Origin of the sequence: Aeromonas oralensis, from assembly GCF_049665575.1 — a bacterium.
Classification (GTDB): Bacteria; Pseudomonadota; Gammaproteobacteria; order Enterobacterales; family Aeromonadaceae; genus Aeromonas; species Aeromonas hydrophila.
In genome coordinates, this window is record NZ_CP187186.1 from 2,349,859 (window position 1) to 2,405,981 (window position 56,123).

Sequence of the window (56,123 nt, forward strand, 5' to 3'; positions counted from 1 at the left end):
GAGCATGCCGTGGGACGGCTGGCCGCGCAGCTTGGCCTTCTTGATGGTGAAATCACCCGGCAGGGTCGCCCCGACCTTGGCCACGCACACTTTGAGGCCCTGACGGCAGTTCGGCGCACCGCAGACGATGTCCAGCAGCTCGGCCTCGCCCACGTTGACCTTGGTCACCCGCAGCTTGTCGGCGTCCGGGTGCTGGGCGCACTCGACCACTTCACCCACCACCACATTGTTGAACTGGCCGGCCACCGCTTCCACGGCGTCCACTTCCAGACCGGCCATAGTGATCTGCTCGGCCAGTGCATTGTCACTCAACTCGGTGCGGACCCACTCCATCACCCAGGATTTACTGAATTTCATGTTCTCTCGCCCTTACTTGAACTGCTTGAGGAAGCGCAGGTCGTTTTCGAAGAAGGCACGCAGGTCGTTGACCCCGTAACGCAGCATGGTCAGGCGCTCAACGCCCATGCCGAAGGCAAAGCCGGAGTATTTTTCCGGATCGATGCCGACCGAACGCAGCACGTTCGGGTGCACCATGCCGCAGCCCAGCACTTCCAGCCACTTGCCGTTCTTGCCCATCACGTCCACTTCGGCGCTGGGTTCGGTGAACGGGAAGTAGGAAGGACGGAAGCGAATGGTCAGATCTTCCTCGAAGTAGTTGCGCAGGAAATCGTGCAGAATCCCTTTCAGCTCGGTGAAGCTGGCATGCTCGTCGACCAGCAGGCCTTCGACCTGGTGGAACATCGGGGTGTGGGTCATGTCGTAGTCGTTACGATAGACGCGGCCCGGCGCGATGATGCGGATCGGTGGCTGCTGGTGTTCCATGGTGCGGATCTGCACACCGGAGGTGTGGGTACGCAGCATCAAATCAGGATTGAAGTAGAAGGTATCGTGATCGGTACGCGCCGGGTGGTGAGCCGGGATGTTCAGCGCATCGAAGTTGTGGAAGCCATCTTCAATCTCGGGGCCACGGGCAACCTTGAAGCCCATCTCGCCAAACAGGCGCTCGATGCGCTCGATGGTGCGGGTCACCGGGTGCAGACCGCCATTCTCGATGCGGCGGCCCGGCAGGCTGACGTCGATGGTCTCCGCGGCCAGCTTCTGGTTGAGCACGGCGATTTCAAGGGCTTCACGACGCTCGTTCAGGGCATCCTGAACCTGCTGTTTGGCCTGGTTGATCACGGCGCCCGCGGCGGGACGCTCTTCAGCGGACAGGGCGCCCAGGCCCTTCATCTGCTCGGTAAAAAAGCCCTTTTTACCCAGATATTTGACCCGGATTTCGTCAAGGGCGGCGATGTCGCTTACGCCCTCAATTTCGGCCCTGGCTTGGCCGACTACTTCTTCAAGCTGTTGCATGTCTTCCTCGTCACCACTCCCGGTACAGGAGCCTTTAGGCTAAATAAGGTCAAGAGGGGAATAATACAAAAAAAGCCCCTTCACTGACCATAGTTAAGGTGCCCTTTTCTCCCTAGAAATCATTTTGTTATCAAGTAGGGCTTAGAGCCGGACCGGCTTCTTCTTCGTGATTGGCTACACAATTTGTGTTTGATGGCATATGGAGCCATATGTATGGCAATCATGATGGTCGAGTCATCACCGTCTGCAGACGGTAAATGACAGACAACAAAAAAGGAGGCCTAGGCCTCCTTTTAGCATTTATAACAGAACCGGATTAGACCAGAGCTGCTTTGGCCTTTTCAACCAGGGCGGTGAAAGCCAGCTTGTCGTGAACGGCGATATCGGACAGGATCTTGCGATCGATCTCGATGGAAGCCTTCTTCAGACCGTTGATCAGACGGCTGTAGGACAGACCGTTCTGACGGGCTGCTGCGTTGATACGCGCAATCCACAGTTGACGGAACTGACGCTTTTTCTGGCGACGGTCACGGTAGGCATACTGACCAGCTTTGGTTACCGCTTGTACCGCTACGCGGTAGACGCGGGAACGGGCGCCGTAGTAACCCTTGGCGGCTTTCATTACTTTCTTGTGACGAGCGCGAGCGGTCACACCACGTTTAACTCTTGGCATTTTTCACATCCCCCCTTATGCGTACGGCAGACAAGCGACAACACGTTTGTGGTCGGCAGCGGAAACAAAGAACTTCGGTCCCAGCTGACGCTTACGCTTACTGCTCTTCTTGGTCAGGATGTGACGCAGGTGGTTGTGCTTGCACTTGAAGCGACCTGAGCCAGTCTTCTTGAAGCGCTTTGCGGCGCCCCGGTTGGTTTTCATCTTCGGCATTTCATACTCCGCATTGTGAGTGACAACAAAATCGCAAGGCGAACCGACTCATGGGGCTGGCCCCATGAGTCAATTTCTTGTGGGCCTTAAGATTTCTTCTTAGGTGCGAGGACCATCACAGCTTGACGGCCTTCGACTTTCGGGAACGATTCGACTACGGCCAGCTCTTCCAGATCGTTCTTGACGCGCTCCAGAACCTTGATACCAAGTTCCTGGTGGGCCATTTCACGACCACGGAAGCGCAGGGTGACCTTTGCCTTGTCCCCGTCTTCCAGAAAGCGAACCAGGTTGCGTAGTTTTACCTGATAGTCGCCTTCGTCGGTGCCAGGACGGAATTTGATTTCCTTGACCTGGACGACTTTCTGCTTCTTCTTCTGTTCTTTGGTGGTCTTGCTCTTTTCGTAGAGGAATTTGCCGTAATCCATGATCCGGCAAACGGGCGGCTCAGCGTTCGGACTGATCTCGACCAGATCCACTCCGGCCTCAAGGGCCAAGTTCAGGGCATCCTGGATGGAGGTGATGCCAATGGCTTCACCATCCAGACCAGTCAGACGAACTTCTTTCAGACGGATCTCTTCGTTGATCCGGTGAGCGCGGGCTTGCGGTTGCTTGCCCAGTTTTTTTCCGCCTTTTATAGCTTATTCCTCCACTTTCTTTTGTCCGCGGGTCTGAACTTCCTGGGTCAACAGAGCAATCAGCTCTTCAACAGGATAAGTGCCCAGGTCAGCCCCTTTACGAGTACGCACTGCAATCTTGCCGGCTTCTACTTCTTTATCGCCGCAGACCAGCATGAAGGGTACTCGCTTCAAAGTATGCTCGCGGATTTTAAAGCCAATCTTCTCATTTCTCAAGTCCGCTTTTGCGCGAAGGCCCGCATCATTCAATGCTTTGGCTACTTTCACTGCATAATCGGCCTGATTGTCGGTGATATTCATGACCACGGCTTGAGTCGGTGCCAGCCAGGTCGGGAACAGTCCGGCGTACTCTTCGGTAAGGATCCCGATGAAACGCTCCAGCGAACCCAGAATGGCGCGGTGGATCATCACGGGAACATGACGTTCGTTGTCTTCACCCACGTAGGTGGCGCCCAGACGGCCCGGCAGGGCAAAATCGAGCTGCACGGTACCACATTGCCACGCACGATCAAGACAATCGTGCAGGGTAAATTCGATCTTGGGACCGTAGAAGGCCCCCTCACCCGGCTGCAGATCGTACTTCAGGCCGTTCAGTACCAGGGCTTCGGCCAGCGCGGCCTCGGCACGATCCCAAGCTTCATCGGAGCCGATACGCTGTTCCGGACGAGTGGAGAGCTTGACCACGATATTCTCGAAGCCGAAGGTGCCATAGACGTCGTAGACCATGCGGATACAGGCAGACACCTCTTCCATGATCTGCTCTTCGGTACAGAAGATGTGCGCGTCATCCTGGGTGAAACCACGTACCCGCATCAGGCCGTGCAGGGAGCCTGACGGCTCGTTGCGGTGGCAGGAGCCGAACTCGGCCATGCGCAGCGGCAGATCGCGATAGGATTTCAGACCCTGGTTGAAGATCTGCACGTGACCCGGGCAGTTCATCGGCTTGATGGCGTACTCGCGGTTCTCGGACTGGGTGGTGAACATGGCCTGGGCATATTTCTCCCAGTGACCTGAACGCTCCCACAGCACGCGATCCATCATGAAGGGGCCTTTCACCTCCTGATAGTCGTACTCTTTGAGCTTGCCGCGGATGAAGGTCTCCAGCTCGCGGAAGATGGTCCAGCCATCGTTGTGCCAGAACACCATGCCGGGCGCTTCTTCCTGCATGTGGTACAGGTCGAGCTGCTTGCCGATCTTGCGGTGGTCGCGCTTGGCAGCTTCTTCCAGACGCTGCAGGTAAGACTTGAGCTGCTTCTTGTCGGCCCAGGCGGTGCCGTAGATGCGCTGCAGCATCTTGTTGTTGGAGTCGCCGCGCCAGTAGGCGCCGGACATCTTCTGCAACTTGAAGTGGTGGCAGTGACGCATGTTGGGCACGTGCGGGCCGCGACACATGTCGATGTACTCTTCGTGATGATACAGACCGGGCTGGTCATCACGGGCAATGTTCTGATCCAGGATCTCGACCTTGTAGGTCTCGCCACGGGCTTCAAACACGTCGCGTGCTTCCTGCCAGGAGACCTTTTTCTTGATGACGTCGTAATCCTTGGCGGCCAGCGCCAGCATGCGCTCTTCCAGCGCAGCCAGATCTTCGTCGGTCAGGGTGCGGTCGAGATCGATGTCGTAGTAGAAACCGTTGTCGATGACGGGACCGATGGCCATCTTGGTCTGAGGCCAGAGTTGCTTGATGGCATGACCCAACAGGTGCGCACAGGAGTGGCGCAGGATGTCCAGACCTTCTTCGTCTTTGGCGGTGATGATGGCCAGGGAGGAATCGGCTTCGATCAGCTCGCAGGCATCCACCAGTTCACCGTTTACCCGACCGGCAATGCACGCCTTGGCGAGACCGGGACCGATGTCCGCGGCCACATCCATGACGGAAACGGCGTGGGCAAATTGACGTTGGCTGCCATCAGGCAGAGTAATGATTGGCATTGTGTGTTTCCTTATACAGTGGTGCCCCCTACCAAAGGGCACATGCGGGATGGAAAGATTCATTCAAAAATGGGTGATGTTCTGGCTCTCCACAGCACTTTGCGAAGGCGCCCTACGACGCAAACAACCCGTTCAACGTCGCAAGACAAACCAAAAACCGGACCATGCTACCAGAAGTAGGCAGGGCTGTATCGGATTTGCTGAGATTTTCTACAGTCAGGTGAAGTGCTTGGCAGCTATTCCCCCAGCAGAGACTGCCAGTTGAAGTCGAACGTGGAGCTCCCCTCCTGTGCCAGTTCCAGCTCCTGCAGCACCTTGAGCGCCAGCTGATTGCCCTGCTTGGCGGCCTGATAGAGCCACTCCTTGGCACGGGGCAGATCGACCCGCCCGCTGACCCCCATCAGATGCAGCACGCCCACCTTCAACATGGCGGGGACATCGCCGTTCTTGGCTGCCAGCTCCATCCAGTGAAACGCCTCGTGCAGATCCCGCTTCACCCCGGCCCCCCGCAGGTAGACCTCCCCGAGCCGGTATTGGCCGAAGGCATCCCCCGCCTGCGCCGCCTGACGATAGAGCGTGATGGCCCGGCTGATATCCTGCTCGCTCCCCTGCCCCACTTCATGGCTCCAGCCCATCAAGGCCTGGGCTCGTGGCTGGCCCTGCTCGGCCAGCGGCGACCAGATCCGGGTCGCCTCATCGAAGTGACCGGTACGCCAGGCGCGATTGGCCGAGGCCAGCTCCTGCTCGGTGGAGAGCGGGATCAGACGCCAGATGACCAGCGCAATGAGGGCGATGAAGAGCCAGCGGGCGGTAGTAGGTTGCATGACATTTTCCGTGATCTGGTTCGCATTTCGTCTATGTAAACGAAATGTAGCAACAGATCAAGCAGGAGATCACCCGGGTTCACCCTCTTTCATGGGGTCGCTCTTTGCGAACTTGCAGTTTGACGGGCTACACAGCAAAATAACTGTATATATAAACAGTGCATTGGTGATGTGATGGCAGGACGAGGCGCGAACCACAATGTCGAGCACCGCTTCAGCGGCCCGCAAATCGAAACCGTTGACGACGGCTGGAGTCAGAGCGACTGGGACGCGGCATTTGCCGCCAGCGCTCCCCGCACCGAGGTGACGGAGATCAACGCCCGCAGCATCATCAGCTACAACGATTCGCCGGATCTTCCCTTCGGTCGCTCCATCAATCCCTATCAGGGGTGCGAGCATGGCTGCATCTACTGCTATGCCAGACCCAGCCACGCCTACCTTGAGCTCTCCCCCGGGCTGGATTTCGAGAGCAAGCTGTTTGCCAAAATCAATGCTGCCGAGCTGCTGCGACGGGAGTTTGCCAAGCCAGCCTATCAGCCACAAACCATCGTACTGGGGGCCAATACCGACCCCTACCAACCCATCGAGCACCACTATCGCCTGACTCGCGCACTCCTGACGGTGATGCTGGCTCATCGCCATCCGGTAGGACTCATCACCAAGAGCGCCATGATCCTGCGCGACCTCGATCTGCTGACCGAGCTGGCCCGGGAAGGGTTATGCCAGGTGATGGTGTCGGTCACCACCCTCAATGACACGCTGAGGCGACAGCTGGAGCCCAGGGCCAGCACGGGGGTTGGGCGGATCAAGGTGATCGAACGACTGGCCAAGGCCGGTGTGCCGGTCGGCGTGCTCGCTGCCCCCATGATCCCCAGGCTCAACGAGCCGGAACTGGAACAGATCATCAAGGCCGCCGTCGACGCCGGGGCGGGCTGTGCGGATTACATCTTGCTGCGATTGCCCCACGAGCTCACCCCCTCTTTTGCGACTGGCTCGATACGCACTATCCCGGCCAGAAAGAGGCGATCCTCAACCAGCTGCGGGCAAGCCGGGGTGGCGCACTCAACAGCGCCACCTTTGGCAGCCGCATGCGAGGTGAAGGGCAGTTTGCCGACCTGCTCGCCCAGCGCTTTCGCCTGATCAGCAGGCGGCTGCAACTGGGCAAGCGCCATATTGCACTCAATACAGCCGCCTTCATCCGCCCGGGCGAGCAGTTGCGTCTGTTCTGAGTGCCGTCAGCCCCGTGGTCTCGGCGGGCAGCTTCCCGCTGGATGGCGCTGTGCAATCAGCTCCGCAGGCAGGCGGGATGGCTCGTGCGCCACCTCCTCCTCATCCACTCTAAGGCGCGCCTTCTCCTGCCCTCCCCACATCCGGCTCCACCAGATCTCCCACATTACCCAGCTCGTCATAACAGTGCTCCTGGCAAGCGATGCCTGCCTCTGTGGTGGCCTCATTCAACGCAGGCAGCATGGCTGGCCGTCATGACAGGGCCATGACAGCCGAGTGAAGGAATCGTGTTGATGCGATGGGGCCAGCCCTGCATATCAGGAAGATGACGCCGTGGCAGGCAGGGCTGCATGCAAGGCAGACGGAGCCGGGCAGCAGAGAAGAGAGCTGCTGGGCAAGCACAAGGACGGGGAGAGCCTGCGGTGAGGCGGACAAAAAAAGAGCGGCCATCAAGGTCGCTCTTTTGCACCGGACAAAGGGGGACGATTACTCGTCGCCCGCCTCCCCGGTATCGACGGCGCCAGCGTCCGCTGCGGTGTCGGTGCCTTCAGACACCTCCCCTTCAACGGCCAGCACTTCGTTTTCGTCTTCGTCGCTCTCGGCAACGCGCTGCAGGCCAACCACGGTCTCGTCTTCACCGGTACGGATCAGACGCACACCGCCGGTGTTGCGGCCGATGACGCTCACCTCGGACACCCGGGTACGAACCAGGGTACCGCCGTTGGTGATCAGCATGATCTGGTCGGTATCTTCGACCTGGATCGCATCGATCACCTTGCCGTTGCGCTCATCCACCTTGATGGAGATGACGCCCTGGGTACCACGGCTCTTGGTCGGGTACTCGTCCAGCGCGGTGCGCTTGCCGTAACCGTTCTCGGTGGCGGTGAGGATGGCACCATCACCACGGGGCACGATGAGGGAGACCACCTTGTCACCGGCGCCCAGCTTGATACCGCGCACGCCGGCAGCGGTACGACCCATGGGACGTACGCCCTTGAAGGTGCCCTTGCTTTCGGTGCCTTCGCCGTTGTCACTGCCATCATCATCGTTGCCGGCGTCGTCGTCGGTGTCGACTTCGTCAGTGGCATCGGCATCGGCGCGACCGCTGCCTTCCGCGAAGCGAACCACCTTGCCCGCATCGGAGAAGAGCATGATCTCGTTGCTGCCATCGGTGATGTCCACCCCGATCAGCTCATCACCCTCTTTGAGGTTGATGGCACGGATACCGGAGGAGAGCGGACGGCTGAAGTCAGACAGGCTGGTCTTCTTCACGGTGCCGTTGGCGGTAGCGAAGAAGACATACTTGTCGGCGTCATATTCCTTGACCGGCAGAATGGCGGTGATGCGCTCACCCTCATCCAGCGGCAGCAGGTTGATGATCGGACGACCGCGGGCGCCACGGGACGCCTCCGGCAGCTGATACACCTTGAGCCAGTAGACCTTGCCACGGGTGGAGAAGCACAGAATGGTGTCGTGGGTGTTGGCCACCAGCAGACGCTCCACAAAGTCCTCTTCCTTGATCCGGGTGGCCGACTTGCCACGACCACCGCGGCGCTGGGCCTCGTAGTCGGAGAGCGGCTGATACTTCACGTAACCCTGGTGAGACAAGGTCACGACCACGTCTTCCGGGGTGATCAGATCTTCGATGTTGATCTCGGCACTGGACATGCTGATCTCGGTACGACGCTCGTCGCCGTACTGCTCGCGCACGGCCAGCAGTTCGTCACGGATCACTTCCATCAGTCGCACCGGGCTCGCCAAGATGAACAGCAGCTCGGCGATGAGATCCAGCAGAGATTGGTACTCTTCCAGGATCTTCTCGTGCTCGAGGCCGGTCAGCTTGTGCAGACGCAGGTCAAGGATGGCCTGGGCCTGCTGCTCGGTCAGGTAGTAGTGACCTTCGCGGATGCCGAACTCGGGTTCCAGCCACTCGGGGCGGGCTGCGTCGTCACCGGCTTTTTCCAGCATGGAGGCCACGTTGCCGAGCTCCCAGCCGCGGGCAACCAGGCCCGCTTTCGCGTCGGGCCGGGGTCGCGCTGTGGCGAATGAGCTCGATGACCGGGTCGATGTTGGCCAGCGCCACCGCAAGGCCTTCCAGGATGTGCGCCCGATCCCGCGCCTTGCGCAGTTCGAACACGGTCCGGCGGGTCACCACTTCACGGCGGTGCAGCAGGAACGCATCCAGGATCTCTTTGAGGTTCATCACCTTGGGCTGGTTGTTATCGAGCGCCACCATGTTGATGCCGAACGTGGTCTGCATCTGGGTGTGCTTGTAGAGATTGTTCAGCACAATCTCGCCGGACTCGCCGCGCTTGATCTCGATAACGATGCGCATGCCGTCCTTGTCGGACTCATCGCGCAGGGCACTGATACCCTCGATCTTCTTCTCTTTGACCAGCTCGGCGATTTTCTCGATCAGCCGCGCTTTGTTCACCTGATAGGGGATCTCGTGAACGATGATGGTCTCGCGACTGGTCTTCTCGTCCACCTCCACTTCGGCCTTGGCACGCACATAGACGGAGCCACGACCGGTACGGTACGCCTGCACGATGCCGGAACGACCGTTGATGATGCCACCAGTGGGGAAATCCGGGCCGGTGATGTAGGTCATCAGCTCGTCGATGGTGAGGTCACCGTTCTCGATCAACGCCAGACAGCCGTTGACTATCTCGGTGAGGTTGTGAGGCGGAATGTTGGTCGCCATGCCCACCGCAATACCGGAGGAGCCGTTGACCAGCAGGTTGGGAACCTTGGTGGGCATGACAGCCGGGATCATCTCGGTGCCGTCATAGTTCGGCACCCAGTCCACGGTCTCTTTGTCCAGATCGGCCAGCAGCTCGTGGGAGATGCGGGCCATCCGCACTTCGGTGTAACGCATGGCGGCGGCGCTGTCGCCGTCGACCGAACCGAAGTTGCCCTGACCATCGACCAGCATGTAACGCATGGAGAAATCCTGCGCCATGCGAACGATGGTGTCATACACGGCAATGTCGCCGTGCGGGTGATATTTACCGATTACGTCACCGACCACACGGGCCGATTTTTTATAGGGCTTGTTCCAGTCGTTCCCCAGCTCGTTCATTGCATACAGAACGCGGCGGTGAACCGGTTTCAAGCCATCACGCACATCCGGCAGAGCTCGTCCTACGATCACGCTCATGGCGTAATCAAGATAGGAACTCTTGAGCTCTTCTTCGATGTTGACCGGCGTGATCTCTCTGGCCAGATCGCTCATAGAAAGCCTTAATCCCTAATTAGTTGTTCTTTGGCTTAAACAGCGCGACATGGTAACACACTGAGCCAAATACCTTAAGCCACAAATCCGGTAACAAGTCGGGCTGGTGTGACAAAGTCCGTCCGTTATAATGCCCGCCAGGACAACAGATTGCGCGCGCCCCACCCAGCCTGCGCGCCCTTGCCACAGGATCATCAAAAAATGCACAGTGATGCCAATGTCGATCTGACAGAAATTGCCAAATTCGAAGCCATCGCCTCCCGCTGGTGGGACATGGAGGGAGAGTTCAAGCCGCTGCACCAGATAAACCCGGTGCGCCTTGACTGGATCACCGACAAGAGCGGCGGCCTGTTTGGCAAGCGCATCCTCGACATCGGCTGCGGCGGCGGCATTCTCGCCGAGAGCATGGCTCGCCGGGGTGCCAAGGTCACCGGCATCGACATGGGCAAGGAGCCCCTCGGGGTCGCCCGCCTCCATGCCCTCGAGGCGGGAGTGGAGCTCGAGTATCGCCAGATCACCGCCGAGGCTCACGCCGATGAGGCCCCCGGCCAGTATGACGTGGTCACCTGCATGGAGATGCTGGAGCACGTGCCGGATCCCGCCTCCGTGCTGCGCGCCATCGCCACCCTGGTACGCCCGGGCGGCAAGGTGTTCGTCTCCACCATCAACCGCAACCCGAAAGCCTATCTGATGATGATCCTTGGCGCCGAGTACCTGATGAAAATGGTGCCCAAGGGTACCCACGACCACAAGAAGTTCATCACCCCCGCCGAACTGTGTCGCATGGGTGAGGCGGCTGGCCTGCTGGTACGGGACATGAGTGGGGTGCACTACGCGCCGCTCTCCAACAGCTTCAAGCTCGGTCGCAACGTCGACGTCAACTACATGGTGGCGTTCGAGCGCCCGGAGCAAGGCTGATGATGACTCACTCTGCTGCGCCCCTTGGCTGCGTGCTGTTCGATCTGGACGGCACCCTGCTGGACACCGCGCCAGACCTTGGCGCCGCCGTCAACCACGTGCTGATAAACGAAGGCTTCGCCCCCCTCTCTGACGACATCATCCGTCAGACCACCTCCCACGGGGCGCTCGGGCTGCTCAGGGCCGGTCTTGGTGACGAACTGCTGGAAGAGCTGGGCGCCACCCGCCTTCGCACCGCCCTGCTCGACTACTACGCCGCCAACCTCTGCGTCGGCACCCGCCCCTATGAGGGGATGGTGGATCTCATCGAGTGGCTCGACGAGAAGCAGCTGCCCTGGGGCATCGTCACCAACAAGCCGGGCTTTCTCACCGAACCGCTGCTGGCGGCCCTGCCGGCGCTGGCCAGTTGCGGTGTCACCGTCAGCGCCGACACCCTGCCGGTGCGCAAGCCCGACCCCGCCCCCATGTACTTTGCCTGCGACCAGCTTGGCGTCGAGGCGAGCCACTGCCTTTATGTGGGGGATCACGTGCGCGACATCGAGGCTGGCCGCAACGCCGGCATGCGCACCGCCGTCGCCGGCTGGGGTTATCTCAATGACGATGAGGATCCGGCCCAGTGGGGCGCCGATCTGCACTTTGACACCGTGCAAGCCCTGCACCACTGGCTGCGCTACGAGCTGGGCTGAGATTGCCAGCCCGTGCCGGGCAACCCTGGTACAGGAGGCAGGCAGCAGAGATGGATAACAAAGGCAGCTTTACCGCCAAAGGGTGGCCAGATGAGCACTGTTGACTGATCGCGGCAGTGCCTTGGCAGTACCGACGGGGGATCGCTGGCGATCCCCCGTTTTGGCGGTTTGACAAGCAGGGAAGCGGCGAGATCGGACACCTTTTGACCCTTGCTGCACAAGGGATAATCAGGCTGAATTTGCTAGTAAAAACACCCCCTTTTCGCAAGCAAAAAAAGTTATTTAAATTTTCCATGTTCGATCATCAGACTTGCATTTACCGGATCGGACGGATGAAAACCCACTCGCTGTGAGCGTCCACTAACACAGAGCGGAACACCCACAATTTATCCACAGCTAATCCCTTATCCACAGATTGCAAAGCCGGGCCGACCTCACTATCTTGTAGCTCGAAATCAAAATAACACTATATCTTGTGATTCATCGTACAATAGGTCCCCACCTCCCACGCCTCTCAAAGGCCTGGAGGCAAGCACCGTGCGATGGTTTTTCGGGAATCAACTAAAGGTCATCAGCCAATGAACTTGTTTGTGACGAAGCGTAACGGCCACAAAGAACCCATCGATCTGGATAAAATTCACCGCGTGCTCGACTGGGCTGCCGAGGGTCTCGACAACGTGTCGGTCTCCCAGGTGGAACTCAAGTCCCACATCCAGTTCTATGACGGCATCCGTACCGCCGATATCCACGAAACCGTCATCAAGGCCGCTGCTGACCTGATCTCCGAGCAAAGCCCGGACTACCAGTACATGGCCGCCCGCCTGGCCATCTTCCACCTGCGCAAGAAGGCGTACGGCCAGTTCGAGCCGCCCCATCTCTATCAGCACGTTGCCAAACTGGTGGACATGGGCAAGTACGACAAGCACCTGCTGGAAGACTACAGCCAGGCCGAATTCGAGGAGCTGAACCAGCACCTGGATCACTGGCGCGACATGGACTTCTCCTATGCGGCGGTCAAGCAGCTGGAAGGCAAGTACCTGGTCCAGAACCGTGTCACCGGCGAAATTTACGAGAGCCCGCAGTTCCTCTACATCCTGGTAGCGGCCTGCCTCTTCTCCAAGTATCCGAAAGATACCCGTCTGGACTACATCAAGCGCTTCTATGATGCGGTCTCGACCTTCAAGATCTCGCTGCCGACCCCGATCATGAGCGGCGTACGCACCCCGACCCGTCAGTTCAGCTCCTGCGTGCTGATCGAGTGCGACGACAGCCTGGATTCCATCAATGCCACCGCCAGCGCCATCGTGCGTTATGTCTCCCAGCGCGCCGGCATCGGCATCAACGCCGGCCGCATCCGTGGTCTGGGCAGCCCGATCCGTGGTGGCGAAGCGTTCCACACCGGTTGCATCCCCTTCTACAAGTACTTCCAGACTGCCGTGAAGTGCTGCTCCCAGGGCGGCGTGCGCGGCGGTGCGGCCACCCTGTTCTATCCGCTGTGGCACACCGAAGTGGAGAGCCTGCTGGTACTGAAGAACAACCGCGGCGTGGAAGAGAACCGGGTCCGTCACATGGACTACGGCGTACAGATCAACAAGCTGATGTACCAGCGCCTCATCAAGGGCGGCGACATCACCCTGTTCTCCCCGTCCGATGCACCGGGCCTGTACGATGCCTTCTTCGCGGATCAAGACAAGTTCGAAGCGCTCTACGTCAAGTACGAGCAGGACCCGAGCATTCGCAAGAAGACCCTCAAGGCGGTCGATCTCTTCTCCCTGATGATGCAGGAGCGCGCCGGTACCGGTCGCATCTACATCCAGAACGTAGACCACTGCAACACCCACAGCCCGTTCGATCCGAGCGTGGCGCCGGTACGCCAGTCCAACCTCTGCCTCGAGATTGCACTGCCCACCAAGCCGCTCAACAACGTGGATGACGAAGAGGGCGAGATCGCGCTCTGCACCCTGTCCGCCTTCAACCTGGGTGCCATCGAGAAGCTGGAAGATCTGGAAGAGATGGCGGATCTCGCCGTGCGCGCCCTGGATGCCCTGCTCGACTATCAGGACTACCCGCTCAAGGCCGCGATGAAGGGCAGCATGAACCGCCGTACCCTGGGGATCGGCGTCATCAACTACGCCTACTACCTGGCGAAGAATGGTGCCCGCTACTCCGACGGTTCCGGTCTGGCGCTGACCCACCGCACCTTCGAGGCGATCCAGTACTACCTGTTGAAAGCCTCCGTGCAGCTGGCCCGCGAGTTCGGCCCCTGCCCGGCCTTCAACGAGACCACCTATGCCCAGGGTATCCTGCCCATCGATACCTATAAAAAGGATCTGGACAACCTGTGCAACGAGCCGCTGCACCTGGACTGGGAAGCGCTGCGCGAGGAGATCCGCACCGTGGGTCTGCGCAACTCCACCCTGACCGCCCTGATGCCGAGCGAGACCTCCAGCCAGATCTCCAACGCCACCAACGGCATCGAGCCGCCGCGCGGCCTGGTCTCTGTCAAGGCCTCCAAGGACGGCATCCTCAAGCAGGTGGTGCCCGAGTATGACCGCCTGAAGGATCAATACGAACTGCTCTGGAAGCAACCGAGCGTCGATGGTTACCTGCAGCTGGTCGGTATCATGCAGAAGTTCGTGGATCAGGCGATCTCCGCCAACACCAACTATGATCCCGCCCGTTTCGAAGGCAACAAGGTACCGATGAAGCAGCTGCTGAAGGACTTGCTGACCGCCTACAAATACGGCCTCAAGACCCTGTACTATCACAACACCCGTGATGGTGCGGACGATGCCCAGACCGATCTGCAAGATGACGGTTGTGCCGGCGGCGCCTGCAAGATCTGATGAACCGGGCGGGAGCGACAAGCTCCCGCCCTCCTGTTTCCCCTACTTCGCGATATTCGACAACCATGGCCTATTCAACTTTCTGCCAGACCCAAAACGACCAGCTCAAGGAGCCGATGTTTTTCGGCCAATCGGTCAACGTGGCCCGTTATGACCAGCAAAAACACGAAGTGTTCGAACGGCTGATCGAAAAGCAGCTCTCCTTCTTCTGGCGCCCGGAAGAGGTGGACGTCTCCCACGACCGCATCGACTTCCAGGCCCTGCCGCCCCACGAGCAGCACATTTTCATCTCCAACCTGAAGTACCAGACCCTGCTGGACTCCATCCAGGGTCGCAGCCCCAACGTGGCGCTGCTGCCGCTGGTCTCCATTCCGGAGCTGGAAACCTGGATCGAGACCTGGGCCTTCTCGGAGACCATCCACTCTCGCTCCTACACCCATATCATCCGCAACATCGTCAACACCCCCGCCCAGGTGTTCGACGACATCGTCACCAACGAGCAGATCTTGAAGCGCGCCGGCTCCATCAGCCACTTCTACGACGATCTGATTGAAGCGACCGCGCTCTACCACCTGCACGGTGAAGGTACCCACCGGGTGGCCGGTCGTGACGTGACCATCACCTTGCGCGAGCTGAAAAAGAAACTCTATCTGTGCCTGATGAGCGTCAACGCCCTGGAAGCAATCCGCTTCTACGTCAGCTTCGCCTGCTCCTTCGCCTTCGCCGAGCGCGAGCTGATGGAGGGCAACGCCAAGATCATCAAGATGATCGCCCGCGACGAAGCGCTGCACCTGACCGGGACCCAGCACATGCTGAACCTGATGCGCAGCGGCCAGGACGACCCCGAGATGGCCGAGATTGCCGCCGAGTGCGAACAGGCCTGCTTCGAGCTGTTCAAGGAAGCGGCCATTCAGGAGAAGGAGTGGGCCGAGTACCTGTTCCAGGACGGCTCCATGATCGGTCTGAACAAGGACATCCTCTGCCAGTACGTGGAGTACATCACCAACCTGCGCATGAATGCGGTGGGTCTGCAGCCAGCCTTTGCCGGGGCCAAGCAGAACCCGATCCCTTGGATCAACACCTGGCTGTCGTCCGACAACGTGCAGGTCGCCCCGCAGGAAGTGGAAGTGAGCTCCTATCTGGTGGGTCAGATCGACAGCGAAGTGAATGCCGAAGACCTGGGTGATTTCGAACTGTGAGTGACGCCAGCAGCACGCTGACCCCTGCCCCGCACGCGGCCCCCGCTCCAAGCGACGCAGGCTCGCCACGGGTGCATACCCAGGATGGCGTGCTGCACGCCCATCCCGGCGAGAGCGTGCTGGAAACCCTGGAGCGCCACGGTCATCACGTGGAGTTCCAGTGCCGCAGCGGCTATTGCGGCGCCTGCCGCACCCCGCTGCTGGCAGGCAAGGTGCACTATGCCGCCGTGCCGCTCGCCTTTGTCTCCCAGGGTGAGTGCCTGCCCTGCTGCTGCAAACCGGTGGGCGCCATCCGGCTGGACATCAAGAAGCGCTGAGACCCCCTCAGGTTCGCGTCAGCAAACAAAAAGCCGCCGGATTGCTCCGGCGGCTTTTTTACATCCATCTCTATGCCTTCTGGCGGCTGATGCACAACCGCCCCCACAGGGCCTTACAGCCAGGGCGCGGCGGTCGGCCCATGGTGCAGACCCAGCTTCCAGACCCGGCCGAAGTGCTTGTAGTGACCGGCCGCGACACCGGCCTTCTCACCCATACCGTGGTAGAGGTCGAGGTGGCCCTTCTTCACCGCCCCGCCCACATCCAGCGCAATCAACAGCCGCAGCTGGTGCTTGCCGGTCCAGTTGCCCTCTTTGTCCAGCAGCGGCACTTCCGCCAGGATCGGTGTGCCCATCGGCAGCAGGGTCTTGTCGGCGGCTACCGCCGCCATCGGCAACAGCGGAATGCCGGCAGCCCCGATCACGTCGTTGGTGGGGCGACGCTCGAAGAAGACATAGGAGGGGTTCTGCTCCACCAGCTCCTTGACGCTCTCCTCCGGCTGACGGTTGGCCCAATCCTTGATGGCCTTCATGGACATCTGCTCCTTGGGCACTTCGCCTCGGTCGATCAGCACCCGGCCGATGCTGACGTAACCGTGACCGTTCTTGCCGCTGTAACCCAGATATTGCAGCCGATCATCATCGCCATAGTGGACGAAGCCCGAGCCCTGCACGTCCATCAGGAAATTGTCGATGAGGGATTTGCTGTAACCCAGCTCCAGCCCGCGGTTGGCCAGGGCCCCTTGATGGATCTGGGCACGGGTCGGACAGCGGCCACCACATTTGGGCATGGCATAGATGGGGTACTTGTACTTGGCATCCGGGCGGTGACGCACCTCCAGCACCGGCGAGTAGTAACCGGTGAACAGCACGTTACCCATCCGATCCGAGCCGCCCAGCTGGGCGAGGCTGATGCCGTAACGGGTAATCTGAGCGGGATCGCCGCCATTGGCCACCCAGCGGGAGAGTTGATGGTAAAGCTCGCCATAGCGGCGCGTCATCTTGCCGGAGCGCTCCAGCACCAGCCGGCTCTGGGGGCCGAATTTGCTGTAGTCGGCGCGCTGTCGGCTGTTGACCCGCTCCACTCGCACCAGATCATCAGGCAGGGGACCGTCCAGATACTGCTTGCCCAGATTTTCCGGCACCTCGCAGTTGAGAAAACATCTGGCATCGGGTTTGTTTTTGGGCACCTGGGCTTGCTCAGAGTTGCCCGCACAACCGGCCAACCCCAGCACTGCGGCGGTCAGCCAGTAAGCGTGTTTATTCATATGTCCTCATATAACACCAAGGGTTATGTTCGGCGGGGAAGATGCCAAATTTGCAGGGGGAAAGCAAACGCCTTCAGGCCTGGGACAGCGGATTTCTCCAAAGGGGATCTTCTGGGTTATAACAAGGTAACAGGGTGTGAGAGGCCATGGATGGAACAGCTCGAAATTTTCCCGCTGCAGAGCCCCTGCATCGGGGTCTGCGAAGTGAACAACAAGGGCTACTGCAAGGGGTGCCTGCGCAGCCGCGAGGAGCGTTTCAACTGGCTCACCATGAGCCATGCCCAGCAACAAGAGGTGATGCGCCTGTGCCGTGGTCGCAAGGCGCGGGTGGAAGCCGCTCGCCGCAAGGCGCAGGAGGGGGGCCCAACCCGAGTCGCCAGAGCAACCTGGCTGGGATTTTTAAACCCTGCCCCTTTCATATCTCTCTTTATCCCTCCCTTTGCGCCACCCGCACCAGCTCGCTGAACGCCACGAACAGGTGATAGAAGGTGCTGGCCGGTGCATGGTCGGCCAACGGCGCCCCCGTCACATCCACCTGATCTAGCCACTGACCCGGCAGGGCCGGCATCAGGTAATAGTCAAAGATCCGCCCCACCACCTCACCAATCCGGCGGGCTGTCTCAGCCTCCCCTCGCCGCTCGTAGGCTGCCAGCAGCGCCTTGAGCTGCTCGGTCTGACACCAGAGCCGGCTGGTCGCCCGATGGGGCAGCCCGTCATCGGTGAGTTCATCCAGCACCAGCCCGGTCGGCCCGTGGCCGTGAGCGGCGGCAAAGCGGGTCAGGATGGCGATCCCCTCGCCTATCTCGCCCTCACTCGGCCCACATTCCCACTCTTGTGCCAATGCCCGGTAACGGGCCAGCAGCCAGCACCACTCGTAGTGATGGCCCGGGTCGATCAGGTGCGAATCAGGATGAACCGGGAGAAGCCGTTCATCGAAGAACTCCCGCAGCAAGACGGGCTCCAGCAAGCGCTGGCGAAACAGCTGATAGAGCCGATGGGTGCGCCCCTGCCAGCGCGGATCATCAAAGCACTCCGCCGCCACCAGCAGCGCTTCGAACAGATGCATATGAGGGTTTTGACAGCGCAGCACGCTTGGCGGAAAGCAGGAGTGAAACCCGCCATACACAGGATCGGCAAAGAGCAGTTCGATGGCCTGATAGCGCGACTCGGCCTGCAGCTGCCAGCGCGGCTCGCCGCTCAAACGGTAGAGCCAGCACTCGGCCAGCAGGGCAAAGGCGTATTCGTAGCAGCACACCGAACCGTCGGCAGGCGAGCCATCTGCATTGAGGGAAAACTGCTGGTTGCCGGTGCCATCATCAAAGCGCCTCATGCCGAACCTGGCGCAGCGCTCTGCAAGCTCGCCCCCCTCATACCAGCCGAGCAGGGCTGCGTGGCTGAACACGTAGATCTGGCGACTCTGCACCCGAAAACGAATGGGCTGCCAGAGCGGCGCGCCTGCGCCATCCAGCCCCTCGGCAAACAGCCCCCGCTCCCAATCAAAACCCCTTGCCCCCCAGTGAGGCAGCGCCTCCTCCACCAGCCAGCGTCGGCAGCGCCGCGCCGCCTCTCTTATCTCGTCATGCATCTCAGCACCTCTCCAGCCAACCCATCATCCAGCCCATGAAAAGGGAGAGCCCCGCTCTCCCCTGTCTGTGCTCACCCTCAACCGGCCTAGAAGAGCCCGACGGCGACCCCGACAAAGGCCAGCACCAGCAGCCCCAGCATGGCCTTGACCGGCGAGACGTTGCGTCTGGCCATCAGATACCAGGTGCCAAGCACCACCAGCAGCGGCATCAGTTTGGGAAAGATGCCGTCTAGCATGCTCTGAACCTGGATATTGACCCCATCGGAGGTGACGAAATCAAGCCCGGTGGAGAGATTGACGTAACTGGCGGCCACCCCGCCCATCACAAAGACCCCGAGCAGGGAGAGCGCCTCGCGCAGCTTGACCGACTCCGAGCTCACCAGCGCCTCCACCGAGCCGGTCCCCATCCGGTAGCCCTTCATGAACAGCATGTAGGAGCCGGTGATGACGATGGCGTTGAAGCTGATGATGTAAAAGAGCGGCCCCAGCACGCTGCCGCCGGCGGCCAACGCCATGCCGATGCTGAGCAGAATGGGCACCAGCATGCCCGGGATCATGGAATCCCCGATCCCGGCGATGGGCCCCATCAACCCCACTTTCAGGGTGTTGATGGTCTCGCCATCGATCCGCTCGCCGTTGGCCCGCTTCTCCTCCAGCCCTACCGCCAACCCGTTGATGATGGCGCCAAGCTGAGGCTCGGTGTTGTAGAAGGAGGCGTGACGCTTCATCGCCTCCGTCCGCTCCGCCTTGGCGGGATAGAGTTTTTTGAGCGCCGGCATCATGCCAAGGCAGAAGCCGAAGGATTCGAGCCGCTCGAAGCTCATGGAGGAGAGGTTGTACATCATCCAGGCGCGCCAGCAGGCACGTAGATCCTTGAGAGTGAGGGCCACCGGAGCCTTGCTCACCGGCTGGCCCGCTTGCAGCTGTGCGTCCATCAGAATTCATCCTCATCGTCGGTTTGGGTGGCAGCGCGGGCAGCCGACGCAGGGCGCGGCTCCGGCTTGTAGTTGTAGTGGATGAGCGCGAGCAGGGCGCCGATCATCACCAGCCCCACCATGTTGAGCTTGAGAAAGACGATGCCGACAAAGCCCACCAGAAAATAGATCAGCATGCTGCTCTGCTTGATGATCTGCTTGAGCAGGATGGCGATGCCGACCGCCGGCAGAATGCCGCCCACCACCGTCATGGTGCGGATCACCAGCTCCGGCAGGCTGTTCATGAAGCCTTCGATGTACTGGTTGCCAAAATAGACGGCGATGAAAGTGGGCACGAAGCGCAGCACGAAGTTGCTGACCTGCGGGAAGATGGCGCTGTTGAGGTAGACCCCCTGCTCGTCCCCCTGTTCCAGTGCCACGTCGGCCCTGTGGTTCCAGTAGGAGTTGAGCACCATCATGAAGTTGAAGAGGATGGTGCCGGCAATGCCGATGGTAGCGGCAATGGCCACCGCCACCGACGGCTCCTTGCCCGACAGGATGCCCAGCGCAATGGCCGGAAAGGCGACGAAGTTGAGATCCGCCGGCATGGAACCGCCCGGCGTCACCATGGCGATGTAGACCGCCTGCACCGCCACCCCGATGAGGATCCCGGTCTGGATATCACCGAGGATGGCCCCCACCAGCATGCCCGAGACCAGCGGACGGGTGATGGTGTACCAGCCCCCGGTCAATCCCAGCAGCCAGGGGCTGCTGAGGGCACCGAGATAACAGAGTATCCCGATGAGTGTTGCTTCCAGAAACATGATGTCTGCTCCCTATTTCAGCTTTTTCTGGGCATCCGCCCAGCTGTAATGACTGGCATCCGGCACCAGCCGAAAGTCAATGTCGTGGCCAAGACCGGCCAGGTAGTCAAAGGCGGCGATCTCCTGCGCCGTGACCGACTGATTGGGGCCTATGGTGGTGGTCTGCTCGCGGGCACTCATGGGCCCGACGTTGATCTTGCCGTTGTGGTTCTCAAGGGAGATACCGGCGGCGCAGAGCCGCTGCAGGGTGACCGGCGACTTGCCGATCACGAAGTAGCGCTTGTCGCTGGCGATCACCTTGGGCAGCTTGGCAATCGCCGTCGCCACGTCGAACAGCCATACCCGGGTGTCAGGCACGGCACCGATCATCACCTGGGAGAGCAGCGGATCGGCCGCCACCTCGTCATCGATTGCGACGATGCCGTCGCAAGGCAGCTCCCTGGCCCAGCGCGTCACCAGCTGACCGTGGATCACCCGATCGTCAATGCGTACAAATGAAATGGCCATCTCGCTCTCCTAGAAGTTGTCGTCTTGCTGGCGCGCAACCGCCGGGGCCGCGATCACCATGGATTCCAGCGCCTGGGCCAGCAACTGGCGGGCGGCCTCGTGCACATCCACGGCATCCAGCAGCTCGGCGCTCATCAGCAGCATGGGGAAGTTGACCCCGGTCACCACCGCCAGCGGCTGTGGCCATTCGGGGTCAAACGCGAAGCGGCACGCCACGTTGTAGGGGGTGCCGCACTCCATGTCGCACAGCACCAGCACCCCGTCAGCCCCCGCGCCATGGCGGCGCAGGGTCTGTGCAAACTCGCTGCGAAAGGCCTCGATTCCCCCTCTTCGGTGAGGGAGACGGTCGCCACGGCAGGCATCTCGCCGTAAACCATGCTGGCGCTGACCAGCAGGGCCGGCGCCAGTGAACCATGGGTTGCGATAAGGATCCTCAGCATCTTGGTTACCCCCTCACATAGGCCTTGATGGTGGCGATGGTCGCCCCTTCACTCTCACCGCTCGGGCGGATGCGATAACGCCCCACCGAGGCCGGTACGATAAAGGTCTCGGCGTAGTGCACCACGAAGGGGGCGAAGGCGTTGTCCGGGCTTTCTACCGTTGCCTCCCGACCCTCTATCAGGTTGAGCACCTGCACCGTGCCGCCGGTGTCGTGCTCCACCGGCACACTGAACCAGTGGCGACGGGTCTCGATGAATTCCCGCTCGTGCAACCCGGTGCGCTCCTCACGCCAGCCCGGCCCCTCGGCAATGGGCTCGATACGATTGACCAGGTGCTCGCGAGTCCAGTCGGTGTCGCGCTCCCACTGGATCACCTTGCTGCCGTGCGCCAGATGGATGGGGCGCGGAATGCCGTCGAGCCCGACCCGACCCCAGTCCCACAGCTTGAAGGTGAAGATGTAGGGGGTGGCGCTGATCTCGAGCACCATGGCCCCCTCTCCCGAGCAGTGGACGGTTCCGGCCGGGATCAGAAAGTGATCATGTTTACGGGCCGGAAAACGGTTGATGAAGCGCTCGTCATCGAAAGGCTTCTCGCCGCGCTGGGCGGCGGCCAGCTCCGCCAGCATCGCCTGCGGGTCGATGCCGGTGCGGGTACCGAGATAGACACAGGCATCCGGCTTGGCATCGAGCAGGTAGTAGCTCTCGTCCTGGGTGTAGTGCATGCCGAACTCCTGCTGGATGTATTCGGTCAGCGGATGCACCTGCAGGCTGAGCGGCTGCCCCCCACCGTATCGAGAAAATCGAACCGGATCGGGAACTCGGCGCCAAAGCGGGCGTGTACCCGTTCCCCGAGCAGGGCGCTGGGCTCGCACAGCACCAGGTTTTGCGACGGGATCTCCACCCGTACCTCGCCAATGCGCAGGTAGAGGCTGTTCTCTTCCGGTACGCAATCAAAGCACCAGGCATAGTTGGGCTGGGCCGGGTCCAGATCGCACACCTGCTTCATCCACTGCCCACCCCAGACCCCGGGGTCGAAGAAGGGCACCACCCGAAAAGGCTGGCGCGCTGCCTGATGCAACCCCGCCAGCAGCGCCTGCCCCGTCACCAGGGTCGGCTTGCCTCGGGTGTTGGTATCGAGCAGGAAATCGATGGTGGGCAGCTGGGCCAGTTTATGGCGGTCAAACACCCGCCACTCGATGAAGAAGGCGCGCTTGTAGCGGCGCAGAATGTCCTCCTCCTCGTTGCCGGCCCCCCAGTTGCCCAGCTCCTTGCGCCGCAGTCGCTGTTGGATCTCCCAGCGGGCGAGATCGGCATAGACCCGCACATCCCCTCTCGCCACCAGCGAGGCGCCACTGCCCATCACCACCACCAGGCCACCGGTTATCTCTGCGATCTGCTGCTGCAGGCGCGCCAGCGCGGCCGGGTCAAAAAACTCCACCATCTTGTGGGGGGCCAACACACCAAAGACCCGGTCCTCTGTGATGAAGCGCTCCAGCATCGCCAGCACTTTTGATTCGGGCAGACGGGCCTGCTCCACATCTATAAGCGTGTGGGGCCCAAGCCTCGCCAGCAGCTGGCTACGCAGCTCGTCCTGATCCACGCCGTGATAGCAGTCGATCACCAGCACCACCCTTGCCCCGCCTTGCCCGTCTACCGCGGTCTGCAGTCGCCGGGCTATCTCGTGCCAGCCGGCGCAGGCGGCGCCCTCATGGCCGGCGACCACCACTTCCGGGAATTTGTCGTAGTTGGAGACGTAACTCGAATGAATCATTGGCTTGCTCTCTCGTTGACACCTACGAAAGAGATAAATCGATTAACCTGTTAACCACAACCTGATAAACAAGATTAACCTCATAAAATGGTGTACTTGATCGCCAACATGGGTGAAATATGTGATCATGACGGCAATTTCATCATGGTACGTTAACAATAAAAGGTTAATCGATATACCTTTGAGACCTACTCCCTGACAGGATCCATCCCATGAGCAATGTGACCGTTGCCGACATCGCCCGCCATCTGGGGGTGTCGACTGCCACCGTCTCCATGACCCTGCGCAACAAGGGGCGCATCTCCGAGCACACCCGCCAGCGGGTACTCAGGGCCATCGACGAGCTCGGCTATGTCTACAACCAGACCGCCGCCAACCTGCGCAACAAGAGCAGCAACCAGGTCGGTCTGTTGCTGCACGACATCACCAACCCCTTCTATGCGGAGATGACGGCGGGCCTGAGCCGGGAGATGGAGCATCACGATCTGATGCTGTTTCTGGCCAACAGCGAGGAGTCGGCCACCCGGCAGCAGCAGTTCACCGACTCGCTGCAGCGCAACAACGCCGCCGGCATGGTGATCTGCGCCACCCAGACCACTCCCCGCAGCTTCTTCGATAGCCTGCAGCGCCGCCGCATGCCCACCATTCTGATCGTGCGGCCGGTGCCGGACGTGGCGATCGACTTCGTCGGCACCGACAACTTCCTGGGCTGCCAGCTGGCGACCGAACACCTGCTGAAGCTGGGCCACCGCCACATCGCCTTTGTCGGGGGCAACCCCGCCTCCATCAGTCGCTCTCAGCGCCTCGGCGGCTACATGAGCAAGTTGCTCGAACACGGCATCTCTCCAAGACCGGAGTGGATCATCGGCTGCGGCGCCAGCCGGGTGGAAGGCACCCGTGCCATCGCGGCGCTACTGGAACAGCATCCCGAGGTGACGGCGGCGGTCTGCTATCAGGACGTGGTGGCGCTCGGCGCCATTCTGGCGCTGCGCAAGCTGGGGCGGGTCATCGGTCAGGACTTTGCACTGGTGGGCTTTGACGATCTGCCGGAAACCGCGCTGGTGGACCCGCCCCTCACCACCGTCTCGGTGGCGTCGCGGGAGATCGGGCCGAAAAGCCGGCGAGCTGCTGCTCGAGCGGATGGCTGGCAACGACGAACCGGCCAAGAGCATCATACTGCCCCCCACCCTGGTAGTGCGCCAATCCTGCGGCAGCCCCTAGCGGGCCGCCGCACGCGCGGCTTCAAGTGGCTTGTCCAGCAGAAGTGACAATGCGGGGCGTGCCATCCTCCCCGGCCAGCACCCGCAGGCCAAAGCCGCGCGTTCCCAGCGCACCGTAATCGTGACCGGCGACGGCAGGCCAGACCGCCAGCGCCGAGAGCTGCGTCGCGCCGGTGTTGATGAGTCGATGGGCCACATGGCCTGGGATATGGTGAACGCTGCCGGCAAAGACCTGCTCCAGCCGGCAGACACCGGCCATATCCTGCAACAGCAATAGCCCCTTTCCGCACAACCCGAAGTAGTATTCGGCCTGCTCGGCGCGAGCATGGAGATGACCGCGGGTCATGAAGAACTCCTGGCCAACCCGGCCCGCCTCCAGATAGGTGACCCCCATGTTGAGATCCCCCTCGCCGCCATGGCCGGGCAACATGGCGACCCGATAGAGCCGGGTATCAGGCGAAAGCGCCGCCTCGGCGTGCGGGTCGGCAAAAAGCCCCTGCAGGTCGGCCAGGGTGGTGCTCTTTTCCACCAGCTCGGCGCCAGCGAGTCTACCGGTCGCAAAGTCAAGAATGGGGGGGATCATGGGCGTCATCATCTGCTCCTGAGGATCGGGTTATCGGCAGGCGCAGCGGCGCCCTTCGGGGTCCCACGCTAGAGGGTTAATCCATTAACCACAAGCCAGGTTGCCCTACCCTCGTCACTTTTTTGGACAATACATTGGGGCAATAAAAAAGCGGCCCAAAGGCCGCTCTCTTGTATGGCGTATCGCTGGTTAGCGGCTTATGCCGTGGCCAGTTTGGCCTGCTCTTCACCGCGCTTGAGCATGGCGTAGGAGACGCCTGTCAGCAGCGAGCCTGCCGCAATCGCCACGATATACATCATGACGTTGCTGATGGCGTGCGGGATGAACAGCACGAACAGACCGCCGTGGGGGGCCATCAGCTCGCAACCAAACAGCATGGAGAGCGCACCGGTCAGGGCGCCACCCACCATGCAGGCCGGGATGACCCGCATCGGATCCTTGGCGGCAAACGGAATGGCCCCCTCGGAGATGAAGCACAGACCCAGCACGAAGGAGGCCTTGCCCGCTTCCTGCTCCGCCTTGATGAACTTGGTGCGGGCCAGGAAGGTGGCGATCCCCATCCCCAGTGCTGGCACCATACCGGCGGCCATCACGGCAGCCATCGGGGCGTAAGTTTTGGAGGCCAGCAGGCCGACTCCGAAGGCGTAAGCCGCCTTGTTGACCGGGCCACCCATGTCGAAGCACATCATGGCGCCGATGATGACACCCAGCAGCACGGCGTTGGCGGATCCCATGTTGTTGAGGAAGGTGGTCATGGCATTCATGATGCCGGCCACCGGACCACCCACCACGTAGATCATCACCAGGCCGGTAAACAGGCTGGCAAACAGCGGAATGATCAGGATGGGCTTGAGCGCTTCCAGGGTCATCGGCAGGCGCACCTTGTCGCTCAGGTACTTGGCGCTGTAACCGGCCAGGAAACCGGCCACGATGCCGCCGAGGAAACCGGCGCCCAAGGAACTTGCCAGCATGCCGCCGATCATGCCGGGAGCGAGGCCCGGACGGTCAGCGATGGAGTAGGCAATGTAGCCGGCCAGCACCGGGATCATCAGGGCAAAGGCGGAGCCGCCACCGATCTTCATCAGGGCCGCGGCCAGGGTGCCTTCCACCTTGAACGCCTCGATCCCGAACACGAACGAGAGCGCGATGATGAGGCCGCCTGCCACCACCATGGGCAGCATGAAGGAGACCCCGGTCAGCAGGTGCTTGTAGGGGCCTGCTTTTTCCTCTTTCTTGGGTTGGCTGGCACCGCTGTGGCGATAGGTTTTCGCCTCGCTCCACGCCTTGTCGAGCTCGGCACGGGTTTTCTTGAGCGCCGCCCCCGTGCTGGTGCGATAGACCGGCTTGCCGTCGAAACGGGCCATGTCCACCTCGATGTCGGTGGCGAGGAACACCAGATCGGCAGATGCAATCTCCTCGGCAGTCAGAGCGTTCTGGGCACCGACCGAGCCTTGGGTCTCGACGCGGATCTGATGACCCAGCTGTTTGGCCATGGTCTCCAGCGCTTCTGCCGACATAAAGGTGTGAGCCACCCCGGTCGGACAGGCAGTCACCGCGACGATACGCTTGCCAACGGCGGCCGGTTTGGCGGCAGTATTGGCAACGGCGGAGGCGGCTTGATCGCGATAGACGCTGGCACCGCTGGTGGCGGCGTCCAGCAAGGCAGCCGGATCCTGCAGGGCGAGATCCATGCTGCCCTGATAGACCCGTTTGCCGTCATAGGCGGCGAGATCCACCGGAGCACTGGCAACAACCAGCACCAGATCAGCGGCGGCAATCTGCTCTTTGTTCGGCACCTGGCGGGGTTGCACGCTGGAGCCGACGTCGAGGGTGAGCTCCCAGCCAGCCAGTTTGGCCTGCTGTTCTATCCGTTTTGCAGCGAGAAAGCTGGTGGCAATGCCCGCCGGGCAAGCCGTAACCAAGATTACTTTCATTGGGCATCTCCTGAGTTTTCCATTGAGGGGGTATGGCATTGAACCGGTGCCAGGGCATCCAGACGCTGTACGCGCACCTGTTCAAGTAAGGGGTTGAGCACACTGATATCGCTAAAGCCGACCGCCACCTGGCTGACCGCCAGCGCGGAGACGGCAGTGGCCAGCCGCAGGGTCTGCTCCGGCATCCAGCCAAGGCTGAGGCCATGGGCGAGACCGGCCACCAGGGAATCGCCGGCACCGACCGTGCTGACCACCTGCATCCGCGGTGGAATTGCCTGCCAGACGGCATCCGGGGCAAACCAGATGAGGCCATCGGCACCGTTGGAGATCACCACGTTGGGGATCCCGCTTGCCTGCAGCGCGCGGGCACACTCGGCCTGCTCGCTCAAAGTCTTGATGGGGCGGCCCGCCCACTGGCTCAGCTCCTCCAGATTGGGTTTGACCAGGGTCGGCGCGGCCTTGATCCCTTCGCTCAAGGCCGCGCCGCTGCAATCGAAGATCACCTGCTTGCCTCTGGCCTTGAGCAGGCGGATCAGATGGGCGCAGTAATCGGGGGCCACCCCTTTGGGCAGGCTGCCCGCCAGCACGAACCAGTCGGCGCGCGCTGCCAGCTCGTCGATGGCCTGCTCCAGGTCGCTCACTTCCCCTTGGTGGATGGTGAGCCCCGGCAGATTGAGATCGGTGACCCGACCGGATTGCTCGGAGATCTTGACGTTGATGCGGGTGCTGCCCGCGACACGGACGAAGTGATCATCCAGCGCCCGCTCTGCAAACAGGGAGACGAAGCTCTGCTGGTTATCGGCGCCAAGCCAGCCGGTGACGCCCACCTCGCGGCCCAAGTCCTTGAGCACCATGGCAACGTTGATCCCCTTGCCCGCCGCACGCAGGTTGGCCTCGCTCACCAGGTTCACCTCGCCCAGGCTCATCGCCGCGAGACGGGTGGTGAGATCGAGCGCAGGGTTAAGGGTGATGGTCACTATGTCCATCAGTGCGCCCCCTCGCCCAGCCCGGCCGCAATGGCGGCGCCTATCCCCTTGAGCGCCGCTTCGGCATCCGGGCCTTCGACGCGAAACGCCAGACGGTGCCCGCACTTGACGCCCAGACCGATGACCTTCATCAGGCTCTTGGCGGAGACCGCCTCGCCGCTGCCATCCAGATTCGCTACCCGGATATCGGATTCATACTCCTTGGCCACCTTGACCAGCATGGCGCCCGGACGGGCGTGCAACCCGTGGGGGTTGATGATGGTGAAGGTGTCGGAAAGACCGCTCGCTGGCCCCGCCTGCAGCATGGCCAGCCCCTCGCCGCCTGCCAGCGTCGCCAGCTGACCAGCGGCCGCCAGTTTGGCCAGGTTGTCGAGCTGCGCCAGATGGCCGCTATCTGCGGCGCACAGCAGCAGCAGGGCGCTGACCGGTTGCTCCCCTGCGTTCAGTGCAGTGCTAGGCGTTGCCAGCACCCAGCCGGTCTGGGTTGCTTGTGCCCGCGCCAGCCAGACGCCCTCGCCCAGATAGGCGGGATCGCTTGCCAGCAGGGCGCTCACCATGGCGGCATCCCCCCAGCCGGCGGATTTGGCGCGGGCGGCGGCGCCCAGCAGCAGCTGATCGCGATCGTCGGGCCGGGAAGTCGGCCAGGGCCAGGAACTGCACCTCTTTGGGCGCCGTCGCACCGGTCAGGATATTGATGATGGTGTCGGCATCGGTGGCCTCTTTCAATTGCGCCGCCGCCTGCTCGTCCCCCAGCACGTGGGTGAGCTGGCGCAAAATGCCCAGATGCTCGTCGGATTTGGCGGCGATGCCGATGGCGACGTAGGCGATCTGCCCCTCGTCCCACTCGATCCCCTGCGGGAACTGGGCCACCATGACGCCGGTGTTCTTCACCAGATGCCGGGTGTCGGTGGTGCCGTGGGGAATGGCGATGCCGCTGCCAAGATAGGTGGCGTGCTGCGCTTCACGCGCCAGCATGCCATCGACATAGCCCGCCTCCACCAGACCGGCTTCGGTCAGTTTGCCTGCCAACAGGGCAATGGCTTCGGCCTTGGTCGCCACCGACTGCCCCAGCAGGATCTGCTGTCGCGCCAACTTCAACATAGAGATTCTCCATCAGGTGCCGGGCGGCCTGACCGTACCGGCTCATCAAACATAACCATTCGTACCACTCGCCTGCTGACAATAGACCGGATTGCATCCCTTCGCGGGCCATGCCAGGTTTTTATGCCCGGCCATCGATTGTCTGCTGACAAGCTGAATCGTTTCACTTACACTCAGACTGAATCGTTTCAGCGAATTGATCAAGTACCCACAAAGAGTGCTTTTCAATGATATGATCCCGCGCACACTTTTCGGTGCCCTCACCAGGCAGTGCCCGTGGGCCTTGCAACTCAAACAGAGCCAACATGATGAAACTGGATGAAATCGCCGCCCTCGCCGGTGTCTCGCGCACCACGGCTAGCTATGTGATCAATGGCAAGGCCGACCAATACCGCATCAGCCAGGCCACCCGCGACAAGGTGATGGCGGTGGTCACCGCCCACAACTACCAGCCGGACAGCCGCGCCGCCTCCCTGCGCGGTGGCCAGACCAAGACCCTGGGCTTCATTCTGCCCGACCTGGAGAACGCCAGTTACGCCAAGCTCGCTAAACGGCTGGAGCAAGGGGCGCGGGTACAGGGCTATCAGCTGCTCATCGTCTGTTCGGAAGATGACCCCGCCACCGAGAAAGAGCTGGCCGAGATGCTGGCCAGTCGCCACGTGGATGCGCTGCTGGTGGCCAGTTGCCTACCACCCGAAGATCCCTTCTACCTCGGCCTGCAGACGCGCGGTATCCAGGTGCTCGCCATCGACCGGGCCATGGCGGCCGACAAGTTCGTCACCGTGGCCAGCGAAAACCAGAAGGCGAGCTGCGATCTCACCGCCTCCCTGCTCTCGCCGGCAATCAAGCACATCGCCCTGATCACCGCGCTGCCGGCACTCACGATCAGCCGCGAACGCAAGGCAGGCTTCGAGCAGGCCGTCGCCAGCCACAGCACGGCTTGCCATCTGTGTGAAGGGGCCCACTTCTCCCGCGCCGAGGGCTACCGCCTGATCAAGACGCTGCATCAGCAGCTCGGCCAGCTGCCCCAGGCACTGGTGGCCACCTCCTACATCCTCATGGAGGGGGTACTCGACTATCTGCTGGAACAGGAGACCGACATGAGCCGGCTGGCCATGGCCACCTTCGGCGACGATCGCCTGCTCGATTTTCTCCCCTTCGGCATCAACTCCCTGCCCCAGCAGCACGATGCCCTCGCCAGCCAGGCGCTGGAGCTGGCACTCAAGGCGATTGGCGGTGAATATCAGTGCGGGCTGCACTATGTGAGCCGTACCCTCAAACGCCGCCGTTAATCCTCTCTGCATCGCGCGCCGCTGCGACCCGGTTCGCAGCGGCGCGTTTTTTCACCAGTCGAAGTGCACTCCTGTCATCTTTTATTTCCACCTATTCTGCCCACCCAGTACAAAATCCGCCTTTACACGCTTGTATCCAACATTTTAATTCGCTAAGTTGGCAACCATCTTTTACAACCAGCGGATTTTTCGTAACGATGGGTTCACTCCGATATTGCTAGCCTCCGGTCTCGACCCCGGAGGCGCCTTGCCAACACCTCATATGCCTGCTGCGCACCGCGCAGTTTCTCGATTCGGATGGACACCATGAATACCAAAACCCTGGGATGTACCCTGTTGATTGCCGGCACCACCATAGGCGCTGGCATGCTGGCCCTGCCGCTGGCCTCCTCCTCCCTTGGCGGGCCCGCCACCCTGCTGCTGATGATCGGTCTCTGGGGCCTGATGGCCTTTACCGCCATGCTGCAGGTGGAAGCGAGCCTCAACACCGGCAAGTGGTACCTGCACCAACTGGCGGATCACCTACTCGGCCCCTGGGGCAAACGCATTGCCTCCTTCTGCATCCTGATGCTGTTCTACTCGCTGGCCTCCGCCTACATCAGCGGCGGCAGCAGCCTGCTGGCCCAGGCGCTGGCCGATGCCGGCCTGCCCCTCAGCCAGGAGCAGGCGGCCTGGGCCTTTACCCTGCTGTTTGGCGGCATGGTCTGCGTCGGCACCAAACAGGTGGATTACCTCAACCGACTGATGTTCACCGTCAAGCTGGTGATCATGGTGGCGGTGCTGGCGCTGCTGCTGCCGCGCGCCGAAGGACAGCACCTGCTCTCCATGCCGCTCGGTCAGGGCTTGTTGCTGGCAGGCCTGCCGGTCATCTTCACCTCGTTCGGTTTTCACGGCTCCATCCCGAGCGTGATGCTCTACCTGGGGGACTGCCCCAAGCAGCTGCGCCGGGTCTTCGTGTGGGGCTCCGCCCTGCCACTCATCCTGTATGTACTGTGGCAAGTGGCCATCCTGGGGCTGCTCGGTCAACAATCCCTGATCCAGACCGGCGGAGCGCTGGACAGCCTGCTGGCCAACGTCGGCAATCTGGTGAGCTGGCCCGCCTTCAACCAGGCGATGCACCTGTTCGCCGATCTGGCGCTGGCCACCTCCTTCCTCGGGGTGACGCTGGGACTGTTCGACTTCATGGCCAAGGTGACCCGCCGCAAGGACAACTGGCAGGGCCGCACCCAGACCGGCCTCATCACCTTTGTGCCGCCCCTGCTGTTTGCTCTCTACTTCCCGCAGGGCTTCATCATGGCGCTCGGCTACGCCGCCATCGCGCTGGCGGTGCTGGCGGTGCTGCTGCCGGTGGCCCTGGTGTGGCAGAGCCGCAAGCAGGCCGAGGCGCACCACTACCGCGCCCCGGGCGGCGTGCTGGCCCTGGGCCTTGCCGGTGCCATGGGGGTGCTGATCGTCGGGGTGCAGATAAGCGTCAGCATGGGATTGCTGCCCGCGCTCTAAGCCAGAGTCGGTGCATGCCCCAAAGCAAAAGCCCCGCCAACCCAGTTGGCGGGGCTTTTTCCATACCATCGGTACATGCCATCGATATAAAGGGGTCCGCCTGCGCGGTGATCATCACCCTGATACATCAAACGTTCATATATGCACCATGTATCGACATCCTGTATATGTGTGAACAATTCTTGTACACTGATAGCAGATCGCCTTTTTGGCAACAGAACACACGCTCAATCCAGCAAGGAGCCTGACATGGTCGCAACCGCACACGTTCAACGGCAAGATGGCGCCGTTGATCCCAGCAAGGCGCTGCCAGTGGTGTTTCGCATCCTGGACAAATGGCAGTGCAACACAGATGAACAATTGCGACTGCTCGGCATCTCTTCCCGTTCAACTTTAAACAAGTACAAGGAGTCCCACGGCGGGATCAGACTGAGTGCGGATCTGCAGGAGCGAATGAGCTACCTGCTCAACATTCACAAGAGCCTGCGGGTGCTGTTCAGCGCGGATGAGAGCATCTATGGCTGGGTGCGCAAGTCCAACAGCCACCCCTTCTTCGCCGGCCGCAGCGCCATGGAAGTGATGCAGGGTGGCAGGGTGGCCGATCTCTATGAAGTCGCTACCCGCCTGCACGCCTGGCGCGGAGGCATGGCCTGATGCAGACGCCTCCGCAGCGCGCATTCAAGGACGAGTCAGCCTACCGGATCATCCCGAGCCGCTACCCCACCATCTGCCTCTATGAGGATGTGGCCAACGCCGACGAACTGGAGGCGGTCTGGGCCATCGAGGCGCTGACCAACGACAGGCTGAGGGAAGAGGCCGGCGAGCTGACGCGGGTGCCGAAAGCGGACTGGCTGGTGGGCTTGGCTGGCGGCAGCCATGTGATGGCTGCCTTCACCCACCTCAATCCAGAGGGAGCCCGCTTCACTACCGGCGATTTCGGCGGTTATTACTGCGCCCCCAGCCTCGACACCGCCATCAAGGAGACGGTCTACCACCAGGAGCGCGTCTTCGGCTACACCTGTGAACCCGCCCAGAAGGTGCAGATGCGGGTGATCCATGCCGAGTTCAGCGCCAGCCTGGTCGACATTACCGGCGAGGCCTTTCTTGCCACACCGCTCTACCATGCTACCGACTACGGATATTCCCAGGCCTTCGCCCGCGAGCAGAAAGCCCTGGATGTGGACGGCATCTGTTACCGCTCGGTGCGCCACAGCGGCCACGACTGCTACCTGCTCTATCGCCCGCGCCTGGTCAATCGCGTCCATCAGCCCCGCCATCTGGAGTACCACTGGAACGGCAGCGCCATCGCCAACGTGCTGCAAATCACCCTCTATGGCGAGTGACGGGCACTGCCCGCCCCACTCGGCTAACTCCCGGATATAGAAAAGCCCCGCCAGAGTGGCGGGGCTTGTTACATCAACCGAGCGAGGGAGCAGGCTCCCAGGCCGCTTACTGGTTGTGGGTAGCACGACGAGGACGACGGGCCTGAGCCGGTTTGCCGGCGCCGCTTTCAGGGCGCTGGCCACCTTGGGGCTTGGGCTTGCCACCGTTGCCGGAGCGGTTAGCGCCTGCGTTGCCACCGTTGGCAGAGCGACCGGCGCCCTGACGCTGGCCTTGACCTTGCGGGCGCGGTGCACGGCGCTGCTCGCTCGGATCGCGCGGCTCTTTGCGCAGCGGCGCACCGATGCCACGGGCGATGTTGTCGAGGGTCTCGCGGGAGGCTTCAAAACCGGCCACCTGCTCGCAGGGGATGTTCTGCTTGGTCAGCCGCTCGATGGCCTTGATGAGCTTGCCTTCATCGGCAGCAACCAGGGAGATGGCATGACCGGCGGCGCCGGCACGGCCGGTACGACCGATACGGTGCACGTAATCTTCAGCCACGTTCGGCAGCTCGAAGTTGACTACCTGCGGCAGCTTGTCGATGTCCAGACCACGGGCGGCGATGTCGGTCGCCACCAGCACCTTGACGCTGCCATCCTTGAAACCGGCCAGGGCGCGGGTGCGGGCACCCTGGCTCTTGTTGCCGTGAATGGCGGCGGCGCTGACGCCGTTCTTGTCGAGGGTCTCGGCAACGCGGTTGGCCATGTGCTTGGTACGGGTGAACACCAGCACCTGCTGCCAGTCGTTGCTGGTGACCAGGTGACTCAGCAGGGCAATCTTGTTGGCCTTGTCGCACGGGTGCACCAGCTGCTCGATACGCTCGGCGGTGCTGTTGCGCGGGGCGACTTCGATCACCGCCGGGTTGTCCAGCAGGCCGGTGGCCAGCTCGCGGATCTCGTCGGCGAAGGTAGCGGAGAACAGCAGGTTCTGGCGCTTCTTCGGCAGCAGGGCGAGGATGCGGCGGATGTCGCGGATAAAGCCCATGTCGAGCATGCGATCCGCTTCGTCCAGCACCAGAATTTCCACTTCGTCGAACTTGACGGCGTTCTGGTTGTAGAGATCCATCAGGCGGCCCGGGCAGGCCACCAGCACGTCCAGACCACGGCGGGTGGCCATCATCTGCGGGTTGATGCTCACGCCGCCAAATACCACGTGGCTGCGGATCGGCAGGTGTTTGCCGTAGTTGCGCACGCTCTCGCCCACCTGGGCGGCCAGCTCGCGGGTCGGGGTCAACACCAGGGCACGGATGCGATTCGGGGAGACCTTGCGCTTGCTTTCAGTCAGACGCTGCAGCATCGGCAGGGTAAAACCTGCGGTCTTGCCGGTCCCGGTCTGGGCGGCGGCCATCAGATCACGGCCAGCCAGTACCGCCGGGATCGCTTGTTGCTGAATGGGAGACGGGGTGTCGTAGCCTTGCTCGGCAACGGCACGCAACAAGGGTTCGGCCAGACCGAGGGAAGTAAAACTCATAATTACCTGCTAGGGATAGGGGCGCCGACAATCCGGGATGGGGCTCCTCTGCTGAGCCGATGCCATCTCGCCAGACTCGGGCCTGTTGAGAACACAACGATTTCCCCGGGGAGCAGAGCAAAGGGGAAAGAATAGGGGCGCAGTCTAACGGAGTTATTGAGGAGAAACGAGAAAAATGTGATGTTCCTCCCAGCATGTTTGCCAAAAGCAGGTCAGCGTCCCGCCCGGAAAAGCCGCTCAAGAACTCATTCGAATCAGACTATGCTTGATGCCAGATAACGGCGATACCGCCGCATCCGTCCTGTACAAGGAGGTTCAGGTTCATGCGTGTTCATCTTCTGTCGGCCGCCTCTGGCTTGCTCTTGCTCTCCCTGCTGGCAGTTGGACTCTCTCTGCCGCTGCAGGCCAAGCCCGGGCTGTCGGTGGCCTGGAGCCACTGGCCTCCGTTCAGTTACATCAATCCCCAGGGGACGCTGGATGGGCTGGACGTCACCCTGACCCGTCAGATCCTGAGCAAGGCAGGGCTGGAGCCCCACTTTCGCAACCTGCCCTGGGCCAGGGCCATCCATCTGCTCGAGCTGCAACAGCTGGACGTGGCCATGGGGGCGCTCGATACGCCGGAACGGCGCGCCTTTGCCCGCTTCTCGGTGCCCTATCGGCGCAGTACCTTCGTGCTGCTGAGCAACAACCCCATCCCGGGCCAGCGTGATCCCTGGCTGGCGGTGTCAGACCTGCCACAGCTTTGCCAGCAAAGCCAGCTGCACCTTGGCAAGCTGCGCGGCACCCGCCCCATCCAGCTGATGGAAGCGTGTCCCGCCCTCAAGAACGCGAGCGAATACAACTCGGATGACCGGCTGGTCGATCTGCTGCTGGCCCGTCGGCTGGACGGCGTCATCATGGAGTGGCAATACGCCCGCTACCGGCTGCATCAGCTGGGGGCTGATGGCTTTATCCGCTGTCAGTTGCTGCTCCATCACCAACCGGTCAGCCTGATGTTTGCCAACTCGGCCGTCACCGATGCGCAGCTCACCCGGGTCAATGAGGTAATTGCCGGCCTGCCCTCACCCGGCCGTGACGTGGCGCCGCCCCCTGCCGGCTCGACAACCCGGCGGCTGAGCAGGTGACACCCAACCAATAACCCAGCGCGATGAACACCCATGAAAAAGGCGACCCTGAGGTCGCCTTTTGACTGTGACTGCGTCTGCATCACGCGATCAGCCGAGCGGTAGGCAAGACGATCAGCGCAGTTGCGGGGTATGGGTCAACACGCCCTGGTTCTGGGCACGGTGGCGCAGCAGGTGATCCATCAGCACCAGTGCCAGCATCGCCTCGGCGATGGGCACGGCACGAATGCCGACGCAAGGATCGTGACGACCCTTGGTGATCATCTCGGTGGCCTCACCCTCGGTGGTGATGGTCTTGCCCGGTACCGTGATGCTGGAGGTGGGCTTTAAACCTAAGCTCACCACGATATCCTGACCCGACGAGATGCCGCCCAGAATGCCGCCCGCATGGTTGCTGGCAAAGCCGGCCGGGGTCATTTCGTCACGGTGCTCGGAGCCTTTTTGCTCCACCACCGCAAAGCCGTCGCCGATCTCCACCCCTTTCACCGCATTGATGCCCATCATGGCGTGGGCAATGTCGGCATCGAGGCGATCGAACACCGGCTCACCGAGGCCCACCGGCACATTGCTGGCGATGACCTGCACCTTGGCACCGATACTGTTGCCCTCTTTCTTCAGGTCGCGCATGTATTGATCGAGCGCTTCCAGCTTGCCCGCATCGGGGAAGAAGAAGGGATTCTGCTCGATCTGTGCCGTGTCGAAGGCTTCTGCCTTGATGGGGCCGAGCTGGGAGAGAAAACCGGTGATCTCGATGCCGTGCACCTGTTTCAGGTACTTCTTGGCAATGGCCCCCGCCGCCACCCGCATCGCGGTTTCACGGGCGGAGGAGCGACCGCCGCCGCGATAGTCGCGCTGGCCGTACTTCTGGTGATAGGTGTAATCGGCGTGGCCCGGGCGGAACAAGTCCTTGATGTCGGAGTAGTCCTTGGAGCGCTGATCGGTGTTCTCGATCAAGAGCCCGATGGAAGTGCCGGTGGTCTTGCCCTCGAACACCCCGGAGAGGATCTTCACCTCGTCCGGCTCGCGGCGCGGCGTGGTGTAGCGGGAGGTGCCGGGCTTGCGCCGGTCCAGATCCCCCTGCAGATCCGCTTCGCTGATCTCCAGTCCCGGCGGGCAGCCGTCGACCACGGCACCCAGCGCCAGGCCGTGGCTCTCGCCGAAAGTCGTCACACGAAAGAGTTGGCCGAAACTGTTCCCTGCCATGAGTGCTCCTGCTTAGCTCTTGTAAATCGCGAAATGGTCCTGGTATTGCACCAGGTCGGCACGGCTCATCACGAACACGCCGTGACCGCCGTTCTCGAACTCGACCCAGGTAAAGGGCACGTCCGGGAACTGGGCTTCCAGATGGATCATGCTGTTGCCCACCTCGACCACCAGCACGCCATCCTCTTTGAGGAAGTCTGCGGCATTGGCCAGCAGGCGCTTGGTAAGCTTGAGGCCGTCGGAGCCGGAGGCCAGCGCCAGCTCGGGTTCGTGACGAAACTCGTCCGGCAGATCCGACATGTCTTCGGAATCCACGTAGGGCGGGTTGGAGACGATGAGATCGTACTTGTCGCCGACCGGCAGATCGCGGAACAGATCGGAGCGGATCGGAATGACCTGCTGCTCCAGCCCGTGATCGTTGATGTTGCGCTCGGCCACGTTGAGGGCATCGACGCTGATGTCTATGGCATCCACTTCGGCTTGTGGGAACTCGTGGGCCATGATGATGGCGATGCAGCCGGAGCCGGTGCACAAGTCCATGATCCGGGTCGGTTCATGCTTGAGGAAGGGGGCGAAGCGGTTGGCCACCATCTCGGCGATGGGAGAACGGGGGATCAGCACCCGCTCGTCCACGTAGAACTCCCAACCAGCATACCAGGCCTTGTTGGTCAGGTAGGCGGCCGGTACCCGCTCCTGCACGCGGCGGATGATGAGCTCGGCGATGCGGTGCCGTTCGCTGGTGGTCAGACGGGAGTGGCGCATGCCCGGATCCACGTCCGGCGGCAGATGTAGCGCGGGCAGTACCAGCTGCACGGCTTCATCCCAGGCGTTGTCGGTACCATGTCCGTAGAAGATCCCGGCGTCGTTGAAACGACTCATGGCCCAGCGCAACATGTCCTGGATGGTGTGCATCTCGGCAACCACCTCATCGATAAATATCTTGTCCAAATCCACCTCCAAGTCGAGTAATATCCGGCCCGAGAATTCTATACAGCGAGCAAGACGAGTACCTGATGAAAAAAACGCCCTCACCGACAGACGAGGAAACCCAGCTGTTCCGCGATGCGATAAAAGGTACCCGGAAAATCAAGCAAGATACCATAAGGGCCGACCTGCGCCCGGTCAAGCAGAAACGCGAACTGCGTGAGAGCCGCGAAAAGCTTGGGGTTGACCACTATTTCAGCGATGAGTACCAGCCCCATCTCGAGGCCGATGGACCGACCCGTTACGTGCGCGAAGATGTGTCAAAATTCGAGCTGAAAAAGCTCAAGCGCGGCAGCTATCCGCCGGAGATCTACCTCGACCTGCACGGCATGAACCAGCAGCAGGCCAAACAGGAGCTGGCGGCCCTGCTGACCCTCTGCCAAAAAGAGAACATCCACGTCGCCTCGGTGATGCACGGCATCGGCAAACATATCCTCAAGCAGCGCATTCCGAGCTGGCTGGCCCAGCACCCGAATGTGCAGGCGTTCCATCAGGCCCCCCGCGAGTGGGGCGGTGACAGCGCCATCCTGGTGCTGCTGGATATCGAGGAGTAACGCTCCCGCCTTCTGGCATGCTCTGACGCACGTCCAGAGCAGCATAAAAAAACCACCGCGACCTGGCGGTGGTTTTTTTATGGGCGCAGGCTCCTCCCCTAACCTGCCGCTTCCACATAACGCTTGAAGTTGTCGAGGATCCCCTGCCAGCCCGCCTGCTGCTGGGCCGGGGTGTGGCTCGTCTCGGCATCGAAGGTTTCCTGCACCCAGGTGCCGCCCGGTTCGCTCGCAAACTGCACATCCACCTCGCGCCCGTCATCCATCACGAACGAGAGACGGGTCGGTGCTTCCACCCGGGTAAAGGTGCCGGTGAAATCAAAACCGGCGCTACCATCCTTGGCCGCCATGTGATGGCAAAAACGCCCACCCACCACCAAGTCGACCCGGCTGCCGGTGGTGTGCCAGTCGCTGGAGGCTGCATTCCATCTGGCGATGCAGTCCGGATCGTTCCAGGCCCACCAGACGGCCTCTATCTCCTGCTCAATATGTGCCTCGATGCTGATCTTCATGACGCGCTCCGTGCTAGTTTGCTGTGGGATGACTGGCCATGCCGGCCAGCTCGCTTGCGGATGCCAGCAAGTAAAGTCCAGCGGATGGCGTCGAGCCAGTCCATCTGGCAGGACTGACCATCGCCAATCCAGTGGCAAGGCGTTCCTTCTGTCTACGGGACAAGGATCAAAAACGGCCGCACTATACTGAATATCAATACGTTATTCGCCATGGAGGTTGCATGTTCACACAGGGTTCCCATGCCGACATCAAGTCGTCTCTCGATGCCATCGGTGCCGCCGTTGCGGTGTTTTCCCTCGATGACGACGATCGCTTTACCCTGGTCTCCGCCAACGACACCTTTGCCCAGGCCTTCGAGCTGGACGTGCTGGGCAGCATCGGCAAGCGCCTGAACGAAATGTTTCCCCGCTACATCACCGGCAGCATCGAGCAGCCGATGCATGAGTGCGTGAGCCAGCAGACGGGGCTCGAGAGCGAACTGCCCATCGACACCCTGTCGCGCACCAGCTGGTGGCGTTTTGTCATCTCCCCCATCATTCCCGAGCAGTCACGCATCACCCGCATAATAGTCACCGCCATCGACATCACTGCCAAAAAGCAGCTGGAGGAGGCGCTCAAGATGAGCCGCAAGCGCTTCGAGGCGGTGGTCAACTCCGCCTACGACGGCATCATCAGCGTCAGCAGCGAGTCGCGTATCGAACTTATCAACACCGCCGCCTGCGAGATGTTCGGGGTGGACGAGAGCTACCTCGGCAAACGGCTCGAGACCCTGCTACCTCAGCGCTTTCGGGCCAACCACGACGGCTACTTCAAGGCCTTCAGCAACTCCCCCATCAACTCGCGCCCCATGCATGCCCGCGCCTCCGTGATGGGGCTGCGCCGCGACGGCAGCGAGTTTCCGCTGGAGGTGACCATCGCCAAGATCAACCTGGGTCAGACCACCGAGATGACCGCCATCCTGCGGGATATCTCAGAGCGGGCCCGGCTGGTGGAGGAGCTCAAGGTGGCGGCCACCACGGATCCCCTCACCGGGATCGCCAACCGGCGCCGCTTCGACGAGTTGGTCAAGCTGGAGATGCAGCGCTGTCAGCGCTTCGGCCACACCATGAGCCTGCTGCTGATCGACATCGATCATTTCAAGCAGATCAACGACACCTATGGCCATCAGCAAGGGGATCAGGCCATTCTCAGCCTGGTAAGACGGGTCGCCAAACAACTGCGGGAAGTGGACATGCTGGGCCGCTGGGGCGGCGAGGAGTTCATCGTGCTGCTGCCGGAAACCTCGCTGGAGCTGGCCTGGGCCAGTGCGGAGCGGATCCGCCTCGCCGTCGAGTCGCAGCTGCATCAGCTCGGCGCAGGCACCGAGGTATCGCTCACCATCAGCGTCGGCATCAGTGCCAGCCTGGGCCCGCAGGATACGGTGGAGCGCATGGTACGCCGGGCCGATACCGCCCTCTATCTGGCCAAGAAACAGGGGCGCAACTGCTCAAGGAAGGCACTGCCAGATTCCCCCTGACAGACAATACACGTCAGGCCTGAGAAACCACTCAGCAGGCCTGCCGCTTCCGGCTCAATTCAAGGCCGTAGCGCCATGTTAACAAGGTCCGGTCTGGCAAAGATACCCAGCGGCCCGCCAGCGTCGCCACATGCAAGCGACACCTCCAGCACGGCCCCGTTGGCCAGCTGCCACTCGAAGAAGTCGTCAAATCCCGCCACGGTCAGCGCCCGGATCACCTTGGCCACCACGCCGTGCGCAACCAGCAACACCCTTTCTTGACGGCAGCTCTGCGCCAGTTCCGCCAGCCCCAGCCCCACCCGGGCAATGACTTCGTCCAGCGATTCGCCGCCAGGCGGCGCCTCGGCCCAGCGGCGGGTGATGTTGCGTGCCCACAGCGCAGGGTAACGCTCCCTCGCCTCTTGCTGGGTCAGTCCTTCGAACACCCCGACATGGCGCTCACGAAAAGCGGGGGCGAGCGTCACCGGCAACCCCAGCTCGTCCGCCACCAGGGCCGCGCTTTGACGTGCCCGCAGCAAGGAGGAGCTCAGCAGCCGCTGAAACGGAGCCTGCGCCAAGGCCAGCGCCCTTGCCTGCACCCTGATCTGGGCCACCCCAGTGTCGCTCAGACCGATATCCAGCGCCCCCTGATAGCGCCCCTCGGCATTGGCCGGGGTTTGCCCGTGGCGCATCACCACCAGTTGCATTGTCTGTTCCTTTGATTGCGGCCGATGCTCGCGCTGCCTGTTCTCACGACTTGGGGGCAAACTGCTCGAACACCTGCTGACCGGTCAGGGTCGGTGTCTCGTTTTTCAGCTCGTAGAAATCGGGCTTTTCATCGATGAAGATCTGGCTCGCCAGCTGGAAGGATTCGCTCTGAAACAGGCCGGCCGGCACTATGTACTCATCCGTCGGCAACAGGTGATAGAAAAGGTGGGTACCGCAGGTGGGGCAAAATCCTCGCTCCGCCCACTCCGAGGAGCGATAGGCCACCGGGGTGAGCCCGCGAAAGCGCACCTCCTTGCCACAGTGCACCGCAAACAGGGGGCCGCCGGACCAGCGTCGACAGGTGCTGCAGTGACACAACCCCACCTCCTGGTGATCGCTGGCCGAGACCTCAATCCCGCCGCACAGACAACGTCCCTTCATCACTCCTCCTTGTGTCTTGTTGTCGCTTGCCGTTGCTGACGTGACCGCGCCATTGCAGCCACTGCCGGATCAGATGAGTACCATGTTGCGCCCTCGTCGGCCACCGCCCCCATCACAAAACCGGCTGCGGGATGACTCACGAGGTCGGCGGCCAGCGCTCCTGCAATGCAATCCGGTTGCCTTCCAGGTCCTGAAACTCGGCCACCTTGATGCCCTCCCCGACCTTTGTCACCGGGTAGAGCAGTCTGGCCCCGGCCTCCTGGGCCGTCACCATCACCCGCTCAATCTCGCTGACCGCGAGATAGATCCGCGTGCCGTCGATACTGGGCACATAGCTCTCCCCTTTGGCTAAGGCGCCGGAGCACCCCTCCACCCCTTATGTCAGCGGGAACAGCGCCATCTCGTTGCCATCAATCTGGATCAACTCAAACTCGATGCCAAACACACGGCGGTAAAACGCCGTGGCACGCGCCATATCCGTCACCGGGATTTCAAAATGCATGGCAATATTGAACATGAAGTCTCCTCTGATTTGCACTCATCGGCATAGTGATACCCCATTGCAGGGTAATGACCAATGTTTTCCAACCATTGAGCATGCCTGCTTTGATAAAAATGAATATTCTGGCGATGGATGCCTGGCGAAAGAAGGCGGTAACGTAATAACGGTTCGCTGTCACCAACACCGGCCACAAGAAATATTATTCAACGGCACACGCCCCAAATTAACAAAAGGATCAGAGCGATATTTCGACTGACTATACCCCCTCACCCATTGTTATCGGATATTTTTATCACCGAGCACGCTTATACGCTGATAAACATCCAGCACCGCACCCACCCAATTAAACACTGGCTTTATTTTTACAGGCCGGATATCGAAAAGGGGGACAATATGTCCCCCGACTTGGCAAGAGAGATGTGATCCATTGCCGAGTTTATTGATTAAGCCGCTTTACGCTATTTTGCCGGCACCAGCACCCAGGGATCACCCTTGCCCGGTTCATTACCCTGGGTCCACCACTTGGCCTGATAGATGGCGCCCTTGTAGCTCACCTTGTTGCCCGCCGTGTAGACCTTGCTGGCGCTCCAGGCGGCTACATCCCCCACAGGGGGATCGGTCGGATCAACCGGCGCAGGATCCAGCTTGGCCACTACCCGCACCTTGGGCCAGTTGGCGTGGGAGCCGTAGAAGTTGGTCACGCACTTCTCGTAATCCCCCGGCACCAGTGCCGAGTAGGCTGTCTGGAACCCCACCAGCTCACATTCGAACGAGTAGCCGCCGGGCCGATCCGGATAGTATTTCCAGTTGCCGTCCCAGTTGGTGTAGAGCACATCGGTGGCGCCGTTGAGGTTGAGGCTGCCATAGGGGGTCTGCTGCCAGCAGGTGTTCTTCTCGTCGGCCTTGACGGGGATCTGATAGTGCTCGGCCAGCCCTTCCCAGTAGCGGATGCGGTTGACCGGCTGGCCCTTGTTCTTGTTCTGCTCGCCGCACTCGATGCCGCCATTGATGACGTTGATGGTGGTACCGAAGCCGTAGCCGATGCCGGCGGCGATCTCGCGCTGGGAGGGCACCCAGGTGCGATCAATCACGTGCAACATGGCGGGTTTGGGTGCCTGCGGAGTCAGGAAGAACCAGATGGCGGAGGCGAGGTTGAGCCAGGAGTCCGCCACCAACCCGGGGTTGTTCAGCAGCACGGACGCATCGCCGTCAAACATCGCCTCGGAGAAGGCACCGTAGTTGAAGTGATAGGAGAGCTGCTTGGCGCCGCGGCCGAAATAACCCTGGCCTGTGCTGCAGGGCCACTTCTTGTTCTGCCAGTCGTTCTGGCCGCAACCGGTGGTGTAGCCGGTCTGCCCCTCCGACCAGCCCATCTCGCGCACGTGCACCAGCGCCTGCTGCCACTCCTCCAGCGCCAGCGGATTGTCGGAGATATTCTCCTTGGCAATGTGGCCGCCGGTCTCCTGGGCGAAATGGGCAAAGGCGGTGATGATGGATTTTTTGCAGATGGCATCGGCATCGCGGCCATCGGTATATTCGCCGCAAAAAGCCGGGAATTTCCCGACCGCCCGCAAGAAGCGCTCATAGGTATATTCCGGCGCCGCCATCTGGGTTAAATAATCCCAATCCGATTCGGTGAATACCCGCTCGACCCGTTTGACGTTATCCGGATTGCTGGCTGCCCTTGGTTTGATGGCATCGACAATGGTATTGGGCCGTGTCGCCAACGCCTTTGCCCAAATCCCGTACATGGGATTGGCCGTCTTGGTTTTTTCAACCGCAGCTAGATCCGGGGCGGAAATTATATATCCGCCGGCATTTTGCGGGTCGGGTTGAATATTCATGGCATAACTTGGCAATGCGCAGGCAGCCGCAACCAGCCAGGCACAATGTGTAGGCTTGAACATAACAGACAGTCCTTGTGTCAGAATAACGTCGGGATAAGAGTCGTTTCGAGAATAATCCTACAGGTCACTAAATTCACGATGAAAATTAAGAATATTATCGGAACTGTGAGCCAATTCACTTTGTGATGTCCAGCTCAGCTTAAACAAAGAAAAAGAATCCAAACGAAAACATTAAATGTGATCTATCGCCCATTCTTGGAACAGCTGAGACGGCTAGGTAGTCTGCCATCAGCTCATTATTCGAGATGAAAAAATGACTGCCATGATCAGCTTGTCAACCACCATCAATATCGTGAGTCACCGGGTCCACAACCAGATCCAACTTGCGCCAGATTCGCCGCTTTACAACGCCATGTTTCCTGACTTTCCACTCGCCTTCAACAAACACTTTCAGGCCGATCAAGTCGATAACCAGGTCGGTGATGTGTTCCTTTCAGGGCTGCCGGTATGCTCATAGTACGGGGCCGCTTGCTAACACAACGGTAATCGGAGGCACAAAGCGGTACGTTTATCAGCTCGAACAAAAAGTCGAGCCGCTCTTGAGTTGCCAGCAAAGTGAGACTGAACATTCCCTTGAGCATCAAGGTAGAAATGGTCTGGTCAGTGTAAAGCTGACTGCGGCTCCGCCGTCCGTGATAGTTATGGTGGAACCAGCTGTTCATGACTTCGGCATCAATCCGGAAGGTGAGTAAGCCATTGTTAACAAAGACTTGTTGTATTTAGGCCAATTAGTGATGGGAGGAAGCGACATGCCCATGATGCGAACTAGAAGCGGGCTGGTGGTGATCAGGTCACCCCTCCCTAGTGAGTTCCATCCAAGCTGTATCGATTTGGGTAACAACGCCATGGTCATGACTACGGGGACGAAAGTTATTCCTCATGCGAGGAAAGATGGCATCAGCAACAGTATGTCTATAGTCGGGTGGATAAAGCGAGCAAAGTCATCAACTGCAGAATATCTCGAAAATTGTTTGAGTTTGCTTAGCTCGATGTAGCAAAGTTGCTTCATCAGGGCAGGTGGCTCAATTTTAAAGGGAACTTACGTAGGTATTCCCGACAAGAAATGACGCTCACAATATGATGTAACTGAAAACACCAACCCAATCAGGCCTTATGGTTATAAGGCTGCTTACATCTCCCAAGTCAATGAGATAAGTGTTTTATTTTTGAGTATCGTGGTAGTATCATATTTCTAATAAAAGATTAGATGAGTGAGCTGTCAATATTCTACCTACAGCAGAGGAATTGGTTATATGATGAGTAAGTTTTCACTGCCAATTGTATCAATGTTCGCGTCTTGCGTCATCGCAGCACCAGATCCAGGTCAGACTGCGAAAATATTCTATAGTGCAGATATGGAAGTACCGACCGTCTCAACGCTAATCAATGCTATTGACGATATAAACAATAATAAGGATATAACCAAAATCTACTTATATATTAATAGCTACGGTGGTGATATGGACTCTGGGTTGATGGCCGCTGCCGCGATCAGAAGCTCCAAGAAACCAGTGACCACCATAGCTATGTCAACGATTGGTTCTTCTGCCACGCTCATGCTCTGTGCAGCTAAAGACCGTCGAGCCTTGCCTGAAGGCAGCATTTATCTTCATCCTTCTTACACCCATTATGAAGGGGATGTACGCCCCAACAATATTAAAGAGTTGGGTCAGGAAGTGACCCGGTTCAATGACATGTTTAGGAAAGCATATCAACGCTGTACACGCCTAAGCCATGAAAGGATTGAAAACTTTCTATATAGTGAATCCAATAGAGCCACCTTTACTCCTGATGAAGCAATAGATATAGGGTTAATATCAAAAATCGACCAAACCATTATTGACACCCCCCACTCCTTCTATATCACGGCATCGCATTAATACCATTGCGATGACCGAAGTGCTGGGTTGTTCTAGATATAAACACCAATAAAAATTAGTTTACGTTTGTGCCGTATTGCTGACTAACTCTATCTATAAAAGTCTAGTTATTACTAGATTTAGATATAAAAAATGACTGACATGGAGATCTTGTCAGTCATTTAAAACATTGGTAACAAGAGGGTAGTTTATCGATTCAGGGTTGTGCTTTCACCGCACGGATCAGGATATTGCGGGGGGTCATGGGCTTGTCGCAAAACTCTCCCACCTCCACCCGGTACCCCTGCTCTTGCAGGAAGAGGGCACGATCCAGCACCAGCCAGAGTTCCAGCGGGCGACGAAACAGGTGACGCACCAGCTCCATGCGGGCGACATCGCCATAGCGCGCCTCCCCCTTTGCTAAAAACCCGGCGTAGTCGAGGCCGGCCGGCAACACCAGCCCCTTTCGCTCGGCGGCCCAGCCACAGAAATCCTCAAAAGTGCCGGTCAACAGGCTCTTTTGCATGTTGGGCACCGGCAGATACTCATCCACCCCGCGCACCTGGCGCTGCAGGCAGTCAAAGGCTAGCCGCCAGGCCACCTCCTGCTCGCGCAGGCGGGCGATGCGGGCGCCACCGGTGACCGTCTCCTGCAGCGGCAACTTCAGATCGCTCTTGGCAAGCTGCAGCACACTGGCCTTGGCCGGGCCGGAGAGTGGGCGGTAGTGGCTGGTGCGGATCAGGTGATAACAGCAGGGGGAGAGGGTCACCCCCTCAGCACCGCGCGCCGCCACCTGTTCAATCAGATGGGTGTGCAGCTCGCCACAGGCGTGCAGCGCCATGGCGTGATGGGCCGGGGCGATCAGCTGGGCGGTCTCATCGGCGAAGGCGTCGGCACAGACAAATGCCATCCGGGCGCCGTCGCGAGCAGCCAGCTGGCGTCCCTCTTCGCACAATGGTGCCTGCAGCTCCAGGCTCAGCACCTCGGCTTGACGGTGCAGGGAGACCAGCCGCCCCAGGTGACCCTTGCCCGCACACCATTCCAGATAGGGGCCGCGGTGCACGGGCAGGCAGGCAGTGAAGGCTTCAATCTGGGCCTGCTTGCGCCCCGGCATGTACATCGCCATGGTCCGCTCGCACGGGATGGGCTCGGCCGTCAGGGTCGGCAACGCGCTCAGGGCATGCAGCGCTGACCCCTGCGGGATCCAGGGGGCCAGCAGCTCGCACAAGGCAGGCATGTCGCTATCAAGCCGCTCAATCTCAGCTAGCGACAGGGCATTGAGCAGCTCAGCCAGCGCTGGCGCCGCCTTGGCAAAGGCAAGGTCCAGGTGATGATAGGGTTGGTATTGCCACCAGTGCCGGGCTTCGCTCAGCAGTCGATCCAGTTGTTGAAAACGTTGAGCCAGCACGCGCGCCCCTGTTCTGCCGTCAAAATGGAGGCTCATTCTAGCGATCCCGCGTCAAAAAGCACTCTCATCTATGCTGCGTTGTCCTGACGGCGTCGCCATCCCTTTGCGCCAGCAAGTTCCTTTGATGCCCCCGACGGCCGGCAGCGGGCCGACGACCGGGCTTAGCCTGACAAAGAGCGGGGTTTTGTGGTATATTCCGCCCCTTCATTATCTTGGCCTGCCCATCGCGGGCCATTTTACCAACGTGAATGGAACCAAAACATGACCATCAATGCCATCCTGCAAGCGCGCGCGGGCGCCAAGTGTGAACTGTGCGGTGCCGAACAGGCGCTGACTGCTTTCGCGGTCCCCCACTCTCCGGCCAGCGATGATGATCACAGCGTTGCCCTGTGCGACACCTGCCGTGGCCAGCTGGAGCAGCCGGCGACCACAGTGGTCAACCACTGGCGTTGCCTGGGCGACAGCATGTGGAGCCAGGTGCCTGCGGTACAGGTCATGGCGTGGCGCCAGTTGAAGAACCTCTCCGCTCAAGGCGAGGTCTGGGCCCAGGACATGCTGGACATGATGTACATGGAAGAAGAGACCAAGGCCTGGGCCGAAGCGGGCATGGCCAGCGATGATGACGACAGCGTGCCCACCGTCGACTCCAACGGCGCCGTATTGGTCGAAGGTGACTCGGTTACCCTGATCAAGGATCTGGACGTCAAGGGCGCAGGCTTCACCGCCAAGCGCGGCACCCTGGTGAAGGGCATCCGCCTCACCAACAACCCGCTGCACATCGAAGGCAAGGTCAACGGCGTGCAGATCGTGCTGGTCGCCGCCTACCTGAAAAAGGCCTGATCGCCCTCAGCCCTGCTAGCAAGAGCGCCCCACGGGGCGCTTTTTTTGTGCCTGCCGATAACACTCCCCCCTGTTCTCGCTTAGGACCATCGCGACACAAGGCTCTACGCCGGCATGCTGCCTGCCGTTATTTTGAGCGAAAGGTTGGTGTCATCAGCAACCCTGTGGCACTCTGGCGTTTCATGGACTGACCTACCCCCGACACCGTGAGTGTCATCACAGCAAAAGGAGCACGCCAGATGGCCAAAGTCAGCAAGAAAGAGATCAAGCAGAAGATTGCCGCCCGCCTTGAGAAAATTGCCAAGCACGAGAGCAAGCTCAAGAAGCTGAAGAAAGCCCTTAAATAAGGCTATGTCCCAATTACGTGTTGCATGGGGCGCCCCAGCGCCTCATGCAAGCAACATGAGATATTCACTTCCCGCCCATAGCGCTCCAACATCCTTCGCCAACCCAGATAATTCCTCAGATAGTGGGTCGCGACCCCATGGAACCGTTCCATCCACTCCTTCAACCGCCTGTGGTAACCATTCACATGCTGGATGTGATACGCCCCCACCACTCGCTCTCCCGCACGGTTGTGCACCACTTGGTGGGTCATGCCCTGCGACTTGCTGAAACTGGCATACACCCCAGCGCCATCGCTGCACAGGACGGCATCCGGGGCGATAAGCGGCTCAAGCACCGCCTTAACTGCCCTGGCATTCAGCTGCTCCAACTGGAAGTCAGCCAGGTGACCTGCTCTGTCTTGCACCACCATCACCGGGATGTAATCCGGCCCTGTGCCTCGGGTACAGCCTTTGCCTCCACGATGGCGGGCCGGGCGGGGTAATCCGCGCTGGCCTTTGCAGGATTCTAAGAGGAAGGTCTCATCAACCTCGACGATGCCCTCCTCCCGTACTGCCTGATGGCTAGCCATGGCCTTCAGGAAACGGTGGCGCCACAGAAAGGCGGTGTTTTTACCGACCCCGCAGCGCATCGCCGCCTGCCGGACGGTCAGACCTTCGATGAGGGCCTGAGCATAGTCTTCCCAGCATTGTGGCTTGCGAAGTCGGGCGAGAGGCGTGTTGGTGAGAACGGAACTGGTGCGCAAACACTGCTTGCAGCGATAACGGCGCAGCCCGCGAGACCAGCCCCAGGGAGCCAACTGTGTGGCCTCGGCCTGACAGTGAGGGCAGCATTGGCATGCGGGCAGTTGAGTGGCCAACGAGGTGATGGGGTGAGGGGTGGTGAGTTCATGTTGCGCGAGACGACGCTGACGCAAAGTGAGTAATGGGAAGAGGGACAGTAGGTGTTGAAAGGCTTGGGTATCCATGGTGGAGGCCCTCAAGGTGATGACCTACTTCAAGATTAGCCTTTCAACACATAACTGGGACAGAGCCTTAAATAAGGGCTGGCAGCATAAAAAAACCGCCTGATGGCGGTTTTTTTATGGCGATATCAGTCGCAAGTCACGCTCAATGGCCATGCTTGCCATCCCCAGGCCAGTACCAATACCTCCTGCTCCAGCCACCAACCCTGCATGGTCAGATGCATAAGCGCCTCTGCCAGCGGATTGCCCTGCCCGCCGGTCACCGAGGCTACCCACTAGCCTTCTCGCCAAGAACCGCCGGCGCGTTACTGGCAAACTCAGGGTAAACGGCGCAAGCTGGTTGTCATGCATGCCGCCCCGCTGCCGGGTGGGAGCAGGCCGGCGATACCTTCACAGGGGCTTTAATGACGCAACCAACAGCACCGCAATCCGCCTCCTCCTGGCATCTTGCGGACATTCGCGAGCTGACCCGACTGTTCATTCAGGCCCTGCCTGCGACGATACAGCTCACCGAGGCCGTCCATCAGGCAGTATTGAGCGGCATGGGCTTCAAAGGGCGGGAGGAAGGAAAGACGGCGGGGATCACCGGGCTGGTCTACAAGGGGGTATATGGCGCCGCCAGCGCGCTGGGCAGCGGTATCCATGCCTTGCTTGCCCGTCTGCCGCCAGCCCCGCCTTTGCAGCAAATTCCCGACACGCCCAGCCGCGCCGCCCTGCTCGCCACCCTCAATGGCGTGATGGGGGACAAGCTGGTCGAGAGTCACAATGCCCTGGCCACCCCCATGACCCTGCGTTATCTCGGCAGGCCCCTGAGCTGGCAGACCCTGCCGGCGCAACTGCCTCCTCGCGGGCGGGTGCTGCTGATGGTGCACGGGCTGTGCATGAACGATCTGCAGTGGCAGACCCGGCATCAGGATGCGCCGGTCAATCACGGGGAGATGCTGGCCAAGGAGCTAGGTTACCTGCCCATCTATGTGCGCTACAACTCGGGCCTCTCCATCGTGCAGAACGGTCAAGCACTGGCCCGTCAGCTGGAACAACTGGCGATCCACTGGCCCGGCGGCCTTGGCGAGATCAGCGTGCTGGCCTACAGCATGGGCGGGCTGGTGATCCGCAGCGCCTGTCACAGCGCCAACCTGGCCGCCCAGGCCTGGCCGGCTCACCTTAAAAATTTGCTGTTTCTTGGCACGCCCCATCACGGCGCACCGCTCGAATCCGCCGGCCACTGGCTGGAACAACTGCTGCCGGCGACGGCCTACAGCGAGCCATTCGTCAGGCTGGCACAGCTGCGCAGCGTCGGCATCAAGGATCTGCGCCACGGCAAGGTGATGGACTCATCCCCTGCCCGGAATCCACCGTCCTCCCCCTTCGCCGATCCTCGCCCCCCTTGCCCCTGCCCGGCGGAGTCCGCTGTTTTGCCATTGCAGCCACCACGGCGGCCAAACGCAGCGTGCTGGCAGATCGGTTGATTGGCGACGGTCTGGTGCCCCTGTGCAGTGCCCTTGGCCTGCATGACGAGGCACGCCACCAGCTCGCCTTTCTCCCCGCCCATACCATGATTGCCTATCGCACCAGCCACATGGCGCTGCTCGGCAGCCCGCAGGTGGCTAATCAGCTGCTGCACTGGCTACAGAGCGATCATCAAGAGCAGAGCCCGGCTGGGGAGCATGACTCGCAATAGGCCGAAACGACCATTCAGGTTATCTTCGACATAAGGTAAAAAACCGCCAGCTGGCGGTTTTTTTCATTGCCTGACGGTCACATCAGGCGGGCGCGGCCAAATACCCGGATTGAGCTGCCGGGCTCGGGGGGAATTTCGGCATGCAGATGCGACGCCATCCCCATATCCTCCCCTTGAAAGAGATCGATGATGCCGCCGTGAGGCCAGTGCAGATCCCGCAGGTAACCGGCAAAGGCCGCGGTGGCGGCGCCGGTGGCGGGATCCTCATACACGCCACCATAGGCGAAGGGGTTGCGGGTATGAAACAGCTGCTCGCGGGCGGCATACGCCAGCAAGATGGTGACCAGCCCCGCTTGCTGCATCAGGGTCCGTCCCTCGGCCAATTGGTAGTGCATGGCCGCCAGGGCGGCGCGACTGTTGAGCGCCAGCACCAGATGATCGGCGCCGCCATGAATAAGGGCCGGTGGAATGCGGGGATCCAGATCTGCCTGGGTATAACCAAACAGCGCCAGCGCGGCACTCACCAGTTCGGCAGGGGCTGGTGAGCTGCGGGTGGGGGGCGATTGCAGCGCCGCCTGCCACTCCCCTTCCCCATCCAGCCAGCTCGAGACCGAGATGGTGGCCTGATTGAGTTGCAGTTGATACTCGCCGGCACCAACCCGGCGGGCCAGCGCCACCCCGAGGGCAATGGTGGCGTGCCCACAAAACGGCACCTCGGCGGCGGGAGAGAAATAGCGAACCCGCCACTGCCGCGGGCCGGCCTGCTCATCCATCAGCGTTGCGGGCGTGGGCAAGGGCGCGGCGAACGCTGTCTCCGAAAAGCCCACTTCGGCGGCGATGCGCTGCATCTCCTCGACACCGGGCAGCTGCGGCCCCAGCCAGACCCCGGCTGGATTGCCCCCCCTGGCACCGGTGGAGAAGGCGGCAATGCGCACCAACTCGGGTTTCCATTCACGCTCTGTCATCGCTCGCTCCTGACTGTCGCCGACATGATTGGCCTGCGCTTGCCGCGGGCCGCTTTCCATAAGATAGCGAGCCCGCAGCGGCCGGTAAATTAAATGGTGCGCGGGTGCCGCTTGGGCGCCGCAGATCCGGGCCACAGCAGCTACGTTTGATGCGTGTCTGTATAAGGTCCTGTTGTGGAGCACCCTATGTATTCTTACACCCTCACCTTCAAGGAGGAGGTCGACAAGCTGACCGCCCCCGAACATGAAATCAGCCTGCACACTCCCGCCCAGGCCGGTGATTTCATCATCCTCTCCGATGGCAGCCGTCATCAGGTGATGTTTGTCACCCACCGTGCCCACTACAGCAGCCTCTACCTCGACAAGGGGGTTCGAGTGCCGCAGGGCTAGCGAAGCCGTCAGCCGTTGCAGATAATCGTTGCAGACAACAAAAGCGCGGCTCTTGGCCGCGCGTTGAACGTTCCGGGCAGATCAAGGGATATCAGAGCACCTTGATCACCGGCTGGTGCATGATGGCAACTTCGTTCTGATAGACCACCAATTCGCCCGGCGGCATGCCCCGTTCACCCAAAACGGTCACGACGCACTCGTAGCGGTAAGGGCCGCTGGTGAATAGATAGGTGTGGTTGCCTCCCGTGCCCTCCACCCTGACGGTGCCATTGCTGAGCACCAGGTCCGGCTTGTCGCTGAGCGCCTTGCCCTTCGCCCAGGAGGCATAGCGATAACGGCCGTCACCCAGCTCGTCGATGCGGATGGTAAATTTCTCGGTCTGCCACATCAGCGCGGGGCTTTTGTACTCCCGCACACTGGGATACAGATCGCTCTTCTGCCTGGCGATAAGCTCGGCTTTCAATTTGGCTGCCTGCGCCGTCTGATGATTCATACCGATCACCTTGCCATCAAAATCCAGCCACACCTCGCCACTGCCCAGCATGATGCCGCGCCAGCCCATGGCCTGCCAATCCTGCCCGACCCGGGAGCTGGCAATGCTGTTTAAAATGGCGTCATCAAACACCTCGTCGAAGCGGGCCACCATCTCGGACGGGCTCTTGATGACCGGGATGGGATACTCCTGATTGAAGGGATACTTGATCTGACGGGCAAGGACCTGTGGATCCCGCCCCTTGGCGGCATCGATCACCTTCTGTACCAGAGGACGATACTCGGCGCCGAGCTGCGGCTCCTCGGCATCAACTGGCGCCATGGTCAGCAGCCAGCCCAGCAGCGACACCAGCACAAGCGACCCCCAACTGCGCGCACGCCTTGACGACCGAGCGACGTTCAAGGAAACCTGCCACTGCATCTTGCTCATGCCACCCCCTCAATCAGCTTGGCCATCATATATTCATCGACATATACACCATCGACCCTCATCGTATTGCGTTTGATGCCTTCCACCTCGAATCCGCAGGCGCGGTATAGTGCACAAGCCCGGGCATTGTGACACATGACGCTCAACTCCATACGGGTAAAGCCATGCGCCCTGGCCCACGCCTCCAGCGCAGACATCATTTTTTTGCCAAAGCCCTGCCCAGTTGCAGAGAGTTGAATGCCGATAACGCAATACAGTACATGTTTGTTGCGATTTGCCGGTTGACCGATGCCGACAATAAAACCCGCAATCTCGTCATGCTCCGACAGTACCAGCATGACTTTGTTGTCTGCATTGACAAACGAGGCCAATATTTGAGCTTGCTCGATCTCTGTCGTGGTGCGCTCACCCGGCTCATAGAGCATAAAGGTTGTTTCATTGTCGAGTCTGTTCATCAAGGCCAGTAGGTTATCTGCATCCGAAACCCGGACTTGTCTTACTTCCATCTATTTTCCCCTCCATGGGACTTTGTTTTTCCCGTTCAAATACGGCTACTGATCACGGCGGATCTGGCAACCAATATTCATAGAAGTCTGTCTCGGCATGCTTGGGATTGGGCCCCGAATATTGCCACCCGCAGCGCTGATAGCAACGCAGTGCCCGCGGGTTGAGACGGCTGACCGACAACACCCCTCGCCGGCAGCCAGCCTGCCACAAGGTGCGACCAATATATTGCAGCAGCAGATCGGCCATGCCTTGACCACGAGCCTGGGGCGTCAAATAGATCAGATATATGTAGCCGGTTTCCGGTTCGGCTGAGACAGTGCAAAACTCCAGCTGCCCCACTATCTCGCCACCCTGCCAGACATGCAGATAATGCCACTCCTGGCTGGTCAGCCTCGCCGCCATCCGCTCTCGATAGCCCATCAAAACTCGTCAAATCCCTCATCGCGATGGAAGCTGCAAACATAAGCGTCCCGGCGGGCTGCCACACAAAACTCATAGTCACGATCCAGGTTTATTTTTTTGAACTCGAGATTCATCGCCATCCTTGTCACTTTGCGGTGGCTGAACGACAGATGCTCAAGGCAGTGTCGATATGTCAAAACACGTTATTCAACGCATTGGCAAACAGGCCAATTAGTAGATCTGGCGTCAGCAAGCTGCAAACCAGCTCTCAACCGACAGAAAATAGGTGGTGAACATCCGCCCGGAGAGGCGTGTCTTCTCTACCCGGCTTGCCTTGCGGGCCAGTGCCGCATAAGCGGGACGGCTATCCAGCAGATGAAAGCGGACCTCGGTATGCCCCATCTCCCGTGCCCAGCACATCATCTCTCTGAATATGGTGATGCCGGTCCCCCAGTGGGCCTGACCGATGACGATGGCCAGCTCGACACCATCCTCATCCGGCTGTATCCCGCACCACCCTGCCAGCTGCCCATGGATCAACACGGCTCGAACACGACACCCCGGCAGCTGGTTGATCCGCCTTTTGACGTCCATCCAGCGCCCAACCCCTTGCAGATCGAAGCGTGGATGATCAATCAGGTGTTTTCTGAGCGTCACATCGTTGAGCAGCGGCAGAAAATCCGGGGCCAGCACATCGTCAAAATGCTTGAATTGCACTGTCATATATCAGCCTTGATTACCTCCGTGAAACAGAATCCAGCGGCAGGCGTTTTCGACATCACATAGACCATGACTACCTCGTCACCGGCCGGGACAAAGAGACGAACGCCGGCTCTTCCACCACCACCTGATAACCGAGGCGCCGATAAAATCCTATCGCCCTCTGATTGGCGCTAAAGCTCGACAGGGTCACCCTATGCCTCCCTTCACATGCTGCCTCGCGATGCAGCCGCGCCATGACGGGCCGAACCAAGCTGCCGGCCCTGATAACGGGGGAAGATAATCAACAGATGAATGTGTAGCGCATCGTCGTATGGCTTGCGGCAGAGCAGGCCGACTCGCTCCCCCTCAGCCAAGATCCACGAAAACCAGTGCGGCTCATATTCGTTGGTCAACCGCTCGCGCTGAAAGTCGTCATCCCAGCCAAACACCGCCTCGACATAGGGAAAGATCCCCTCCTTGACGGGCCGCAAAGCGCTGTTCAAACTCACTTGGCGCTATCCCCGCCAGTTCAATCTCCATCCCGTCTCCTCGGCTTAACCCCCTTGCCGACCTGATGACCGCCTCTCGTCGGAGCACCCACCCGCCATGGCGGTCATGTCGCTCGACCCCAACATTGATTTTCATTTGGATATCTTACCGGACAATCCGGAGATGAAAAGACGGCAGACATAAACAGGCGGGACAAGAGCAATAAGCCCCCGTTCAACCTCTCGGTAGAGGATGCAGAGACGCAGACCAGGGGGGCGATGACGTGGTGGGACCGCGTCTAGGGCAGTACCTGAACATGAATGGAAATCGGGCCAACCTTGGGCCCGATGAGTTTAAGTGGGGCTCACCTCCTTCATAAAAATCAGCCGCA

Annotated in this window: 50 protein-coding genes and 9 pseudogenes (2 of these 59 only partly in view); 19 read left to right on the plus strand and 40 right to left on the minus strand. The window is 60.5% G+C overall.

Going from position 1 to position 56,123, the window contains the following annotated elements; translation table 11 throughout:
• The 7 genes from pheT to ACPDZI_RS11040 form a co-directional block, all read right to left on the minus strand.
• A protein-coding gene (pheT, locus tag ACPDZI_RS11010; RefSeq protein WP_438834526.1) for a phenylalanine--tRNA ligase subunit beta crosses the window boundary here: on the minus strand, positions 1-357 show its start. 2,031 nt of this gene lie to the left of the window's left edge; 357 of the gene's 2,388 nt are visible here — the first part of the coding sequence; it begins with the start codon at positions 355-357; its stop codon lies beyond the left edge, outside the window.
• 12 nt (positions 358-369) lie between these two features.
• The gene (gene pheS / locus ACPDZI_RS11015; RefSeq protein WP_011706167.1) at positions 370-1,353 is read right to left on the minus strand and encodes a phenylalanine--tRNA ligase subunit alpha; all 984 of its coding nucleotides are present in this window, start codon (positions 1,351-1,353) and stop codon (positions 370-372) included.
• Between the two features lie 316 nt (positions 1,354-1,669).
• Entirely contained in the window at positions 1,670-2,026 is a 357-nt protein-coding gene (gene rplT, locus ACPDZI_RS11020; RefSeq protein WP_005300683.1) for a 50S ribosomal protein L20, read from the minus strand.
• A gap of 15 nt (positions 2,027-2,041) precedes the next feature.
• Positions 2,042-2,239, minus strand: coding sequence for a 50S ribosomal protein L35 (gene rpmI, locus ACPDZI_RS11025; RefSeq protein WP_005300673.1), 198 nt, complete (start codon positions 2,237-2,239; stop codon positions 2,042-2,044).
• Between the two features lie 86 nt (positions 2,240-2,325).
• Positions 2,326-2,874: a translation initiation factor IF-3 gene (gene infC / locus ACPDZI_RS11030; RefSeq protein ID WP_026080374.1), complete on the minus strand. Its 549-nt coding sequence runs from the start codon at positions 2,872-2,874 to the stop codon at positions 2,326-2,328.
• Between the two features lie 3 nt (positions 2,875-2,877).
• Positions 2,878-4,806: a threonine--tRNA ligase gene (gene thrS / locus ACPDZI_RS11035; protein WP_017410126.1), complete on the minus strand. Its 1,929-nt coding sequence runs from the start codon at positions 4,804-4,806 to the stop codon at positions 2,878-2,880.
• 236 nt (positions 4,807-5,042) lie between these two features.
• Positions 5,043-5,630, minus strand: coding sequence for a tetratricopeptide repeat protein (locus ACPDZI_RS11040; protein WP_438834527.1), 588 nt, complete (start codon positions 5,628-5,630; stop codon positions 5,043-5,045).
• Between the two features lie 174 nt (positions 5,631-5,804).
• On the opposite strand from ACPDZI_RS11040, the pseudogene ACPDZI_RS11045 reads away from it, so the two are divergent.
• Positions 5,805-6,859 (plus strand): annotated as a pseudogene (locus ACPDZI_RS11045) (PA0069 family radical SAM protein).
• A 6-nt stretch (positions 6,860-6,865) separates the two neighbouring features.
• Here ACPDZI_RS11045 and ACPDZI_RS11050 read toward each other — a convergent pair.
• Positions 6,866-7,039: a hypothetical protein gene (locus ACPDZI_RS11050; protein WP_164882096.1), complete on the minus strand. Its 174-nt coding sequence runs from the start codon at positions 7,037-7,039 to the stop codon at positions 6,866-6,868.
• A gap of 304 nt (positions 7,040-7,343) precedes the next feature.
• Positions 7,344-10,092: pseudogene (gyrA, locus tag ACPDZI_RS11055) on the minus strand (DNA topoisomerase (ATP-hydrolyzing) subunit A).
• Positions 10,093-10,293: 201 nt separating this feature from the next.
• Between gyrA and ubiG the strand changes: the two are divergent.
• The 5 genes from ubiG (at position 10,294) to yfaE (ending at position 16,058) form a co-directional block, all read left to right on the plus strand.
• A complete protein-coding gene (ubiG, locus tag ACPDZI_RS11060) occupies positions 10,294-11,010 on the plus strand; it encodes a bifunctional 2-polyprenyl-6-hydroxyphenol methylase/3-demethylubiquinol 3-O-methyltransferase UbiG (RefSeq protein ID WP_016350657.1) in 717 nt (238 codons plus the stop codon).
• Positions 11,010-11,696: an HAD family hydrolase gene (locus ACPDZI_RS11065; protein WP_438834528.1), complete on the plus strand. Its 687-nt coding sequence runs from the start codon at positions 11,010-11,012 to the stop codon at positions 11,694-11,696. Before ubiG ends, ACPDZI_RS11065 begins: the two co-directional genes overlap by 1 nt.
• 578 nt (positions 11,697-12,274) lie before the next feature.
• Positions 12,275-14,542, plus strand: coding sequence for a class 1a ribonucleoside-diphosphate reductase subunit alpha (nrdA, locus tag ACPDZI_RS11070; protein ID WP_016350655.1), 2,268 nt, complete (start codon positions 12,275-12,277; stop codon positions 14,540-14,542).
• Between the two features lie 65 nt (positions 14,543-14,607).
• A complete protein-coding gene (nrdB, locus tag ACPDZI_RS11075; RefSeq protein ID WP_044799954.1) occupies positions 14,608-15,741 on the plus strand; it encodes a class Ia ribonucleoside-diphosphate reductase subunit beta in 1,134 nt (377 codons plus the stop codon).
• Positions 15,738-16,058 carry a class I ribonucleotide reductase maintenance protein YfaE gene (gene yfaE, locus ACPDZI_RS11080; protein ID WP_411636166.1) on the plus strand — a complete coding sequence of 107 codons (321 nt, stop codon included), beginning with the start codon at positions 15,738-15,740 and terminating at the stop codon, positions 16,056-16,058. The genes nrdB and yfaE overlap by 4 nt, the downstream gene beginning before the upstream one ends.
• A gap of 113 nt (positions 16,059-16,171) precedes the next feature.
• On the opposite strand, the gene mltA is transcribed toward yfaE, so the two are convergent.
• The gene (gene mltA, locus ACPDZI_RS11085; RefSeq protein ID WP_044799952.1) at positions 16,172-17,323 is read right to left on the minus strand and encodes a murein transglycosylase A; all 1,152 of its coding nucleotides are present in this window, start codon (positions 17,321-17,323) and stop codon (positions 16,172-16,174) included.
• A gap of 150 nt (positions 17,324-17,473) precedes the next feature.
• Between mltA and ACPDZI_RS11090 the strand changes: the two are divergent.
• Positions 17,474-17,726, plus strand: a pseudogene (locus ACPDZI_RS11090) (DUF1289 domain-containing protein).
• Positions 17,727-17,750: 24 nt separating this feature from the next.
• Here the strand turns inward: ACPDZI_RS11090 and ACPDZI_RS11095 are convergent.
• The 7 genes from ACPDZI_RS11095 to ACPDZI_RS11125 all read right to left on the minus strand — a co-directional run bounded on the left by ACPDZI_RS11095 (position 17,751) and on the right by ACPDZI_RS11125 (position 23,364).
• A complete protein-coding gene (locus ACPDZI_RS11095) occupies positions 17,751-18,908 on the minus strand; it encodes an AGE family epimerase/isomerase (protein WP_438834529.1) in 1,158 nt (385 codons plus the stop codon).
• Positions 18,909-18,994: 86 nt separating this feature from the next.
• Positions 18,995-19,843 (minus strand): PTS system mannose/fructose/sorbose family transporter subunit IID, encoded by an 849-nt coding sequence (locus ACPDZI_RS11100; RefSeq protein ID WP_438834530.1) that lies wholly within the window; start codon positions 19,841-19,843, stop codon positions 18,995-18,997.
• Entirely contained in the window at positions 19,843-20,646 is an 804-nt protein-coding gene (locus ACPDZI_RS11105; RefSeq protein WP_039213311.1) for a PTS mannose/fructose/sorbose/N-acetylgalactosamine transporter subunit IIC, read from the minus strand. The genes ACPDZI_RS11100 and ACPDZI_RS11105 overlap by 1 nt, the downstream gene beginning before the upstream one ends.
• 12 nt (positions 20,647-20,658) lie before the next feature.
• Complete coding sequence (locus tag ACPDZI_RS11110) at positions 20,659-21,153, minus strand: PTS system mannose/fructose/N-acetylgalactosamine-transporter subunit IIB (protein WP_016350649.1); 495 nt, start codon at positions 21,151-21,153, stop codon at positions 20,659-20,661.
• A gap of 9 nt (positions 21,154-21,162) precedes the next feature.
• A complete protein-coding gene (locus tag ACPDZI_RS11115) occupies positions 21,163-21,474 on the minus strand; it encodes a PTS sugar transporter subunit IIA (RefSeq protein ID WP_438834568.1) in 312 nt (103 codons plus the stop codon).
• 124 nt (positions 21,475-21,598) lie between these two features.
• The gene (locus ACPDZI_RS11120) at positions 21,599-22,315 is read right to left on the minus strand and encodes a class I mannose-6-phosphate isomerase (RefSeq protein ID WP_438834531.1); all 717 of its coding nucleotides are present in this window, start codon (positions 22,313-22,315) and stop codon (positions 21,599-21,601) included.
• Positions 22,316-22,341: 26 nt separating this feature from the next.
• On the minus strand, positions 22,342-23,364 hold the full coding sequence (locus ACPDZI_RS11125) for a hypothetical protein (protein ID WP_438834532.1): 1,023 nt from the start codon (positions 23,362-23,364) through the stop codon (positions 22,342-22,344).
• Positions 23,365-23,576: 212 nt separating this feature from the next.
• On the opposite strand from ACPDZI_RS11125, the gene ACPDZI_RS11130 reads away from it, so the two are divergent.
• On the plus strand, positions 23,577-24,632 hold the full coding sequence (locus ACPDZI_RS11130) for a LacI family DNA-binding transcriptional regulator (RefSeq protein ID WP_438834533.1): 1,056 nt from the start codon (positions 23,577-23,579) through the stop codon (positions 24,630-24,632).
• Here ACPDZI_RS11130 and ACPDZI_RS11135 read toward each other — a convergent pair.
• The 4 genes and pseudogenes from ACPDZI_RS11135 to fruB all read right to left on the minus strand — a co-directional run bounded on the left by ACPDZI_RS11135 (position 24,607) and on the right by fruB (position 29,188).
• Positions 24,607-25,179 carry a glucose-6-phosphate isomerase family protein gene (locus ACPDZI_RS11135; protein ID WP_438834534.1) on the minus strand — a complete coding sequence of 191 codons (573 nt, stop codon included), beginning with the start codon at positions 25,177-25,179 and terminating at the stop codon, positions 24,607-24,609. The two genes, ACPDZI_RS11130 and ACPDZI_RS11135, sit on opposite strands and share 26 nt — an antisense overlap.
• 185 nt (positions 25,180-25,364) lie before the next feature.
• Complete coding sequence (fruA, locus tag ACPDZI_RS11140) at positions 25,365-27,101, minus strand: PTS fructose transporter subunit IIBC (protein WP_438834535.1); 1,737 nt, start codon at positions 27,099-27,101, stop codon at positions 25,365-25,367.
• Entirely contained in the window at positions 27,098-28,087 is a 990-nt protein-coding gene (gene pfkB / locus ACPDZI_RS11145; protein ID WP_201902889.1) for a 1-phosphofructokinase, read from the minus strand. Before pfkB ends, fruA begins: the two co-directional genes overlap by 4 nt.
• Positions 28,087-29,188, minus strand: a pseudogene (gene fruB / locus ACPDZI_RS11150) (fused PTS fructose transporter subunit IIA/HPr protein). The gene pfkB and the pseudogene fruB overlap by 1 nt, the downstream one beginning before the upstream one ends.
• A 305-nt stretch (positions 29,189-29,493) precedes the next feature.
• Between fruB and cra the strand changes: the two are divergent.
• From cra to ACPDZI_RS11170, 4 genes are all read left to right on the plus strand, one after another.
• A complete protein-coding gene (gene cra, locus ACPDZI_RS11155) occupies positions 29,494-30,480 on the plus strand; it encodes a catabolite repressor/activator (protein WP_017410145.1) in 987 nt (328 codons plus the stop codon).
• Positions 30,481-30,786: 306 nt separating this feature from the next.
• Positions 30,787-31,980 carry an aromatic amino acid transport family protein gene (locus tag ACPDZI_RS11160; protein WP_076360810.1) on the plus strand — a complete coding sequence of 398 codons (1,194 nt, stop codon included), beginning with the start codon at positions 30,787-30,789 and terminating at the stop codon, positions 31,978-31,980.
• A gap of 249 nt (positions 31,981-32,229) precedes the next feature.
• The gene (locus ACPDZI_RS11165) at positions 32,230-32,634 is read left to right on the plus strand and encodes an MbcA/ParS/Xre antitoxin family protein (protein WP_016350639.1); all 405 of its coding nucleotides are present in this window, start codon (positions 32,230-32,232) and stop codon (positions 32,632-32,634) included.
• Positions 32,634-33,323 carry an RES family NAD+ phosphorylase gene (locus tag ACPDZI_RS11170; protein ID WP_268030660.1) on the plus strand — a complete coding sequence of 230 codons (690 nt, stop codon included), beginning with the start codon at positions 32,634-32,636 and terminating at the stop codon, positions 33,321-33,323. Before ACPDZI_RS11165 ends, ACPDZI_RS11170 begins: the two co-directional genes overlap by 1 nt.
• A gap of 106 nt (positions 33,324-33,429) precedes the next feature.
• Here the strand turns inward: ACPDZI_RS11170 and ACPDZI_RS11175 are convergent, their stop codons facing one another.
• The gene (locus ACPDZI_RS11175; RefSeq protein ID WP_438834536.1) at positions 33,430-34,830 is read right to left on the minus strand and encodes a DEAD/DEAH box helicase; all 1,401 of its coding nucleotides are present in this window, start codon (positions 34,828-34,830) and stop codon (positions 33,430-33,432) included.
• Between the two features lie 323 nt (positions 34,831-35,153).
• On the opposite strand from ACPDZI_RS11175, the pseudogene ACPDZI_RS11180 reads away from it, so the two are divergent.
• Positions 35,154-35,968, plus strand: a pseudogene (locus ACPDZI_RS11180) (substrate-binding periplasmic protein).
• 100 nt (positions 35,969-36,068) lie between these two features.
• On the opposite strand, the gene aroC reads toward ACPDZI_RS11180, so the two are convergent.
• Complete coding sequence (gene aroC / locus ACPDZI_RS11185) at positions 36,069-37,157, minus strand: chorismate synthase (protein WP_438834537.1); 1,089 nt, start codon at positions 37,155-37,157, stop codon at positions 36,069-36,071.
• Between the two features lie 12 nt (positions 37,158-37,169).
• Entirely contained in the window at positions 37,170-38,105 is a 936-nt protein-coding gene (prmB, locus tag ACPDZI_RS11190; protein WP_103826897.1) for a 50S ribosomal protein L3 N(5)-glutamine methyltransferase, read from the minus strand.
• Between the two features lie 65 nt (positions 38,106-38,170).
• Here prmB and smrB point away from each other — a divergent pair, with 65 nt between their 5' ends.
• Entirely contained in the window at positions 38,171-38,695 is a 525-nt protein-coding gene (gene smrB / locus ACPDZI_RS11195) for an endonuclease SmrB (RefSeq protein ID WP_011706199.1), read from the plus strand.
• Between the two features lie 98 nt (positions 38,696-38,793).
• On the opposite strand, the gene ACPDZI_RS11200 is transcribed toward smrB, so the two are convergent.
• On the minus strand, positions 38,794-39,204 hold the full coding sequence (locus ACPDZI_RS11200; RefSeq protein WP_011706200.1) for an SRPBCC family protein: 411 nt from the start codon (positions 39,202-39,204) through the stop codon (positions 38,794-38,796).
• 221 nt (positions 39,205-39,425) lie between these two features.
• On the opposite strand from ACPDZI_RS11200, the gene ACPDZI_RS11205 reads away from it, so the two are divergent.
• Entirely contained in the window at positions 39,426-40,721 is a 1,296-nt protein-coding gene (locus ACPDZI_RS11205; RefSeq protein WP_168967586.1) for a sensor domain-containing diguanylate cyclase, read from the plus strand.
• Between the two features lie 59 nt (positions 40,722-40,780).
• On the opposite strand, the gene ACPDZI_RS11210 is transcribed toward ACPDZI_RS11205, so the two are convergent.
• The 6 genes and pseudogenes from ACPDZI_RS11210 to ACPDZI_RS11235 form a co-directional block, all read right to left on the minus strand.
• Complete coding sequence (locus ACPDZI_RS11210; RefSeq protein WP_438834538.1) at positions 40,781-41,407, minus strand: histidine phosphatase family protein; 627 nt, start codon at positions 41,405-41,407, stop codon at positions 40,781-40,783.
• A 43-nt stretch (positions 41,408-41,450) separates the two neighbouring features.
• Positions 41,451-41,849, minus strand: coding sequence for a GFA family protein (locus tag ACPDZI_RS11215; RefSeq protein WP_438834539.1), 399 nt, complete (start codon positions 41,847-41,849; stop codon positions 41,451-41,453).
• A 136-nt stretch (positions 41,850-41,985) separates the two neighbouring features.
• On the minus strand, positions 41,986-42,180 hold the full coding sequence (locus tag ACPDZI_RS11220) for a VOC family protein (RefSeq protein WP_438834540.1): 195 nt from the start codon (positions 42,178-42,180) through the stop codon (positions 41,986-41,988).
• A 45-nt stretch (positions 42,181-42,225) separates the two neighbouring features.
• Positions 42,226-42,366: a VOC family protein gene (locus tag ACPDZI_RS11225; RefSeq protein WP_438834541.1), complete on the minus strand. Its 141-nt coding sequence runs from the start codon at positions 42,364-42,366 to the stop codon at positions 42,226-42,228.
• 443 nt (positions 42,367-42,809) lie between these two features.
• Complete coding sequence (locus tag ACPDZI_RS11230) at positions 42,810-44,258, minus strand: chitinase (protein ID WP_146062653.1); 1,449 nt, start codon at positions 44,256-44,258, stop codon at positions 42,810-42,812.
• Between the two features lie 286 nt (positions 44,259-44,544).
• Positions 44,545-45,015, minus strand: a pseudogene (locus ACPDZI_RS11235) (transposase); the annotation flags it as partial.
• A 496-nt stretch (positions 45,016-45,511) separates the two neighbouring features.
• Between ACPDZI_RS11235 and ACPDZI_RS11240 the strand changes: the two are divergent.
• Positions 45,512-46,138 carry an ATP-dependent Clp protease proteolytic subunit gene (locus ACPDZI_RS11240; protein ID WP_438833129.1) on the plus strand — a complete coding sequence of 209 codons (627 nt, stop codon included), beginning with the start codon at positions 45,512-45,514 and terminating at the stop codon, positions 46,136-46,138.
• Positions 46,139-46,334: 196 nt separating this feature from the next.
• Here the strand turns inward: ACPDZI_RS11240 and ACPDZI_RS11245 are convergent, their stop codons facing one another.
• Positions 46,335-47,561: a methyltransferase gene (locus ACPDZI_RS11245; RefSeq protein WP_076360820.1), complete on the minus strand. Its 1,227-nt coding sequence runs from the start codon at positions 47,559-47,561 to the stop codon at positions 46,335-46,337.
• A 225-nt stretch (positions 47,562-47,786) separates the two neighbouring features.
• Here ACPDZI_RS11245 and ACPDZI_RS11250 point away from each other — a divergent pair, with 225 nt between their 5' ends.
• The gene (locus ACPDZI_RS11250) at positions 47,787-48,365 is read left to right on the plus strand and encodes a PhnA domain-containing protein (protein ID WP_016350625.1); all 579 of its coding nucleotides are present in this window, start codon (positions 47,787-47,789) and stop codon (positions 48,363-48,365) included.
• A 349-nt stretch (positions 48,366-48,714) separates the two neighbouring features.
• Here the strand turns inward: ACPDZI_RS11250 and ACPDZI_RS11255 are convergent, their stop codons facing one another.
• Positions 48,715-49,677 (minus strand): IS1595 family transposase, encoded by a 963-nt coding sequence (locus tag ACPDZI_RS11255; protein WP_438833130.1) that lies wholly within the window; start codon positions 49,675-49,677, stop codon positions 48,715-48,717.
• A 401-nt stretch (positions 49,678-50,078) separates the two neighbouring features.
• Between ACPDZI_RS11255 and ACPDZI_RS11260 the strand changes: the two are divergent.
• A pseudogene (locus ACPDZI_RS11260) lies at positions 50,079-51,355 on the plus strand (esterase/lipase family protein).
• Positions 51,356-51,432: 77 nt separating this feature from the next.
• Here the strand turns inward: ACPDZI_RS11260 and ACPDZI_RS11265 are convergent.
• Positions 51,433-52,320 carry a PhzF family phenazine biosynthesis protein gene (locus tag ACPDZI_RS11265; protein WP_429042871.1) on the minus strand — a complete coding sequence of 296 codons (888 nt, stop codon included), beginning with the start codon at positions 52,318-52,320 and terminating at the stop codon, positions 51,433-51,435.
• A gap of 186 nt (positions 52,321-52,506) precedes the next feature.
• Between ACPDZI_RS11265 and ACPDZI_RS11270 the strand changes: the two genes are divergently transcribed.
• Complete coding sequence (locus ACPDZI_RS11270; RefSeq protein WP_024946319.1) at positions 52,507-52,710, plus strand: hypothetical protein; 204 nt, start codon at positions 52,507-52,509, stop codon at positions 52,708-52,710.
• Positions 52,711-52,801: 91 nt separating this feature from the next.
• On the opposite strand, the gene ACPDZI_RS11275 is transcribed toward ACPDZI_RS11270, so the two are convergent.
• The 6 genes and pseudogenes from ACPDZI_RS11275 to ACPDZI_RS11300 all read right to left on the minus strand — a co-directional run.
• Positions 52,802-53,632 (minus strand): hypothetical protein, encoded by an 831-nt coding sequence (locus tag ACPDZI_RS11275; RefSeq protein ID WP_438833131.1) that lies wholly within the window; start codon positions 53,630-53,632, stop codon positions 52,802-52,804.
• Positions 53,629-54,138 carry a GNAT family N-acetyltransferase gene (locus tag ACPDZI_RS11280; protein ID WP_438833132.1) on the minus strand — a complete coding sequence of 170 codons (510 nt, stop codon included), beginning with the start codon at positions 54,136-54,138 and terminating at the stop codon, positions 53,629-53,631. The genes ACPDZI_RS11275 and ACPDZI_RS11280 overlap by 4 nt, the downstream gene beginning before the upstream one ends.
• Before the next feature lie 52 nt (positions 54,139-54,190).
• Positions 54,191-54,675 (minus strand): annotated as a pseudogene (locus ACPDZI_RS11285) (GNAT family N-acetyltransferase).
• 112 nt (positions 54,676-54,787) lie between these two features.
• Complete coding sequence (locus tag ACPDZI_RS11290) at positions 54,788-55,264, minus strand: GNAT family N-acetyltransferase (RefSeq protein WP_408798202.1); 477 nt, start codon at positions 55,262-55,264, stop codon at positions 54,788-54,790.
• A 70-nt stretch (positions 55,265-55,334) separates the two neighbouring features.
• Positions 55,335-55,783, minus strand: a pseudogene (locus ACPDZI_RS11295) (GNAT family N-acetyltransferase).
• A gap of 302 nt (positions 55,784-56,085) precedes the next feature.
• Positions 56,086-56,123 carry the final stretch of a putative quinol monooxygenase gene (locus tag ACPDZI_RS11300; RefSeq protein ID WP_241416188.1) on the minus strand. Its footprint extends 283 nt past the window's final position, so the window shows 38 of its 321 coding nt (coding positions 284-321); its start codon lies beyond the right edge, outside the window; the stop codon is at positions 56,086-56,088.

What these genes read in the sequence shown, in the direction of transcription:
- smrB (WP_011706199.1), top strand. Translation starts at nt 38,171, where the DNA reads ATGAAAAAAACGCCCTCACCGACAGACGAGGAAACCCAGCTGTTCCGC.
- ACPDZI_RS11255 (WP_438833130.1), bottom strand. Translation starts at nt 49,677, where the DNA reads ATGGATACCCAAGCCTTTCAACACCTACTGTCCCTCTTCCCATTACTC.
- ACPDZI_RS11165 (WP_016350639.1), top strand. Translation starts at nt 32,230, where the DNA reads ATGGTCGCAACCGCACACGTTCAACGGCAAGATGGCGCCGTTGATCCC.
- ACPDZI_RS11205 (WP_168967586.1), top strand. Translation starts at nt 39,426, where the DNA reads ATGTTCACACAGGGTTCCCATGCCGACATCAAGTCGTCTCTCGATGCC.
- ACPDZI_RS11215 (WP_438834539.1), bottom strand. Translation starts at nt 41,849, where the DNA reads ATGAAGGGACGTTGTCTGTGCGGCGGGATTGAGGTCTCGGCCAGCGAT.
- ACPDZI_RS11110 (WP_016350649.1), bottom strand. Translation starts at nt 21,153, where the DNA reads ATGGCCATTTCATTTGTACGCATTGACGATCGGGTGATCCACGGTCAG.
- ACPDZI_RS11125 (WP_438834532.1), bottom strand. Translation starts at nt 23,364, where the DNA reads ATGATTCATTCGAGTTACGTCTCCAACTACGACAAATTCCCGGAAGTG.
- pheS (WP_011706167.1), bottom strand. Translation starts at nt 1,353, where the DNA reads ATGCAACAGCTTGAAGAAGTAGTCGGCCAAGCCAGGGCCGAAATTGAG.
- ACPDZI_RS11105 (WP_039213311.1), bottom strand. Translation starts at nt 20,646, where the DNA reads ATGTTTCTGGAAGCAACACTCATCGGGATACTCTGTTATCTCGGTGCC.
- ACPDZI_RS11170 (WP_268030660.1), top strand. Translation starts at nt 32,634, where the DNA reads ATGCAGACGCCTCCGCAGCGCGCATTCAAGGACGAGTCAGCCTACCGG.
- ACPDZI_RS11230 (WP_146062653.1), bottom strand. Translation starts at nt 44,258, where the DNA reads ATGTTCAAGCCTACACATTGTGCCTGGCTGGTTGCGGCTGCCTGCGCA.
- nrdB (WP_044799954.1), top strand. Translation starts at nt 14,608, where the DNA reads ATGGCCTATTCAACTTTCTGCCAGACCCAAAACGACCAGCTCAAGGAG.
- cra (WP_017410145.1), top strand. Translation starts at nt 29,494, where the DNA reads ATGATGAAACTGGATGAAATCGCCGCCCTCGCCGGTGTCTCGCGCACC.
- ACPDZI_RS11245 (WP_076360820.1), bottom strand. Translation starts at nt 47,561, where the DNA reads ATGAGCCTCCATTTTGACGGCAGAACAGGGGCGCGCGTGCTGGCTCAA.
- ACPDZI_RS11050 (WP_164882096.1), bottom strand. Translation starts at nt 7,039, where the DNA reads ATGACGAGCTGGGTAATGTGGGAGATCTGGTGGAGCCGGATGTGGGGA.
- ACPDZI_RS11275 (WP_438833131.1), bottom strand. Translation starts at nt 53,632, where the DNA reads ATGAGCAAGATGCAGTGGCAGGTTTCCTTGAACGTCGCTCGGTCGTCA.
- rplT (WP_005300683.1), bottom strand. Translation starts at nt 2,026, where the DNA reads ATGCCAAGAGTTAAACGTGGTGTGACCGCTCGCGCTCGTCACAAGAAA.
- ACPDZI_RS11290 (WP_408798202.1), bottom strand. Translation starts at nt 55,264, where the DNA reads ATGACAGTGCAATTCAAGCATTTTGACGATGTGCTGGCCCCGGATTTT.
- ACPDZI_RS11120 (WP_438834531.1), bottom strand. Translation starts at nt 22,315, where the DNA reads ATGCACTACACCCAGGACGAGAGCTACTACCTGCTCGATGCCAAGCCG.
- ACPDZI_RS11270 (WP_024946319.1), top strand. Translation starts at nt 52,507, where the DNA reads ATGTATTCTTACACCCTCACCTTCAAGGAGGAGGTCGACAAGCTGACC.
- ACPDZI_RS11280 (WP_438833132.1), bottom strand. Translation starts at nt 54,138, where the DNA reads ATGGAAGTAAGACAAGTCCGGGTTTCGGATGCAGATAACCTACTGGCC.
- ACPDZI_RS11095 (WP_438834529.1), bottom strand. Translation starts at nt 18,908, where the DNA reads ATGCATGACGAGATAAGAGAGGCGGCGCGGCGCTGCCGACGCTGGCTG.
- ACPDZI_RS11100 (WP_438834530.1), bottom strand. Translation starts at nt 19,843, where the DNA reads ATGGACGCACAGCTGCAAGCGGGCCAGCCGGTGAGCAAGGCTCCGGTG.
- ACPDZI_RS11250 (WP_016350625.1), top strand. Translation starts at nt 47,787, where the DNA reads ATGACCATCAATGCCATCCTGCAAGCGCGCGCGGGCGCCAAGTGTGAA.
- rpmI (WP_005300673.1), bottom strand. Translation starts at nt 2,239, where the DNA reads ATGCCGAAGATGAAAACCAACCGGGGCGCCGCAAAGCGCTTCAAGAAG.
- ACPDZI_RS11135 (WP_438834534.1), bottom strand. Translation starts at nt 25,179, where the DNA reads ATGATGACGCCCATGATCCCCCCCATTCTTGACTTTGCGACCGGTAGA.
- fruA (WP_438834535.1), bottom strand. Translation starts at nt 27,101, where the DNA reads ATGAAAGTAATCTTGGTTACGGCTTGCCCGGCGGGCATTGCCACCAGC.
- ACPDZI_RS11040 (WP_438834527.1), bottom strand. Translation starts at nt 5,630, where the DNA reads ATGCAACCTACTACCGCCCGCTGGCTCTTCATCGCCCTCATTGCGCTG.
- ACPDZI_RS11200 (WP_011706200.1), bottom strand. Translation starts at nt 39,204, where the DNA reads ATGAAGATCAGCATCGAGGCACATATTGAGCAGGAGATAGAGGCCGTC.
- ACPDZI_RS11160 (WP_076360810.1), top strand. Translation starts at nt 30,787, where the DNA reads ATGAATACCAAAACCCTGGGATGTACCCTGTTGATTGCCGGCACCACC.
- aroC (WP_438834537.1), bottom strand. Translation starts at nt 37,157, where the DNA reads ATGGCAGGGAACAGTTTCGGCCAACTCTTTCGTGTGACGACTTTCGGC.
- ACPDZI_RS11130 (WP_438834533.1), top strand. Translation starts at nt 23,577, where the DNA reads ATGAGCAATGTGACCGTTGCCGACATCGCCCGCCATCTGGGGGTGTCG.
- ACPDZI_RS11240 (WP_438833129.1), top strand. Translation starts at nt 45,512, where the DNA reads ATGATGAGTAAGTTTTCACTGCCAATTGTATCAATGTTCGCGTCTTGC.
- ACPDZI_RS11065 (WP_438834528.1), top strand. Translation starts at nt 11,010, where the DNA reads ATGATGACTCACTCTGCTGCGCCCCTTGGCTGCGTGCTGTTCGATCTG.
- pfkB (WP_201902889.1), bottom strand. Translation starts at nt 28,087, where the DNA reads ATGGACATAGTGACCATCACCCTTAACCCTGCGCTCGATCTCACCACC.
- thrS (WP_017410126.1), bottom strand. Translation starts at nt 4,806, where the DNA reads ATGCCAATCATTACTCTGCCTGATGGCAGCCAACGTCAATTTGCCCAC.
- ACPDZI_RS11225 (WP_438834541.1), bottom strand. Translation starts at nt 42,366, where the DNA reads ATGTTCAATATTGCCATGCATTTTGAAATCCCGGTGACGGATATGGCG.
- ACPDZI_RS11175 (WP_438834536.1), bottom strand. Translation starts at nt 34,830, where the DNA reads ATGAGTTTTACTTCCCTCGGTCTGGCCGAACCCTTGTTGCGTGCCGTT.
- nrdA (WP_016350655.1), top strand. Translation starts at nt 12,275, where the DNA reads ATGAACTTGTTTGTGACGAAGCGTAACGGCCACAAAGAACCCATCGAT.
- ACPDZI_RS11265 (WP_429042871.1), bottom strand. Translation starts at nt 52,320, where the DNA reads ATGACAGAGCGTGAATGGAAACCCGAGTTGGTGCGCATTGCCGCCTTC.
- ACPDZI_RS11210 (WP_438834538.1), bottom strand. Translation starts at nt 41,407, where the DNA reads ATGCAACTGGTGGTGATGCGCCACGGGCAAACCCCGGCCAATGCCGAG.
- mltA (WP_044799952.1), bottom strand. Translation starts at nt 17,323, where the DNA reads ATGAATAAACACGCTTACTGGCTGACCGCCGCAGTGCTGGGGTTGGCC.
- ubiG (WP_016350657.1), top strand. Translation starts at nt 10,294, where the DNA reads ATGCACAGTGATGCCAATGTCGATCTGACAGAAATTGCCAAATTCGAA.